At 72.8% G+C, this 55716-nt stretch carries 51 protein-coding genes and 1 riboswitch (2 of these 52 running past the window's edge); of the genes, 31 read left to right on the top strand and 20 right to left on the bottom strand.

Annotated features, from left to right (window positions below; genetic code table 11):
* The 3 genes from ACFVFQ_RS22145 to polX form a co-directional block, all read left to right on the top strand.
* Positions 1-482 carry the end of a sensor histidine kinase gene (locus ACFVFQ_RS22145; protein ID WP_383418643.1) on the top strand. The gene continues 670 nt to the left of window position 1, outside the view, so 482 of the gene's 1152 nt are visible here — the last part of the coding sequence; its start codon lies beyond the left edge, outside the window; its stop codon occupies positions 480-482.
* A complete protein-coding gene (locus ACFVFQ_RS22140; protein WP_383418641.1) occupies positions 479-1129 on the top strand; it encodes a response regulator in 651 nt (216 codons plus the stop codon). Before ACFVFQ_RS22145 ends, ACFVFQ_RS22140 begins: the two co-directional genes overlap by 4 nt.
* Positions 1130-1211: 82 nt before the next feature.
* Positions 1212-2942, top strand: a complete 1731-nt coding sequence (polX, locus tag ACFVFQ_RS22135) for a DNA polymerase/3'-5' exonuclease PolX (RefSeq protein WP_383418639.1) — start codon at positions 1212-1214, stop codon at positions 2940-2942.
* 33 nt (positions 2943-2975) lie between these two features.
* Here the strand turns inward: polX and ACFVFQ_RS22130 are convergent, their stop codons facing one another.
* Complete coding sequence (locus ACFVFQ_RS22130; protein ID WP_383418690.1) at positions 2976-3629, bottom strand: ScbR family autoregulator-binding transcription factor; 654 nt, start codon at positions 3627-3629, stop codon at positions 2976-2978.
* Between the two features lie 105 nt (positions 3630-3734).
* On the opposite strand from ACFVFQ_RS22130, the gene ACFVFQ_RS22125 reads away from it, so the two are divergent.
* From ACFVFQ_RS22125 to ACFVFQ_RS22110, 4 genes are all read left to right on the top strand, one after another.
* A complete protein-coding gene (locus tag ACFVFQ_RS22125; protein WP_383418637.1) occupies positions 3735-4664 on the top strand; it encodes a ScbA/BarX family gamma-butyrolactone biosynthesis protein in 930 nt (309 codons plus the stop codon).
* Between the two features lie 230 nt (positions 4665-4894).
* Positions 4895-5626 (top strand): HAD family hydrolase, encoded by a 732-nt coding sequence (locus tag ACFVFQ_RS22120; RefSeq protein ID WP_383418635.1) that lies wholly within the window; start codon positions 4895-4897, stop codon positions 5624-5626.
* Between the two features lie 344 nt (positions 5627-5970).
* Positions 5971-6909, top strand: a complete 939-nt coding sequence (locus ACFVFQ_RS22115) for an aminoglycoside phosphotransferase family protein (RefSeq protein WP_383418633.1) — start codon at positions 5971-5973, stop codon at positions 6907-6909.
* Between the two features lie 109 nt (positions 6910-7018).
* Entirely contained in the window at positions 7019-7423 is a 405-nt protein-coding gene (locus ACFVFQ_RS22110; protein WP_383418631.1) for a DUF779 domain-containing protein, read from the top strand.
* 178 nt (positions 7424-7601) lie between these two features.
* Here the strand turns inward: ACFVFQ_RS22110 and ACFVFQ_RS22105 are convergent, their stop codons facing one another.
* From ACFVFQ_RS22105 to ACFVFQ_RS22095, 3 genes are all read right to left on the bottom strand, one after another.
* Positions 7602-8549 (bottom strand): hypothetical protein, encoded by a 948-nt coding sequence (locus ACFVFQ_RS22105; protein ID WP_383418629.1) that lies wholly within the window; start codon positions 8547-8549, stop codon positions 7602-7604.
* 170 nt (positions 8550-8719) lie between these two features.
* Complete coding sequence (locus ACFVFQ_RS22100) at positions 8720-9235, bottom strand: lytic polysaccharide monooxygenase auxiliary activity family 9 protein (RefSeq protein WP_383418627.1); 516 nt, start codon at positions 9233-9235, stop codon at positions 8720-8722.
* Between the two features lie 106 nt (positions 9236-9341).
* Entirely contained in the window at positions 9342-10361 is a 1020-nt protein-coding gene (locus tag ACFVFQ_RS22095) for a LacI family DNA-binding transcriptional regulator (protein ID WP_383418625.1), read from the bottom strand.
* Between the two features lie 293 nt (positions 10362-10654).
* Here ACFVFQ_RS22095 and ACFVFQ_RS22090 point away from each other — a divergent pair, with 293 nt between their 5' ends.
* The 5 genes from ACFVFQ_RS22090 (at position 10655) to ACFVFQ_RS22070 (ending at position 15011) form a co-directional block, all read left to right on the top strand.
* Entirely contained in the window at positions 10655-11602 is a 948-nt protein-coding gene (locus tag ACFVFQ_RS22090; protein ID WP_383418623.1) for a nucleoside hydrolase, read from the top strand.
* On the top strand, positions 11599-13035 hold the full coding sequence (locus tag ACFVFQ_RS22085) for an MFS transporter (protein ID WP_383418621.1): 1437 nt from the start codon (positions 11599-11601) through the stop codon (positions 13033-13035). The genes ACFVFQ_RS22090 and ACFVFQ_RS22085 overlap by 4 nt, the downstream gene beginning before the upstream one ends.
* Positions 13036-13220: 185 nt before the next feature.
* Entirely contained in the window at positions 13221-13637 is a 417-nt protein-coding gene (locus tag ACFVFQ_RS22080; RefSeq protein ID WP_383418619.1) for a DUF2795 domain-containing protein, read from the top strand.
* 109 nt (positions 13638-13746) lie between these two features.
* Complete coding sequence (locus ACFVFQ_RS22075) at positions 13747-14229, top strand: DUF5709 domain-containing protein (protein WP_383418617.1); 483 nt, start codon at positions 13747-13749, stop codon at positions 14227-14229.
* Positions 14230-14366: 137 nt separating this feature from the next.
* Positions 14367-15011, top strand: a complete 645-nt coding sequence (locus ACFVFQ_RS22070) for a class I SAM-dependent methyltransferase (protein WP_383418615.1) — start codon at positions 14367-14369, stop codon at positions 15009-15011.
* Positions 15012-15066: 55 nt separating this feature from the next.
* Here ACFVFQ_RS22070 and ACFVFQ_RS22065 read toward each other — a convergent pair whose 3' ends face one another.
* The 3 genes from ACFVFQ_RS22065 to ACFVFQ_RS22055 all read right to left on the bottom strand — a co-directional run bounded on the left by ACFVFQ_RS22065 (position 15067) and on the right by ACFVFQ_RS22055 (position 21654).
* Positions 15067-16470 carry a M1 family metallopeptidase gene (locus ACFVFQ_RS22065; RefSeq protein WP_383418613.1) on the bottom strand — a complete coding sequence of 468 codons (1404 nt, stop codon included), beginning with the start codon at positions 16468-16470 and terminating at the stop codon, positions 15067-15069.
* A complete protein-coding gene (gene pls / locus ACFVFQ_RS22060; protein WP_383418611.1) occupies positions 16467-20426 on the bottom strand; it encodes an epsilon-poly-L-lysine synthase Pls in 3960 nt (1319 codons plus the stop codon). The genes ACFVFQ_RS22065 and pls overlap by 4 nt, the downstream gene beginning before the upstream one ends.
* A gap of 448 nt (positions 20427-20874) precedes the next feature.
* On the bottom strand, positions 20875-21654 hold the full coding sequence (locus ACFVFQ_RS22055) for a hypothetical protein (protein WP_383418609.1): 780 nt from the start codon (positions 21652-21654) through the stop codon (positions 20875-20877).
* 155 nt (positions 21655-21809) lie between these two features.
* Positions 21810-21979, top strand: a riboswitch (M-box (ykoK) riboswitch).
* Between the two features lie 296 nt (positions 21980-22275).
* Between ACFVFQ_RS22055 and ACFVFQ_RS22050 the strand changes: the two genes are divergently transcribed.
* The 3 genes from ACFVFQ_RS22050 to ACFVFQ_RS22040 all read left to right on the top strand — a co-directional run bounded on the left by ACFVFQ_RS22050 (position 22276) and on the right by ACFVFQ_RS22040 (position 25607).
* Positions 22276-23943: an NRAMP family divalent metal transporter gene (locus ACFVFQ_RS22050; RefSeq protein WP_383418607.1), complete on the top strand. Its 1668-nt coding sequence runs from the start codon at positions 22276-22278 to the stop codon at positions 23941-23943.
* A gap of 61 nt (positions 23944-24004) precedes the next feature.
* On the top strand, positions 24005-24739 hold the full coding sequence (locus ACFVFQ_RS22045) for an MgtC/SapB family protein (protein WP_383418605.1): 735 nt from the start codon (positions 24005-24007) through the stop codon (positions 24737-24739).
* A gap of 220 nt (positions 24740-24959) precedes the next feature.
* Positions 24960-25607, top strand: a complete 648-nt coding sequence (locus ACFVFQ_RS22040) for a TetR/AcrR family transcriptional regulator (protein ID WP_383418603.1) — start codon at positions 24960-24962, stop codon at positions 25605-25607.
* A gap of 276 nt (positions 25608-25883) precedes the next feature.
* On the opposite strand, the gene ACFVFQ_RS22035 is transcribed toward ACFVFQ_RS22040, so the two are convergent.
* Positions 25884-26678 carry a DUF6214 family protein gene (locus tag ACFVFQ_RS22035; RefSeq protein ID WP_383418601.1) on the bottom strand — a complete coding sequence of 265 codons (795 nt, stop codon included), beginning with the start codon at positions 26676-26678 and terminating at the stop codon, positions 25884-25886.
* 139 nt (positions 26679-26817) lie between these two features.
* Between ACFVFQ_RS22035 and ACFVFQ_RS22030 the strand changes: the two genes are divergently transcribed.
* The gene (locus ACFVFQ_RS22030) at positions 26818-28191 is read left to right on the top strand and encodes an FAD-dependent oxidoreductase (RefSeq protein WP_383418598.1); all 1374 of its coding nucleotides are present in this window, start codon (positions 26818-26820) and stop codon (positions 28189-28191) included.
* Between the two features lie 119 nt (positions 28192-28310).
* On the opposite strand, the gene ACFVFQ_RS22025 is transcribed toward ACFVFQ_RS22030, so the two are convergent.
* Positions 28311-28685 (bottom strand): ArsR/SmtB family transcription factor, encoded by a 375-nt coding sequence (locus ACFVFQ_RS22025; RefSeq protein WP_383418596.1) that lies wholly within the window; start codon positions 28683-28685, stop codon positions 28311-28313.
* Between the two features lie 195 nt (positions 28686-28880).
* On the opposite strand from ACFVFQ_RS22025, the gene ACFVFQ_RS22020 reads away from it, so the two are divergent.
* From ACFVFQ_RS22020 to ACFVFQ_RS21990, 7 genes are all read left to right on the top strand, one after another.
* Positions 28881-29984, top strand: a complete 1104-nt coding sequence (locus ACFVFQ_RS22020) for an NADH:flavin oxidoreductase/NADH oxidase (RefSeq protein WP_383418594.1) — start codon at positions 28881-28883, stop codon at positions 29982-29984.
* Between the two features lie 91 nt (positions 29985-30075).
* Positions 30076-31161 (top strand): WD40/YVTN/BNR-like repeat-containing protein, encoded by a 1086-nt coding sequence (locus tag ACFVFQ_RS22015; protein WP_383418592.1) that lies wholly within the window; start codon positions 30076-30078, stop codon positions 31159-31161.
* Between the two features lie 55 nt (positions 31162-31216).
* Positions 31217-31894: a uracil-DNA glycosylase gene (locus ACFVFQ_RS22010; RefSeq protein ID WP_383418590.1), complete on the top strand. Its 678-nt coding sequence runs from the start codon at positions 31217-31219 to the stop codon at positions 31892-31894.
* 40 nt (positions 31895-31934) lie between these two features.
* Positions 31935-32906, top strand: a complete 972-nt coding sequence (locus ACFVFQ_RS22005; RefSeq protein ID WP_383418589.1) for a phospholipid scramblase-related protein — start codon at positions 31935-31937, stop codon at positions 32904-32906.
* On the top strand, positions 32893-33933 hold the full coding sequence (locus ACFVFQ_RS22000) for an N-acetylglucosamine kinase (RefSeq protein ID WP_383418587.1): 1041 nt from the start codon (positions 32893-32895) through the stop codon (positions 33931-33933). The genes ACFVFQ_RS22005 and ACFVFQ_RS22000 overlap by 14 nt, the downstream gene beginning before the upstream one ends.
* 72 nt (positions 33934-34005) lie before the next feature.
* Positions 34006-34962, top strand: coding sequence for a hypothetical protein (locus tag ACFVFQ_RS21995; protein WP_383418585.1), 957 nt, complete (start codon positions 34006-34008; stop codon positions 34960-34962).
* 199 nt (positions 34963-35161) lie between these two features.
* The gene (locus ACFVFQ_RS21990) at positions 35162-35515 is read left to right on the top strand and encodes a nuclear transport factor 2 family protein (protein WP_383418583.1); all 354 of its coding nucleotides are present in this window, start codon (positions 35162-35164) and stop codon (positions 35513-35515) included.
* Positions 35516-35527: 12 nt separating this feature from the next.
* Here the strand turns inward: ACFVFQ_RS21990 and ACFVFQ_RS21985 are convergent, their stop codons facing one another.
* The 4 genes from ACFVFQ_RS21985 to ACFVFQ_RS21970 all read right to left on the bottom strand — a co-directional run bounded on the left by ACFVFQ_RS21985 (position 35528) and on the right by ACFVFQ_RS21970 (position 39641).
* On the bottom strand, positions 35528-36652 hold the full coding sequence (locus ACFVFQ_RS21985) for a lactonase family protein (RefSeq protein WP_383418581.1): 1125 nt from the start codon (positions 36650-36652) through the stop codon (positions 35528-35530).
* Positions 36653-36838: 186 nt separating this feature from the next.
* Positions 36839-38368: an FUSC family protein gene (locus ACFVFQ_RS21980; RefSeq protein ID WP_383418579.1), complete on the bottom strand. Its 1530-nt coding sequence runs from the start codon at positions 38366-38368 to the stop codon at positions 36839-36841.
* A gap of 246 nt (positions 38369-38614) precedes the next feature.
* A complete protein-coding gene (locus ACFVFQ_RS21975; RefSeq protein WP_383418577.1) occupies positions 38615-39016 on the bottom strand; it encodes a RidA family protein in 402 nt (133 codons plus the stop codon).
* A 97-nt stretch (positions 39017-39113) separates the two neighbouring features.
* Positions 39114-39641: a GNAT family N-acetyltransferase gene (locus ACFVFQ_RS21970; RefSeq protein ID WP_383418575.1), complete on the bottom strand. Its 528-nt coding sequence runs from the start codon at positions 39639-39641 to the stop codon at positions 39114-39116.
* 159 nt (positions 39642-39800) lie between these two features.
* Between ACFVFQ_RS21970 and ACFVFQ_RS21965 the strand changes: the two genes are divergently transcribed.
* Positions 39801-42116: a glycoside hydrolase family 3 N-terminal domain-containing protein gene (locus ACFVFQ_RS21965; RefSeq protein ID WP_383418573.1), complete on the top strand. Its 2316-nt coding sequence runs from the start codon at positions 39801-39803 to the stop codon at positions 42114-42116.
* 25 nt (positions 42117-42141) lie between these two features.
* Here the strand turns inward: ACFVFQ_RS21965 and ACFVFQ_RS21960 are convergent, their stop codons facing one another.
* Positions 42142-42669, bottom strand: coding sequence for a DUF6624 domain-containing protein (locus ACFVFQ_RS21960; RefSeq protein WP_383418571.1), 528 nt, complete (start codon positions 42667-42669; stop codon positions 42142-42144).
* A gap of 184 nt (positions 42670-42853) precedes the next feature.
* On the opposite strand from ACFVFQ_RS21960, the gene ACFVFQ_RS21955 reads away from it, so the two are divergent.
* Positions 42854-43336, top strand: coding sequence for an Lrp/AsnC family transcriptional regulator (locus ACFVFQ_RS21955; protein ID WP_383418569.1), 483 nt, complete (start codon positions 42854-42856; stop codon positions 43334-43336).
* A gap of 3 nt (positions 43337-43339) precedes the next feature.
* Entirely contained in the window at positions 43340-44044 is a 705-nt protein-coding gene (locus ACFVFQ_RS21950) for an HAD family hydrolase (protein ID WP_383418567.1), read from the top strand.
* 54 nt (positions 44045-44098) lie between these two features.
* Here the strand turns inward: ACFVFQ_RS21950 and ACFVFQ_RS21945 are convergent, their stop codons facing one another.
* On the bottom strand, positions 44099-45202 hold the full coding sequence (locus tag ACFVFQ_RS21945) for a sugar ABC transporter substrate-binding protein (protein ID WP_383418565.1): 1104 nt from the start codon (positions 45200-45202) through the stop codon (positions 44099-44101).
* A gap of 221 nt (positions 45203-45423) precedes the next feature.
* Between ACFVFQ_RS21945 and ACFVFQ_RS21940 the strand changes: the two genes are divergently transcribed.
* A complete protein-coding gene (locus tag ACFVFQ_RS21940) occupies positions 45424-46311 on the top strand; it encodes a phenylalanine 4-monooxygenase (protein ID WP_383418563.1) in 888 nt (295 codons plus the stop codon).
* Between the two features lie 319 nt (positions 46312-46630).
* Complete coding sequence (locus tag ACFVFQ_RS21935) at positions 46631-47371, top strand: hypothetical protein (protein ID WP_383418561.1); 741 nt, start codon at positions 46631-46633, stop codon at positions 47369-47371.
* A 315-nt stretch (positions 47372-47686) separates the two neighbouring features.
* On the opposite strand, the gene ACFVFQ_RS21930 is transcribed toward ACFVFQ_RS21935, so the two are convergent.
* Positions 47687-48439 carry a PP2C family protein-serine/threonine phosphatase gene (locus tag ACFVFQ_RS21930; RefSeq protein ID WP_383418558.1) on the bottom strand — a complete coding sequence of 251 codons (753 nt, stop codon included), beginning with the start codon at positions 48437-48439 and terminating at the stop codon, positions 47687-47689.
* Positions 48440-48516: 77 nt separating this feature from the next.
* The gene (locus ACFVFQ_RS21925; RefSeq protein ID WP_383418556.1) at positions 48517-49659 is read right to left on the bottom strand and encodes a site-2 protease family protein; all 1143 of its coding nucleotides are present in this window, start codon (positions 49657-49659) and stop codon (positions 48517-48519) included.
* A 233-nt stretch (positions 49660-49892) separates the two neighbouring features.
* On the opposite strand from ACFVFQ_RS21925, the gene ACFVFQ_RS21920 reads away from it, so the two are divergent.
* Positions 49893-50180: a hypothetical protein gene (locus ACFVFQ_RS21920; protein ID WP_383418553.1), complete on the top strand. Its 288-nt coding sequence runs from the start codon at positions 49893-49895 to the stop codon at positions 50178-50180.
* A gap of 182 nt (positions 50181-50362) precedes the next feature.
* Here ACFVFQ_RS21920 and ACFVFQ_RS21915 read toward each other — a convergent pair whose 3' ends face one another.
* From ACFVFQ_RS21915 to ACFVFQ_RS21905, 3 genes are all read right to left on the bottom strand, one after another.
* Complete coding sequence (locus ACFVFQ_RS21915; protein ID WP_383418549.1) at positions 50363-50803, bottom strand: SRPBCC family protein; 441 nt, start codon at positions 50801-50803, stop codon at positions 50363-50365.
* A gap of 287 nt (positions 50804-51090) precedes the next feature.
* Positions 51091-52254 carry a PP2C family protein-serine/threonine phosphatase gene (locus ACFVFQ_RS21910; RefSeq protein WP_383418545.1) on the bottom strand — a complete coding sequence of 388 codons (1164 nt, stop codon included), beginning with the start codon at positions 52252-52254 and terminating at the stop codon, positions 51091-51093.
* Between the two features lie 692 nt (positions 52255-52946).
* On the bottom strand, positions 52947-53639 hold the full coding sequence (locus ACFVFQ_RS21905) for an RraA family protein (RefSeq protein WP_383418543.1): 693 nt from the start codon (positions 53637-53639) through the stop codon (positions 52947-52949).
* Between the two features lie 229 nt (positions 53640-53868).
* Between ACFVFQ_RS21905 and ACFVFQ_RS21900 the strand changes: the two genes are divergently transcribed.
* Positions 53869-54627 carry a TetR/AcrR family transcriptional regulator gene (locus ACFVFQ_RS21900; RefSeq protein WP_383418541.1) on the top strand — a complete coding sequence of 253 codons (759 nt, stop codon included), beginning with the start codon at positions 53869-53871 and terminating at the stop codon, positions 54625-54627.
* Positions 54628-54711: 84 nt separating this feature from the next.
* On the top strand, positions 54712-55716 hold the 5' portion of the coding sequence (locus ACFVFQ_RS21895; protein WP_383418539.1) for a cytochrome P450. The gene runs 285 nt beyond the window's last position; 1005 of the gene's 1290 nt are visible here — the first part of the coding sequence; its start codon is at positions 54712-54714; its stop codon lies beyond the right edge, outside the window.

Below are 55716 nucleotides of genomic sequence, written 5' to 3'. Positions count from 1 at the left end.
AGGCGCTGGCCGACCTGCGGGACGTCCTCGGCGCGCTGCGCGACCCCGACACCGCGGCCGCCGACGCCCCGGCACCCGTGCTGCGCGCGGTGGACGACCTTCTCGCCCAGGCCCGCGCCGCCGGGCAGGAGGTCGCGGTGCACCTCGACGGCCGGCCCCAACAGGCGCCCGCCGCCCACCGCCTGGCCGTCCACCGCCTGGTCCAGGAGGCACTGACCAACGCCCGCAAGCACGCCGCCGGCGCCCCGGTGACCCTCCGCATCGACTACCGCCCGCCCGCCACCACCGTCGAGGTCGACAACGCCCCCGGCACCCGCACCGCGGACGCCGTCGCCTCCGGCTTCGGCCTGGTCGGCCTCCGCGAGCGGGTCACCGCCCTCGGCGGCGAGCTGCGCGCCGGCCCCGGGGCGTCCGGCTCCTGGCGACTGACCGCCCGCCTCCCCCACCCACCCGGCAACGAGCAGAACGGCGCCCGCACATGATCCGCTCCCTGATCGTCGACGACGACGCCCTGGTCCGGCTGGGCCTGGCCGACCTGCTCGACGGCGACCCCGGCATCGAGCTCGTCGCCCAGGCGTCCGACGGCCTGGAGGCCGTCGAGCTGGCCACCGCCCACCGCATCGACGTCGCCCTGGTCGACGTCCGCATGCCGCGGATGGACGGCATCACCGCCACCGCCCGGCTGCGCGCCCTGCCACACCCCCCGAAGGTGATCACCCTGACCACCTTCGACCTCGACACCTATGTCTACGACGCGCTCGCCGCCGGCGCCGACGGCTTCCTGCTCAAGGACGCCGAACCGGCCGAGATCCTGCGCGCCGTCCACCTCGTCGCCGCCGGCTCGGCCATGCTGCACCCCGCCGCGGCCCGCCGGGTGATCGACCGCTACCACGCCGCCGGCCGCCCGCAGACGGCCGCCGCCCGGTCCCGCCTGGGCCGGCTCACCCCGCGCGAACGCGAGGTGCTGACCCTGCTCGCCGGCGGCGCGACCAACGCCGACGTCGCGGCCCGCCTCGGCATGCGGGAGAGCACCGTCAAGGCCCACGTCAGCCGCATCCTCACCGCGCTGGAGGTGACCAACCGCGTCCAGGCCGCGCTGCTGGCCCGCGACGCCGGTCTCACCCCCTAGGACTTGTCCGATGGGTCAGGGTCGGACAGGCCCTCACCCCGGCCCGGCTGCCGCCGGGCCGCTCCGGAGGCACCCTGGAGGTATGGTCCGCGCCAATGACGAGGTCGAGGCGCTGCTCCAGGAGTACGCCGACCTCCTCGCGATCACCGGCGGCGACGCCTTCAAGGCCCGGGCGTACGAGAAGGCCGCCCGGGCCATCGGGGGGCACCCCGCCGACGTCTCGAAGCTGGACGCCAAGGGGCTGCGGGAGATCCCGCACGTCGGCGCCTCGATCGCGGAGAAAGTGGTGGAGTTCCTGCGCTCGGGCCGGGTGTCGGTGATCGAGGAGACCCGCGCGGCGATCCCGGCCGGCGTACGGGAGTTGATCACCATCCCGACGCTCGGCCCGAAGAAGGCCCTGGTCCTCTACGAGGAGCTGGGGATCACCTCCGTCGACCAACTGCTGGACGCCGTCCACGAGGAGCGGCTGCGGGAGCTGAAGGGGTTCGGCGAGAAGACCGAGGAGAACATCCTGCACGGCATCGCGCTGCTCCAGAAGGCGGGCGGCGGCCGCATCCTGCTCAACGCCGCGATGGACGTCGCCGAGCAGATCACCGGCGAACTGTCCCGGATCGCCGGCTGCGAGCGCTGCGCCTACGCCGGGTCGCTGCGCCGGATGCGGGAGACCATCGGGGACATCGACATCCTCGTCGCCGCCGAGCGGTCCGCGCCGTTCATGACGGCGCTGGCACAACTCCCGTCCACCGCCGAGGTCATCGCGCACGGCGAGAAGAAGACCTCGGTCCGCACCACCAAGGGCCTCCAGGTGGACCTGCGGGTGCTGCCACCGGCCTCCTGGGGCGCGGGCCTCCAGTACTTCACCGGGTCCAAGGCGCACAACATCCGGACCCGCGCGATCGCGGTGCGCAACGGCCTCAAGCTGTCCGAATACGGGCTGTTCGACAGCGAGACCGGCGAGTTGGTCACCTCGGAGACGGAGGAAGACATCTACGCCCGGCTCGGACTGCCGTGGATCGCACCGCCGTTGCGCGAGGACCGCGGCGAGGTCGCCGCCGGCCTCCGCGACGAACTGCCCGACCTGGTCACCGAGAAGGACATCCGGGGCGATCTGCACACCCACACCGACCTCACCGACGGTCTGTCCTCCCTGGAAGACATGGTCGCCGCGGCCGCCGACCGCGGCTACGCGTACTACGCGGTCACCGACCACGCGCCGAACCTCTACATGCAGCGGATGACCGACGAGAAGATGCTGGCCCAACGGGACGCGGTGCGGGCCCTGGACCGCAAGCACCGCGGCATGCGGCTGCTGCACGGCACCGAACTCAACATCGGCCCGGACGGCGAAGTCGACTGGCCCGACGCGTTCCTGGCGGAATTCGACCTCTGCGTGGCCTCGGTGCATTCGCACTTCAACCAGAGCCGTCGGGCCCTCACCCGCCGCCTGATCCGCGCCTGCGAGAATCCGTACGTCGCGATCATCGGCCATCCCACCACCCGGCTGATCGGCAAGCGCCCGGGAATCGACGCGGACTTCGACGCGGTATTCGAAGCCTGCGCCCGCACCGGCACCGCCCTGGAAATCAACGCGCACCCCGAGCGGTTGGACCTGTGCGACGAGGACATCCTGCGCGCCAAGCGGCACGGCGTGAAATTCGCGGTGAACTCCGACGCGCACGCCACCACCCATCTGCCCTATCTGCGCTACGGAATCGGCACAGCGCAGCGCGGCTGGCTCACCAAGGAAGACATCATCAATGCCTGGCCGCTGACGACATTGCGCCGCTTCCTGCGCGCCGGCCGCCGCCCGTAACGGCCGCCCCCGGCACCGCCGTCGGGCAGGACCTTAGGCGGGCTCGGGCGCCGGTGTCGCACCGCGATCCCGGCGGTGCACCCGGTCCAGCAGCGCGGCCGGGTCCGGCTCGGCCTGGAGGCCGCGCAGCAGCAACAGCCACAGGTCGTCGAGGTGCTCCTCGATATTGCGTCGCCCCTCCAGCGCGTCGGAGACGGTGTGCAGCCCGAAGAAGGCGCAGACCACACCGTGCGCGGTGACCAACGGCTGCACCCCGGCGGCCAGTTCGCCGTTGCGGACGGCCTCTTCGAGGAGCTGGGCCACCGCCTCGATCCAGCCGAGGAACGGCGTCGGAAGCTGGGTCTCGATGGCCTTGCGCTCCGCCCACAGTCGGGCCCCGGCCCGGACCACGACGTCGTCCCGGAACGCCCGCGCCACCTCGAAACTCAGCCCGACGAGTTTCTCCAACGCCGGTACGCCGGGCTGTCGGTAACGGCTGATCAGTTGTGGCCAGGTGGCGAAGTGCTCCTCGACGATGGCCAGCGCGAGCTTCTCCTTACTGGCGAAATGGAAATAGATCGCGCCGCTGGTGCGGCCGGAATGCGCGCTGATATCGCTGATGCTCGTACCGGCATAACCCCGCTCGTCGAACAGCGTTGCAGCCGCTTCCAGAAGGAACCTGCGCGTCGTCTTCGCCCGGATCTGCACACACACCTCAGAGGTCGTTCCCGTGCCATCTGCTGGCAATGTACCGCGCCCCGTCTCCCTCAATTCACGGGTGCGGGTGTTCGATTTTCGATATTCCCTGGTCATATGAATACGTCACCTTCCGGCCCGACCGAAAAGAGCCGCCCGCTCAGTTGGTCCCGGACCGTCGAGCGGGAGTTGGTGCACCGGACCTCGGTAGCCGAGGTCCTCCTCACGGACGTCCGCCCGGCGCCGGTCACGGACACCTTCGACGCGGCGGCGTGCTGGCCACGGGCCCACACGACGTTCCCGCGCACCGGGCCGCAACGGCACAGCCCGCTGGTCCTGGTGGAGACCCTGCGCCAGCTCGGCCTGTACGTCCCACTGCGGTTCTACGGGGCCCCCGCGGCATGCCACGCGATCATCACCGACCTGCACTTCCGGCTGACCCCGGAGGCCGAACCGAAGGCCGCCCCCGGCGCGACCGAGATCACCTGCCGCGCCCGCGTCAGCGGCGTCCGACGGGCACCGGACGGGACCCTCACCGGCCTGCGGCTGGACGTCGACTTCGCCGCCGGAGGGGCGGTTTTCGGCCGGGGCGGCGGCGGGGTCCGGTTCGTGCCCGGGGCGGGCTACGCCGCCCTGCGCGCCCGGAGCGCGGACGGCGCACCGCCGCCCGCGCCCCCACCCCCGGCACACCACCCGGGCGTCGCCGCGCTGGCCGTGAACCACCCCCAGGACGCGGTCGTCGCCCTGGACGGCCTGGACGGCGACGGGCTGTTGGTGGCGCCGGCCGACCCGCTGCACCCGTTCCTCTTCGACCACCCCACCGACCACGTGCCCGGGATGGTGCTCCTGGAGGCCGCGCGGCAGGCGGTCGCGTACCGCACCCAAGGCGCGCTGGCGCGCCCGCGCGGTGGGCGGCTCCGGGCGGTGCGGTTCACCGAACTCGCGCCGCTCGCACGCGTGCTGTGCACCCGACACCACTCGACGTGCGTGTTCCGCATCGTCCAGGGCGGCACACCAACGGCCTACGGCACCCTCAGTTACACATAGGGCATAAAATATGGACTTTTGTCGATGTATTGACCCTGCCGCGTTGCCGTCCGTAGCGTAACGATCGTTATTTTCCGACGCGGAGCGCGCGTTGATCTCCCGTGCGCGGGAGCCGCCCCCCGTCGGGAACCTTCAAGCCCGCTGCCGCGGCCGTGCACCGATGCCGTCATGCCTCGAAAGGCCACCCGGTCACGTCGCCGCCCTCCGGGCCCAGCGGAACGGAACCTCGAATGACAGCACACCGCATCCTTTCCTGGACCCCCGCCGCCGTCGTCTTCGACTGTGACGGCACGTTGATGGACACCGAACGCCACTGGGTGGACGCCCGTGACGCGGTGCTGCGTGAATACGGCTACGCCCCCGCCCCGGGGTTCGCGGAACGGGCCCGGGGCCTGCACTACACCGAGTGCGGCCGGCTGATGGCCGAGTCGGTCGGCCGGCCGGAACTGACCGAGGAGTTGACGGCCTCGCTGCTCGATCGCTTCCGTCAACTCGTCGCGGCCAACCCGACGACCATGCCCGGCGCCCCCGAACTGGTGCGCTCGGCCGCCCGGTTCGCCCCGCTGGCGGTGGCGAGCAACTGCCCGCTGGAAGTCGTCGAGTCCTGCCTGGACTTCGCCGGGCTACGCCGGTTCTTCGGCCATATCGTGGTGCCCAACTCCACCACCAGACCCAAGCCCCACCCGGACGTCTATCTGACCGCGGCCCGGCTCTGCGGGGTCGAGCCGGCCAGCGCACTGGCCGTCGAGGACTCGCACTGCGGCATCCAGGCGGCCGCGGCCGCCGGGCTCCGGGTGATCGGCGTCGGCCCCCGTCCGTCCGGACCGGAGACCACACTGGCCGACTGGTGGGTCCGCTCGCTCCAGGAACCGGCCGTGCAGGGCTGGGCGGGCGCCCGCATCCCCGCCCAGGACGACGGCCCCGACGGCGTCCGGCGCAGCACCCAGAACGGCACGCCGTAACCGGCGCCCGCTCCCGCGCCGGACGCCCCGACTCCCCGCTCGTACGGTGCACCGGGCACCCGCCGCCCACTGACCCGTCGCCATTTCCCGCCCCACCACGGCAAGTTGGCGTCGGTCGGCGAGCACCAACGGCCGCTCCGGGCGCGCGGCGCTCCTCGGCCGGTGGGCCTCGGCCGTCGGCCCCGCACCGCCGTCACCCCGGCCGGGGTGACGGCCGGACCCGGCCGTACCCGGGCGAGTTAGGGTGGGGGCATGCTTTGACGCAGGCCCGCGGCCCGGGCACCCCCGCCACCTCCTTCGTTACCGCACCCGCAAGGTTTTGGACCCACGAAGGAGAGTCCCCGATGACCACGTCGACCCCGATCGACGTCCCTCAGGCGTTCACCGCGTCCTACGGTGCGCACGGCGCCGCGGAGCGCGCCTGGCTGACCACGCTGCCGGCGCTGGGCGCCGAGTTCCTCGACCGCTGGGCGCTGCGGCCGGACGGTCCCGCCCGGTACGGCATGGCCTCGCTCGTCCTGCCGGTGCGGCGCCCGGACGGGACGCCGGCCGCGCTCAAGCTCCAGCAGCCGCGCGAGGAGAACGCCGGCGCCGCCGCGAGCCTGCTGGCCTGGCGCGGCAACGGCATGGTGCGCCTGCTCGACCACGACGAGGCCAGCGCCACCCAGTTGTTGGAGCGGCTGGACGCCGGCCGACCGCTGTCGGCGGTGCCCGACGACACCGAGGCGCTGGGCATCCTGGCCGAGCTGATGGCCCGGCTGGTGGCGGTGCCCGCCCCGGCGGCCCTGCGGCGGCTCGCGGACGTCGCCGCCGCCATGGTGGAGCAGACCCCGCAGGCCGTCCCGGCACTCGACGACCCGGCCGAGCGGCGCCTGGTGCGGCACTGCGCGGCCACCGTCGCCGAGCTCCTCGACGAGGCCGGCGACCGCCTGCTGCACTGGGACCTGCACTACGACAACGTGCTGGCCGGGCAGCGGGAGCCCTGGCTCGCCATCGACCCCGAACCGCTCGCCGGCGACCCCGGCTTCGAGCTGCTGCCCGCGCTGGACAACCGGTGGGACGAGGTGGTGGCCACCGGTGACGTGCGGCGGGCGGTGCTGCGGCGGTTCGACCTGCTGACCGAGGTGGTCGGCCTGGACCGGGAGCGGGCGGTGGCCTGGACGCTCGGCCGGGTCCTGCAGAACGCCCTGTGGGACGTCGAGGACGGCGAGCACGCCCTGGAGCCGGCCCAGGTGGCCATCGCCGAGGCGCTGCTCAACCGTCCGGCGCCGCACGGGAGTTGATCGGCCGTATTCCGGAGCGGGGCGGGCCTCTGCCATGCTGCCGGGCGGGCACTCCCCCGCCCGGCAGCGGGGGCGGCCCGCCGCCACCGGCCGAGGAAGGGGCGACACCATGGACGACGAGGGCACCGGCCCGCCGCAGGACACCGCGCGGATCGCGCTCACCGACGCCGCCGCCGCGCTGCTGCGGTCGCTGCGCGCGCGACACGGACCGCTGATGTTCCATCAGTCCGGCGGCTGCTGCGACGGCAGCGCGCCGATGTGCTACCCGGAGGGGGAGTTCCGCACCGGCGACTCGGACGTGCTGTTGGCCGAGTTGACGGTGGACGACGTACCCGAGCCGGTGGGCTTCTGGATGTCCGCCGACCAGTTCGCCCGCTGGCGGCACACCCATCTGACGGTGGACGTCGTACCGGGGCGGGGCAGCGGCTTCTCGCTGGAGGCGCCGGACGGCGTGCGCTTCCTGATCCGCTCCCGGCTCTTCACCGACGAGGAGCGGGCGACGCTCGGCGGATGACGGCCCGCGCCCAACGGGTGCGCCGACGGCCGCAGTCCGACGGCAGGGGTGAGGCCCCACGCACGGGGGAACGCGCGGGGCCTCACCCTGGTAAACGGCGCTCGACCGGCCGGAGTTCCCCACCGAGCGAGGATTTCCCGGAAATTTTTCGCGGAGCGGCCCCAGAGCGCCGGGGCGGCTACGGCTCGTCCTGCACCAGCCGTTCCAACATGTCCTGGAACTCCACGTCGACCACCACCCGCAGCCCGTCGCCGTCCGGTTCGCTGAGCGGCGTCATCCTGCCGCGGCGCCACCAGTACACCCGGGGGCTGATCGCGCCCGCCGCGTCCTCGTGGCCGGCGGCCGCGAACTGCGCCATGGCCTGGAGCGCCGGGATGACCTGGGCGTCGTGGATGCGGTGGAAGGCGAGTTGGTGGCGGAAGGGCAGGGCGACCAGGGCGCCGTCCCCGGTGAGTCCGGTGCCCATCAGCCGCTCGACGAGCTCGTCCAGGACCAGGACCCGGCTCGCGGTGAAGAAGGAGTCGCCGAGCAGCACTTCGAACGCCGAGCCGTCGCCGCGGCGCACCGTCTCGTGCCCCTCGACCGGCAGCGCCCGCAGGTTGTTCATCGCCCGGATCCGCAGCTCCGCGACGTCCCCGAGGTCGGTGAGGGAGTCCTCGCTGAGCATCTGGACCGCCTCGGGCAGGTCGAGGGCGAGCACCTCGCACAACCCCGGGGCCGGCTCGCGGCCGTAGCGGAAGGAGTCGGAGGCGGGCAGGGTCTCCTGGGCGACGACGCGGGGGTAGAGGCAGGCCCGGATCTCGTCGTGGGAGAGGATCTCCAGCGGCTGCGGGCCGTCCATGGTGCGCAGCACCTTGCCGACGTGGTCGCGGATCAGCGCGGGCCAACAGCGCTCGCCGCGGCGGTCGCGGTGGCAGACGGCGGCCAGATTGCCGAGGCCGAACTGGCGGCCCGCGGAGTCGGTGACCACTCCGGCGTAGGCGGTGACCTCCAGACCGCGCTCGGCGAACGCCTGCCGGACCTCGGATCTGAACAGGCGGCCTTCCCGCTCCGAGAAGAAGCCGAACTCGTCGTCGCGCGCGACGTCGCGGGGGTCCCGTTTCGGTCCCCGGCGGAACAGACCCATCTCGTCCTCCCGGCTGCGGCCAGCCGCATCGGCCCTTGAATGCGCCGATCGTAACGGGTGCGCCTGAGAGTGCCGTCGCCCCGCGGCCGGGGACGGGTCGCGGGGCGACGTGGGGGACGGTGAGCGGAGAAGCGGGAGAAGAGAGCGGTAAGGGGTGGGGGGTGGGAGGGCTAGCCGACGTTGACGTCGATGCAGGCGTAGAAGGCGTTGGCGGTGTCGGCGATGTTCCAGACCGCGAGGACCTTCTGCTTGCCCTTGAGACCGCCGAAGTTGACGCTGTGGGTGACCTCGGCCGGCGGCTGGGCGCCGTGGCCGTCGATCTCGGCGATCTTCTGACCGTTGGCGAAATACTGGAAGTTGGTGGTGGCGTGCCGGGCCGTGAAGCGCCAGGTGAAGTTCTGGGTGCTCTGGACCGGGGTGACCTTCCACGCCTTGGAGTCGTCGTCCAGGTCGGCGAATTGGCTGTTGCCGCCGCTACAACTCGTCAGCCCCTTGGGCCCCTCGACGCTCTGCGGCTCCCACTTGATGGGTCCGCAGTCGACGGTGCCGGCCGCACACTGGGCCTGCCGGCTGGGCGGTGAGGAGACGTATCCGTGGGCGCTGGCCGGGCTCACGGACATCGTGACGACGAGGAGAGGGGCGATGCCGGCGCCTATGGAGACGGCGAGCTTTCTCTTCTTGTTCATGTCAACCCTTTCGCGTAGGGGGGTGGTTGACGCGAGGGCGTGCCGAGGGGTTGGTCTAGACTTAACGCCGTGACCGCGTACGGTCAAGAGGGCGGACCCGGGTCATTCAGGCCCCGCTCGGCGCGCTGGACGCGCGGACCACCAGTTCCGGTGCGAGGCGGACGGTGCGGACCGGGCGGCGGGGGCCGGGAACCGTGGCCCCGGCGGGGCGGTCGAGGAGCAACCGGGCGGCCTCCGCGGCCAGTTCGGGCAGCGGCTGACGGACCGTGGTCAGCGCCGGATCGGCGAGGCCGGCCAGCGGGATGTCGTCGAAGCCGGTGACCGCGACCTTGCCGGGGACGTCGGCGCCGAGTTGGCGCAGCCGTTGCAGGGCGCCGGCCGCGATCAGGTCGTTGGCGCAGACCACGGCGTCCGGGCGGGCGGGCCAGAGCCGATCGACGGCGGCCCGACCCCACTCCACGGAGAATTCGCCGAGCAACGCGCGCTCGGGGGCGGCCGGGTCGAGGGCGGCCGCGCCCGTCGCATAGGCCGCGCGCCGTTCGGCCGCCGCGGAGGCATCTCCGGCGGCGCCGATGAAGCAGGGGCGGCGGCGGCCGGTGGCGGCCAAGTGGGCCAGCACGAGCGCCATTCCGGCCGCGTTGTCGACGGCGACCGAGTCCGCGACGCCGGGGCCGCAGCCGCGGTCCAGCAGCACCAACGGCACCCGCGCCGCGGCGGCCGCCACCGCCTCCCGACTGCGCCGCTCGTCGACCGGGATCACCAGCAGGGCGTCGACCCGGCGGCCCGACAGCGCGGCAATCCGGGCCGCCTCCACCTCCGGGTCGTCGTCGCAGTCGGCGAGCAGCACGGCCCGCCCCTCGGCGTGCAACGCGCGGTCCAACTCCCGTACGAGGGACGGGAAGAACGGGTTGGCGATCTGCGGGAGGACCAGGCCGACGGTGCCGGTCACGCGGCTGCGCAGGGCCCGCGCGACCTCGTTGGGGCGGTATCCCAGGCGGTCGGCGGCCTGCCGCACGGCGCGGGCGGTCTCGGCGCCGACCGGGCGGGTGCCGGCCAGGACGCGGGAGACGGTGGCGACGGAGCAGCCCGCCGCCCGTGCCACATCCCGCAAGGTCACTTCGGCCACGGCGGCGCGCCCTTCCGCTACGGGACCCCGGCCGCGCGGGCGCCGTCGTCCTCGACGTCGGCGGCAATCGTTATCACCGCACGTGCCCACACGTATCAGCTGGGTACCGCCTCTTACCAGCGGGTATGCGGGTCACCTGTCTCACACTTCCTTGATGTTTCATTGACATCCCCGCGGGCCATGAGCGAAATTTCCGGAGAACGTTTTCCCTAGGTAGCTGCCTGCCACGGCGTGTGCCCCAGAGATCGAGTTCAGCCCGCTTCACCGTTCCGCAGAGCAAAGGGGCTCTCCCGTTGGCCAGAAAGATCATCCTCGACTGCGACCCGGGGCATGACGACGCGATCGCCATGCTCCTCGCGCACGGCAACCCGGACGTCGAACTGGTCGCCGTGACGACCGTGGTCGGGAACCAGACGCTGGAGAAGGTGACCCGCAACGCGCTGTCGGTGGCGACGATCGCCGGCATCACCGGCGTGCCGTTCGCCGCGGGCAACCCGCGCCCCCTGGTCCGGTCGGTCGAGATCGCCCCCGAGATCCACGGTGAGACCGGGCTCGACGGGCCCGAACTCCCCGAGCCGGCCTTCGAGGTGGACCCCCGGCACGCGGTGGACCTGATCATCGACACCGTGATGTCCCACGAGCCGGGCGAGATCACCATCGTCCCGACCGCCGGGCTGACCAACATCGCCATGGCGGTGCGCAAGGAGCCCCGGATCGCCGAGCGGGTGCGCGAGGTCGTCCTGATGGGCGGCGGCTTCCACGAGGGCAACTGGAGCGCGGTCGCCGAGTTCAACATCATCATCGACCCCGAGGCCGCGCACATCGTCTTCAACGAGAAGTGGCCGCTCACCATGGTCGGCCTGGACCTCACCCACCAGGCGCTGGCCACCCCCGAGGTCGAGGCGAAGATCGCCGCGCTCGGCACCAAGCCGTCCCGGTTCGTCCTGGAGCTGCTGGACTTCTTCCGTGAGGCGTACCGCGAGAACCAGGGCTTCGAGTTCCCGCCGGTGCACGACCCGTGCGCGGTGGCGTACGTCATCGACCCGGACGTGATGACCGTCCGCAAGGCGCCGGTCGACATCGAGCTGCGCGGCGCGCTGACCCTGGGCATGACCGTGACCGACTTCCGTGCGCCGGCGCCCGCCGACTGCCACACCCAGGTCGCGGTCAAGCTGGACCACGAGCGGTTCTGGAACCTCGTGGTGGACGCCCTGGAGCGGATCGGCGAAGGCCGCGCATGAACGTCTCCACCACACCCCGTACCACCGGGGTTTCGGGCGGGTCCGGCGTCCGCGTGGGCGTGCTGGTCACCGCGCTGCTGACGGCCTGCTTCGCCTTCCAGCTCAACGCCAGCATGCTCAGCCCGGCGCTGAAGAGCATCGAGGACTCGCTCGGTGCCAGCTCCGCCGAGATCGGCATGACCCAGACCGCGTTCTTCACCTCCGCGGCGCTGTTCTCGCTGTTCCTGCCGCGGCTGGGCGATGTCCTCGGCCGGCGCCGGGTGTTGGCCGGGATGCTCGGCCTGATGGCCGTCGGGTGTGTGGTCGCCGCGCTGGCGACCAGCGTCCCGATGCTGTTCGCCGGGCGGATCATCCAGGGCGTGAGCGGGCCGGTGGTCCCGCTGTGCCTGATCATGCTGCGGGTCGAGGTCCACGAGCCCAAGAAGTACGGCACCCTGCTCGGCGTGATCACCGCGGTCAACGGCGGTATCGCCGGCGTCGATTCGCTGGCCGGCGGCTACCTCGCCGACCACTACGGCTTCGCGTCGGTCTTCTGGGCGATGGCGGTCGTCGCGGCCGTGGCCACCGCCCTGGTGGCCACCCTGACGCCGGAGTCCAAGGCCGCGGCCGCGTCCAAGATGGACTGGCCGGGCGTGGCGCTGCTGGTCGTCTCGGTCGGCGCGCTGCTGATCGCGCTGAACGAGGCGGGCAAACTCGCCGCCGCCAACTGGGCGTTGATCGCCGTGCTGGTCGTCGTGGCCGCCGCCGCGTTCGCGCTGTTCTGGCGGACCGAGGACCGCAGCGGGCACCCGCTGGTCGCCACCCGGCACCTCAAGCAACGGGCCACCTGGTCGCTGCTGCTGACCACGGTGCTGACCATGACCGGCGTGTTCGCGGTGATGAACGGGCTGATCCCGGCCTTCGCGCAGGACGCCCAGGCGGGTCTGGGGATGTCGGCCGAGCAGTCCGCCTGGTGGACGCTGTCGCCGTACGCGCTCGCCGGGTTGGCGATGGGTCCGGTGGCCGGCCGGCTGGCCGCGACCTTCGGCTACGGCAAGATCCTGCGGCTGGGGCTGGTGGGTGCCGTGGGGTCGGTGGTGCTGATGCTGCTGACCATGCACGGCCACTCGCACGTGCTGTTGCTGGTGACCTCGCTGCTGGTGGGCATCACCTACGCCGGCGTCGCCAACATCGTCCTCAACGGGCTCGGCATCGTCCTCTCCCCCGGCGAGAACCCCGGCTTCCTGCCCGGCCTGAACGCGGGCGCCTTCAACCTCGGCGCGGGGCTCAGCTTCGCGGCGCTGTACGCGGTGAAGACCGCGCTGGCGCCCGCCGATCCGACCTCGCCCGGCGGCTACACCGCGGGCATGATCGCCGGCGTGGTGATCCTGGCGCTCGCCATCGGCACCTCGTTCCTGATCCCCAAGCCGGTGGCCGCCGAGGCCAAGGAGTAGGCCCCAGCTAGCTAGGGCCCCGCGCATCGCGCATCGACCGCCCGTCGCTCCCGGACTCCCGGGGCGGCGGGCGGTCGCGCGTTGGGGCCGGGCCGCCGGCCGCCGCCCCGGCCGTACCGCGCCGCCGCCGTGTTGTCAGCCCGGAGGGAAAAGGGAGACTGGAACCGAAGGCAACGGAGGCAGCGATGGTCATGGAACACGGTATGGACAAGACCGGTCCCGCCCGGGACGACATGATGAAGAAGCAGCTTCGGAGCCAGATGACGGCGGACCGCTCGCTGCGCGCGGACGAGAACCGCGAGCTGGAGCCGCCCGGCGAGGACCAGCCGATGGCGGCGCCCTCGCCGGAGAGCGTCTACCGCGGCGGCACCCCGCACGGGATGTCCGAGCGCGATGTCGGCCTGCGCTCCGAACTGGCGCAGTACCTCGGCCGCAGCGTCTACCCGGCGGAGCGCCACGACATCATCCGCACCCTGCGCAGCAACCACGCCCCCGACCGCCTGGTCACGATGGCCGAGCAGCTGCCGTCCCACCACCGGTACGGCAATGTGCAGGGCATCGCCGAGTCCCTGGGGCTGGGCACCGAGGACCGGCGCTCCTGAGGACGAGGGGCACCGGCAGGCGGACAATTGCCTTAGCAGGCACCACGCACAGCACCGGCACCACGCACAGCACCCGACGCGGAGGCGGAGAGAGAACAGGAGGGCGGCGATGTCCGACGACGCCATGGGCGACGAGGTCTACCAGCCGCCCAGATCCGACCCGCAGGACAACCCCAACGACCTCGACATGGAGGACGCCCTGGACGAGCCGGGGCTGGACGAGGCGCTGGACACCGGGTACTCGCCGCCGGAGCGCCCGTTCGTGGTGAACCACGAGGGCTGCACCGCGCAGGAGCAGCACGACCGCGAATCCCTGGCCCACCGGCTCGCCCTGGAGCTCCCGGACGTCAGCCCGCCGGACGGCGACGGCATCGGGGACCTGCCGGGCGGCGCCGGCGAGCCCTACGACGACCAGGTCGGCGAGGAGCGGGCCGGGCGGATCGTCTCGTCCGACGACGGCTTCTGGCGCGGCGGCGGGAGCAACGACATCGTCGCCCGGGACGTCGGCATCGACGGGGGCGCGGCGTCCGCGGAGGAGGCCGCGGTGCATATCGCCCACGACGTGGGCGGGACGATCGAGGGCGAGATCTGACGGAGCCGCCGCACCGAATGTCCCAGGGGGACAACTCGCGGGGATACGCCACAAGTTGCCGGATCGGCAACGGACTTTGCCGCCTCGGCCCACTGCGGCCGAGGCTTAGCCGTGACCGGATGAAGAGGAGCACATCCATGACGCACGGCAGCGGCACGACCGTCCCCGACGAGGAGTTCTGGGACGCGCGGTACGCCGAGAGCGACCGCATCTGGAGCGGGAACCCCAATGTCGTCCTGGTCCGCGAGGTCGCCGACCGGGCCCCGGGGACCGCCCTGGACCTGGGGTGCGGCGAGGGCGCGGACGCGATCTGGCTGGCCGGACAGGGCTGGCGGGTCACCGCGGTCGACGTGTCGGGGGTGGCGCTGGAGCGGGCCGCGCGGCACGCCGCGGCGGCCGGGGTCGCCGACCGCGTCGACTGGCAGCGGCGCGACCTGGCCGTCGCGTTCCCCGAGGGCGGCTTCGACCTGGTGTCGGCGCAGTTCCTGCACCATCCCGGCGAGGTCTTTCGCGCGGGGATCCTGCGGGCCGCGGCGGCGGCCGTGGCGCCCGGCGGGACGCTGCTGATCGTCGGGCACGCCGGGCCGCCCCCGTGGGAGCAGGACCCCGAGCACAGCGCGGAGGAGTTCCCGACGCCCGAGGAGGTGCTGACGGCCCTCGGGCTGTCCGCGGACGCGTGGGAGGTGCAGCTCAGCGAGGAGCTGGTGCGGGAGCAGACCGGTCCGGACGGGCGGCCGGTCGAGCGGACGGACGCGGCGCTGAAGGTGCGGCGCCGGGACTGAGGCCGCCCGGCCGGTGGCGGACGGGGGTGCCGTCCGCCACCGGGGGCGGGCTGGCTCAGGCCGCCAGCGTGGGCAGCGGCTTCTCGTAGAGCCAGGAGTGCAGCAGCGGGCGGATGTGGCCGCCGGCGGTGCGTTCGGCGTGCGCGAGGAACGCCGCGGTGCCGGCGGCGGCGCCGCGGTGGGCGCCGTGCCAGCCGCGGAGCACCTCGAAGAACCGCTGGTCGCCCACGGCCCGGCGGAGCGCGTGCAGGGCGCAGGCGCCCCGGACGTAGATCCGGTCGTCGAAGATCCGGCGCTGGCCGGGGTCGGCGATCCGCAGGTCCTGGGGGCGGCCGCGCAGCGCGCGCCATTCGTGGTGGGCGATCTCGTCGGCCGAGTCCTCGCCGATGTGCTCGGACCACAGCCACTCCGCGTAGGTGGCAAAGCCCTCGTTGAGCCAGATGTTGCGCCAGTCGCGCAGGCTGACGCTGTTGCCGAACCACTGGTGGGCGATCTCGTGCGCCACCAGGGTCTCCGAGCCGCGCTGGCCGTCGATGTGGTTGCAGCCGAACACCGACCGGGTCTGGTTCTCGACCGGCGCGGCGAGTTCGGCGTCGACCACCACCGCGCCGTACGCCTCGAACGGGTAGCGGCCGAAGAGCGCGCTGAACGCCCGCAGCATCTCCGGCTGGCGGGCCAGGTCGTGGGCCGCCTCCTCGGCCATCCACGTGGGATAGGAGTTGTGCAGGGCGATCGACGGGTGGCCCGCGCCGGGCCGGACGGTGTCGCTGTCGTGCCGGAAGCGGCCCGTGTAGAGCGCCGCGAGGTAGGGGGCCATGGGGCCGGGGTGGTGGTAGGTCCACCACTCGTGCCGTCCGCTGCGCCGGCGTTCGAGCAGGGTCCCGTTGGCGAGCGCGTGCTGGCCGGGCGGGACGCCGATCCGGAAGGTGAAGGCCGCCTTGTCGTCCGGGCGGTCGTTGCACGGGAACCACGACGGGGCACCCAGTGGCTGGGAGGCGACCATCGTCCCGTTGTGCGGGTCGCCGGTGCGGTCCCAGCCGATCGGGCCGAACGGGGAGCGCACCGGTTTGGGCCGGCCGCGGTAGCCGACGTCCATGGTGAAGTGGGCGCCGGTGGGCAGCGGGCGCGGGGTCTGAAGGTACAGCTTCCCGTTCTGCTGGCGGCTGCGGACCCGGGTCCCGTCGATCTTGGCGCTGTGCACGGAGAGCCGGGACAGGTCCAACTCCACCCGGTCCAGGGGCTGGTTGGCCACCGCCTCGATACGGGCCCGCCCGTCCAGACCGCCGTCGGCGGGGCGGTAGGCCAGGTGCAGGTCGTAGGAGACGGTGTCGTGCGCGTAGGTGCCGTGGCGGGGGAAGTACCGCTCGGCGAACGGTCCGCCGGGGCCGTCCGCGACCGTCGCGGCGAGGGGCAGTAGGGCGGCGCCTCGGATGAGGGCGCGCCGACTGCATCGGGTCACGCGGCCGCACCCCCCTTCGCGCGGGCCGCGGCGGGACGGGCCGGGCGCTCGCCGGCGATCGGGTTGCCGGCCCAGCGGGTGTGGGCGGGGACGCTCTCCCCGCGCATGACCAGCGAGGACGGTGCGATCGAGGCGCGGGCGCCGACGTCGGTGCCGGGGAGCACGATGCCGTGCGGGCCCAGCGAGGCGCCCTCGGCGAGGCGGACGGTGTCCAGCCGCATGATCCGGTCGTGGAAGAGGTGGGTCTGCAGGACGCAGCCGCGGTTGACGCTGGCGCCGTCGGCGACGGTGATCAGGTCGGTCTCCGGCAGCCAGTAGGTCTCCAGCCAGACCCCGCGGCCGATCTTGGCGCCGAGGCTGCGCAGCCACCAGTTGAGGACCGGGGTACCGGTGAACGCGCCGGCCATCGACGGCACGGCGAGCGACTCGACGAAGGTGTCGTAGAGCTCGTTGCGCCAGACGAACGAGGACCACAGCGGGTGCTCGCTGACCGTGAACCGGCCGACCAGCAGCCACTTCGCGGCGGTGGTGATGAGCAGCGCCACGAGGCCCGAGAGCAGCAGCAGCGGGGCGCCGATCAGCGCGGCGAGGCCGAGGCCGCCGTTGGTGAAGGCGTCCTGTTCGGTGAGGAACACGCCCTCGGCGAGCGCCACGCCGCACATCAGCGGCAGCACCCGGCACAGTTCGACGGCGGCCCGGGCCAGCACCAGCTTCCGCGGCGGTGCGAAGGTGCGCGCCGGGTCGGCCTGGGTCGCCACCCGGGGCAGCGGCATCGCGGGCCGGCCGAGCCAGGAGGAGCCCGGCTCGCCCTGTGCGGGGGCGTTGGAGAGCACGCCGATCAGGCTGTTGTCGGCGACGTCGTGGCCGGGGTCGACGATGCCGGAGTTGCCGACGAAGGCCCGGCGGCCGATCCGGACGGGGCCCAACCGCAGCCAGCCGCCGCGGAGTTCGAAGGGGGCGACCAGGGTGTCGTCGGCGAGGAAGGCGCCGTCCTCGACGTGCAGCAGGGAGGGCAGCGGCAGCACGGTGGAGATCTCGGCGTGCTTGCCGACCTTGGCGCCGAGCAGCCGCAGCCAGTACGGGGTGCCGAGGCTGGCGTAGAGCGGGAAGAGGCTGCCGCGGGCGCCGTCGAGGAGGCGGGTGATCAGCCAGGCGCGCCAAGCGACGCCGCCGCTGGCCGGGTGCAGCCCCGGGGTGAGACCGCGGCTGAGGAGCCGGACGGTCGCGGCGGTCACCAGGATCGAGCAGAGGGTGGTGACGATCGCGAAGACGGGGGCGGCGGCGAGCAGTCGGACCGCCACGGTGGGCAGCGTGCTGCTGTTGCGGACCAGGAAGTACACGCCGACCAGCGCGGGGGCGGCGGTGACCAGGGCGAGCAGCGGCAGGCCGAGGAGCGTGAGCCCGTAGGCGGCGGTCCAGCGGCGGGAGCGCCGGTAGTGGGGCGCGGGCCAGGCGGTGCCGGCGATCCGCTCGGCGGCGCCGGCCGGGCGGGCCGGGGAACCGGTCCACCGGTCGCCGTCGGGGATCTCGCCGCTGAGGCAGCCGCCGGCGGCGAGTTCGGCGTCCCGGCCGACGACTGCGCCTGGCATCAGCATGCTGCGGTGGGCGACCCGGGCGCCGGCGCCGATGCGGACCGCGCCGATGTGCAGGGTGTCGCCGTCCAGCCACCAGCCGGAGATGTCCGCCTCGGGCTCGACGCTGCATCCGTCGCCGAGTTCGGCGAGGCCGGTGACCGGCGGCATGGTGTGCAGGGCCACGTTGCGCCCGGTGGTGCAGCCCAGGGCGCGGGCGTAGAGCCGGGCCCAGGGGGTGCCGAGCAGGGAGGGGACGCCGAAGGCGGCGACGGTGCGTTCGGCGGTCCACAGCCGCAGGTGGGTGGCGCCGCCGCGCGGGTAGGCGCCGGGCTTGATGGAGCCGGCCAGCACCCGGGCGGCCGCCGCGCCGATCCCGCAGCGCAGGGGGGCGCTGAAGAGCACCACCCAGCCCACGATCACCAGCCACCAGGCGGTGTGCGGGGCCCACGCCTGCGGCGCGAGCAGCCCGAGCACGTTGTCGGCGAGCGCCAGGCCGACCAGTCCGCGCAGCCCGGCGACGCCGTACAGGGCGGTCTGGACGAGGAGTTGGACGGCGGCGGCGCGGCGCGGGACCGGGCGGACCGGGCGCGCCTCGTCGACCGGGCCGCCGAGCGAGTCGAGGTGCTCGGCCATGTCGCGGAGCACCGGGTGGCGGTAGAGGTCGGCGACGGAGACGCCGGGGTGGTGGGCGCGGAGCTGGGACGCCATCCGGGCGGCGACCAGGCTGGTGCCGCCGAGGGAGACGAAGTCACTGTCCAACCCGGGCCGGACGCCGAGGAGTTCCTCCCAGACGCCGGCGAGGCGGGCGGCGGTGCCGTGCAGGGCCGGGGCCGCGCCTCCGGGGTCGTTGTCGGCCGGGGTGGACGGCAGCGGCCAGGGCAGCGCCTTGCGGTCGACCTTGCCGGAGGTGCGGGTGGGCAGGCTCTCGACCTCGGCCAGGACGGGCACCAGTTGCGCCGGCAGTCTCTCCTTGAGCAGCGCGCGGGCCTTGTCCTGCTGGAAGCTGGAGCCGTCGCCGGTGCGCTGCTCGGGGACGACATAGCCGACCAGGACCTGGGTGCCGGCCGGGGTGGTCTGGACGGCCGCGGCCGCACCGCGGACGCCGGGCAGGGCGCCCAACGCGGCGTCGATCTCGCCCAGTTCGATCCGGCGGCCGCCGAGTTTGATCTGGTCGTCGGCGCGGCCGACGAAGAGCAGGCCCTCGGGTTCGGCGCGCACCAGGTCGCCGGTGCGGTAGGCGCGGTCGGTCTGGAGGACGTCGTCGGGGACGTACCGTTCGGCGTCCTTGGCGGGGTCGAGGTAGCGGGCGTTGCCGACGCCGCCGATGACCAGCTCGCCCTCCTCGCCGTAGGACACCGGCCGCCCCTCGCGGTCGACGACGGCGAGCTGCCAGCCCGCAAGCGGCAGGCCGATGCGGACCGGTTGGCCCGGCTGGAGGCGGGCGGCGCAGGCGACGACGGTGGCCTCGGTGGGGCCGTAGGTGTTCCACATCTCGCGGCCGGGGCCGGCGAAGCGGTCGACGAGCCCGGCGGGGCAGGACTCGCCGCCCACGATCAGCAGGCGGACCCGGTGCATCGACTCGTCGGGCCAGAGCGCGGCGAGGGTCGGGACGGTGGAGACCACGGTGATGCCGCGCTCCACCAGCCACGGGCCGAGCTCGTGGCCGGCCCGGACCAGCGAGCGGGGGGCGGGGACCAGGCAGGCGCCGTTCCGCCAGGCCAGCCACATCTCCTCGCAGGAGGCGTCGAAGGCGACGGACAGCCCGGCCAGCACCCGGTCGCCGGGGCCCAGCGGCCGGTCCTGGCAGAAGAGGCCGGCCTCGGCGTCGACGAACGCGGCGGCGGAACGGTGGCTGACCGCAACGCCCTTGGGCGCCCCGGTCGAACCCGAAGTGAAGATGATCCAGGCGTCGTCCTGGGGGGCCGGGGGACGCTGCACCCCGGTGGGTCGGGCGAGTCCGGGCGGCGAGGTGTCCGGGCCGAGGACGGCGCAGACGGCGGCCTCCCGGAAGACGGTGGCGGCCCGCTCGTCGGGGTCATCGGCGTCGACCGGTACGTACGCGGCGCCGCTGCGCAGGACGGCGAGGATCGAGAGGTACAGCTCGGCGGTTCCGGACGGCACGCGCACGCCGACCCGGTCACCGGGGCCGATCCCTTGCTGCCGAAGCTGTCGCGCGCGTCGTTCGATCTCGCTACACAGGTCGTGGTAGGTGATCGCCTCGGTGCCGGTGTCCAGGGCGAGCGCCTGGGGGTGTGCGGCGGCGGTGGCGTCGAGCACGTCGAGCAGGGTCCGCGGGGCCGGGGTGCCGGCGGTGCGGTATACGGCCCGCACGACGGCGGGCTCTGACGGCTCGAAGGACGATTCGAGAAGGGGCGACGACATCGATATGCCTTTGTTCGGTGCCGGTGGGTGGAGACCCTCGGACATTCGCCCCTACAGATGCCGCTGACCAGGCACGGGTTCGCCGATCGGGCACCCCAATCCAGCATTCGAACACATTGTGAAAGTCGCCGCGGGCCACTTGGGCAGGCCGCACCGGCAAACCGACCCCGGAGCCTAACTACGCCGTGGGAAAGAATTGACTCCAGGCGGAGATTGTTTTCGGGATCTTCGTCGCCGCGAGGCAAAACCGCAGGTCAGAGACCTGTCACCGATTGGTCACGGCCCGCGCAGTCAAGACTCCGCCAAACATTTGCCTCTTCACGCAGATGTTCATCGGCTTCTCATGACGGTCTCATCCCCCCGTCATGACGTCGCCATACCCTCGCAACGCGAGCTTCACACGCACCGGGTCGCACCTTTTTCGTCGCCAACGGCGCCTGACGGCACGTCACTTGAGGATGTTCACCGCGCGGGCCACCACGAGCACGACGGTCAGCAGCGAGACCGCCGACTGCAACAGCATCAGCAGCTTCGCCCAACGGGTCAGCGGCATCACGTCGGTTGGGCTGAACGCGGTGGCGTTGGTGAAGGACAGGTACAGGTAGTCGGCGAACTGCGGCTCCCAGTGCTCCGGAGCCAGCGCCGGCGTCGCCATCTGCGGGAAGAGGAAGTCGGGGTAGCGGCGCACCGCGTGGACCCTGGCGACCGGCCCGCCGCGGTCCCACTCCCAGTACCAGAGCGCGAAGGCGAGGACGTTGGTGAGCCAGATGGCGCCGCCGGTGGCCAGCAGCGGCCCGGCGTCCTCGCCCTCCGTGCCGCGCACCAGGCCGATCACCAGATGCACCGCGGACCAGCCGTTCGCCGTGCTGATCAGCGCGATCAGCGCCAGCCCCGCCCACCGGTAGAGCCGGGAGACCCGCTCGATGCGGACCGGGTCGGCCGCCACCAGCACGAGCAGCAGCGCCGCCTCCAACCCCGGCAAGAGCCACGTCGGATGGATCGCCAGCCGCTCCGGCAGCCGCCACTGGAGCACCACCGCCACCAGCACCGCCAGCGTCGACGGCCAGCGGGGTTCGCCGCGGGTGACCCGTCGCCAGGCCGGCCGCAGCCGCCGCCCGGCCTCGTCCAGTCCCGTCACCGCCGGCGCCAACAGCGCCTCGATGCGGTCCAGTCGCTCGGCCGGGGTGCCGTGGTCGCCCGCCTCGTCGGGCCGGGGGTGCTCGGACATGCGGCTCATGCTCACCCGGGAGCCGGGCGGTGTCCAGCGGCTCGACCGGCACGGCGGGGCCCAAAGGTGGCCGCAGGGTTAAGAGTCGGTCAAAAACTTGCACATCTGCGCAAGTAACTCCGTCGACGGGTCTAGACTCCTAGAGGTTTTGACAGCGGTCACCTCGTTCGGTGAGGCGTCGTCACGGACACAGGCCACTGATCCCACCCGTCGAGAGACGCTCCGGATCAGGACAGGTCTCCCCGGCACAAGGGGTGACCCCAGGTGGCTGCCCCGCAGGGGCTACGCCGTGACGTGCCAAAGCTCTGACGAGTGGGGGTGAACCAGTCGACGGCGACTGGTCCGCTCCTTACCGGATCGACGACGGCGCACCCAGGCGCCCCGACCGGAAGGAGGCGAGAGACATGGAATGCAGTAGTCCGGGCCATCAACGGCCCCTGCTCCGCCTGCCCTCGCATTCTTCCGGCACGCGGTAACCACCTTCCCTGCGCGGCCTCCCGCCGCAGCACGCCCCGTACGGCCCGCCGCCGGAACGGGAGGTCGCGCTGCGCGCCCGCGCAGGGAGGATGGCTGCGGCGTGCCCCCAACTCCGCCCCCTCAAGGGGGACTTGGGAGGTAGCCATGACCGAGACCACCATCCGCCCCACGGCCCCCGCCGCGCCCCCGACGGCGCCGGCCTCCGCCGTCCTCGACGACGCGCACATCGGCGACATCCGCGGCGCGCTCGGCACCATCCGGCACGACGACACCGCCCCGCGGCGGGGCCTGTCCGCCAAGCTCAAGACGCTGCTCGCGATAGTCGGCCCCGGTCTGATCGTGATGGTCGGCGACAACGACGCCGGCGCCTTCGCCACCTACGGCCAGGCCGGCCAGAACTACGGCACCCACCTGCTGTGGACCCTGCTCCTGCTCATTCCCGTCCTCTACGTCAACCAGGAGATGGTGCTCCGACTCGGCGCCGTCACCGGAGTCGGGCACGCCCGCCTGATCCTGGAGCGGTTCGGGAAGTTCTGGGGCGCGTTCTCCGTCATCGACCTGTTCCTGCTCAACGCCCTCACCCTGGTCACGGAGTTCATCGGCATCACCCTGGCCGCCGGCTACCTGGGCCTGCCGAAGGTCGGCGCGGTGCTGCTTGCCGCCGCCATCATCATCGCCTCCGCGTTCACCGGATCGTTCCGGCGGTTCGAGCGGATCGCCATCGGGCTCTGCGCGGCCTCGCTGCTGCTCGTCCCGCTCTACTTCATGGTCCACCCGTCCACCGGCCAGATGGCCCACGACTTCGTCGTCCCCCATCTCCCCGGCGGCCCCGGCCAGTTGTCCACCGTCATGCTGCTGATCATCGGCATCGTCGGCACCACCGTCGCCCCCTGGCAGCTCTTCTTCCAGCAGTCCTACGTCATCGACAAGCGCATCACCCCGCGCTTCATGTCGTACGAGAAGGCCGACCTGTGGATCGGCATCGCCGTCGTGGTGATCGGCGCCGCCGCCCTGATGGGGTGCACCGCCGCCGCCTTCGCCGGCACCCATGGCGTCGGCGCGTTCACCGACACCGCCGGCATCGCGCACGGACTGGCCGCGCACGCCGGCAAGTTGGCCGGGGTCCTCTTCGCCATCGCCCTGCTCGACGCCTCGATCATCGGCGCCTTCGCCGTCTCCCTGTCCACCGCCTACGCCATCGGCGACGTCTTCGGCATCAAGCACTCCCTGCACCGCGGCGTCGGCGGCGCCAAGGGCTTCTACGCCGTCTACGCCGGCCTGGTCGCCGCGGCCGCCGCCATCGTGCTGATCCCCGGCTCCCCGCTCGGCCTGCTCACCGAGGGCGTGCAGACGCTGGCCGGGGTGCTGCTGCCGTCCGCTTCGGTCTTCCTGCTCCTGCTGTGCAACGACCGCACGGTGCTCGGCCCTTGGGTCAACGGCCCCCGCACCAACGCCTTCACGGCCGCCGTCGTCGGCGTGCTGGTCACCCTGTCGGTCATCCTCACCGCCGCCGTGCTCTTCCCGGACATCGACGCCTCCGCCATCCTCGGCATCATGGCCGGCTGCGGCGCGGCCGGGGTGCTGGCGCTGGGGTACGCGGAGGTGCGGCGCCGCCGCAAGGGCTGGGCGCTGGGCGGCCGGCCGGTGGACCGCACCGGCCGCGACGACTGGCGGATGCCGCCGCTGGAGACCCTGCCCCGGCCGATCCTCTCCACCGGCCACAAGGTCGGCCTGACCGCCCTGCGGACCTACCTGCTGGTCGCCATGGTCCTGGTGATCCTCAAGGTCGTCGAAGTGGCCCTCGGCCACTGACCGTTCGGCCGCCCGTCACCCCCGGCCCCCGCACCCCACCAGCCCCGAAGGAGGCGCTGCCATGCGCACCCTGTCCCTCATCGACTTCGTGGTCCGGCTCGCCACCGGCGTGGCCTGCGGGGCGCTCATCGGTGTCGAGCGCCAGTGGCGCGCCCGCATGGCGGGGCTGCGCACCAACGCGCTGGTCGCCGCCGGCGCCACCCTCTTCGTCCTCTACAGCACGGCCGTCGGCGACTCCGGCAGCCCGACCCGGGTCGCCTCGTACGTCGTCTCCGGCATCGGCTTCCTCGGCGGCGGCGTGATCCTCCGCAACGGCGCGGGGGTCCGCGGGCTGAACACCGCCGCCACCCTGTGGTGTTCCGCCGCGGTCGGCGTGCTGGCCGCCTCGGGACGGCTCGAACTCGCCGCCATCGGCACCCTCGCCGTCCTCGGTGTCCACCTCGTCCTGCGCCCGGCCGGCCGGCTGCTGGACCGGGCGCCGGCCGCCGGCTCCGACCCCGACGAGGCGGTGCACGCCACCGTGCACGTGGTCTGCGAGCGCCGGGCCGAGACGCACATCCGCGCCCTGCTGCTCCAGGCGCTCAGCGCCTGTGACCTGACCCCCATCAGCCTGCGGGCCAGCCGCGACACCGAGGACACCACCGGCATCCGCGCCACCGCCGCCGTCTCCGGCAACCTCGCCCAGGCACTGGAACAGGTCATCGCCCGCCTCTCCCTGGAGCCGGACATCCGCGACCTGCACTGGCACCTCGACGACCCCGAGGTCGCCGCCCCCGCCCAACGCGCCCTGGCCTGACCGCTCCCCCGCCCCACCACCACAAAGGGCCGGAACGCCCGCCGCACCACTGCCAACCACGCAGTGCACCACGGCCGTTCCGGCCCTCACGCTTCCCGATTCGGACGATCCCCCGCGTCGCCCGAATCAGGCAGCTCAGCCGGATTCGCCCCCCTACGGGCGGGCGTCCGGCCTGTGCTGAGTATATTGGCTCTCAGCCAGTCAACGCAGGAGTTACAGCATGTCCCCCCGCAGCGCATCGGTCAATGAAGAATTGCGACGGCGCTCCCGCGAGCGACTGTTGCAGGCGACGGTCGAGCTGGTACGGGAGCGCGGTTACGAGGCGACCACGCTCGGCGACATCGCGCAGCGCGCGGGGGCGGCCCGCGGCCTGATCTCGTACTACTTCCCCAGCAAGCACCAGTTGTTGCAGTCGGCCGTGCATCGGCTGATGCACCGCACCCTCCAGGCCGCGCTGGAGCGCGAACCGCGACCGACCGGGCCGGACGCCGGGCGGGAACTGCTGTCCCGGGCGATCGACGCGATCCTGGGGCTGGCGCACGACGAACCGCTGCTGATGCGGACGCACATGGCCGGAATCCTGACCGCCTCGGGCTTCATCCAGTGCCCCGAGCAGCAGCGGCTGGCCCAGTTGCTGCGCGAGACGGTGGTGGCCTACGGGTCGGCGGATCCGGATGCCGACTACCCGATGCTGCGGGCGTTGTTGATGGGTTCGGTGGTGCCGATGCTGCTCCAGGGAGCGCAGATGCCCCGGGTCCGGCTCCGCGCCGAGCTGTTCCAACGGTACGGACTGGACTGGGAGATGGGCGCACCACCGGGCGAACGCCCCCCTGAGGGGTCGACGACACGGGGACACCCCGACGCGTAACGCGGGGCGATCCAAGCAGCCCCGGGCAGATCCACACTGTGTGGTGAGGCAGCCGTGCAGTGGTGCAGGGGCGCGAACGGACGGGAATCCAGGGCCGGTTACCTCGCCGCGCCTAGGGCGCTTCTGACGGATCTCCGTGGAGGAAGGAGCGGCGTCTGGTGCGTGCGATCGCAAGGCGCCGGGATGGCTTCATAGCGGAGCTATGGGGGCATTTCGGCAACGCCGCGAGCGTGCGTGCCAGACGCCGCGACGCCGCGGAGATCCGTCAGAAGCGCCCTAGCGCTTGTTGTGGCGCGGCGTCAGCAGTCCGGCGTCGCGGGCGCCGGCGATCAGCCGCAGCGCCCGGCGGCGGTTCCGGCCGGTGGCGTTCATGACGGCGAGGACGGGGTCCTGGCCTTCCTGTTGGGCCGCGCGGTAGGCGGCCGCCGCGATCTTGCGCCGTTCGCCGGCGCGCGAGCGCACGAGGACGGTGGAGCGGGCCGCGGCGTCCGGTTCCCGGCCCGGGGTGCCGTCCGCTTCTGACGTGCCGTCGGCGGCAGTTGCCGCCCCGGACGGTGCGTCGGCGACCGCCTCGACCGGCGCGCCGGTCGCCGCCCCACCCCCCGCGCCGGCCCGTGGGTCCGCGCCCGCGCCGCAGAGTGCGCCCTCGCCGTGGACGACCTCGTCCGCCGGGTGCGGCGGATGCGGGTGCGCCTCCCGGGGGCGGGTGGGACTGTCGGCGCCCTCCGGTGCGGCAGGGGCCTCGGGGGCGGGCGCGGACTTCGGTGGGCGGCCGGTGGCGGCGCGGCAGGCGTCGTCGAGCGGGCCCTCGATCCAGTGGGCGAGGGCGGACAGGGCGTCCAGTGTCAGGGGCGGGTCGGCGCGGACGTCCTCGACGGTGAGGTGGTCGCCGGCGGCGGTCACCAGGACGTCGATCCGGGCACCGTGGGGGAAGGTCAGGCGGGCGCTGAACCAGGGGCCGAGTTCGGACGCGGCCGAACCGTGCGCCTGAAGCTCCCAGTCGGGCCACTCCGATGCCCCGCCCTGCGCTTTATATCGGTGGTTATCGGTATAAAACTCACTTTCCGACACAAACAAAAACCTAGCCCCCAGCTCACCCGGCCAAGGGGCGCGGCACGCTCATCCCACCGGGAGCAACCCCGATAGCGCAGCTCTCCCGCCGCACGCTCCCGGGTGCGATCCTGGGGGTACTCCGCGGAAGGGGCCACCCGTGCTTCGTGTCGCTGTGATCGGTTCCGGACCGAGCGGTGTCTACACCGCCCAGACCCTGGTCGGGCAGGAGGCCGTCCCGGACCTCGACGTCTACGTCCTGGACCGGCTGCCATGTCCATACGGACTGGTGCGGTACGGCGTGGCGCCCGACCACGAGAAGATCAAGTCGCTGCAGAACAACCTGCGGACGGTGTTGGAGCATCCCCGGGTGCACTTCCTGGGCAATGTGGAGGTGGGCGAGGGCGGGGTGGGGCTCGCGCAGTTGCGGGAGATGTTCCATGCGGTGGTGTTCTGCGTGGGCGCCGCCACGGACCGACATCTGAACGTCCCCGGGGAGGAGTTGCCCGGTAGCCATCCGGCCACCGACTTCGTCGCCTGGTACAGCGCGCACCCGGACGCGGCGGCCGACGCCTTCCACCTGACGGCGCGTTCGGCGGTGGTGATCGGGGTGGGGAACGTCGCGGTGGACGTGGCGCGGATGTTGTCCCGGGGCGCCGCCGAGCTGGCCGCGACCGACATGCCGCAGGAGGCGCTCGGGGCGCTGGCCGACAGTGCGGTCGAGGACGTGTGGATGGTGGGGCGGCGGGGGCCGTCGCAGGCCAAGTTCACCACCAAGGAGTTGCGGGAGCTGGGGGCGTTGCCCGGCACCCAAGTGGTGGTCCGACCCGAGGAGTTGGCGCTGGATCCGGGGTACCGGGATCCCGGTGCGCTGCCGGCCCCGGCGCGGCGCAACGTGGAGGTGCTGCGCGACTGGGCCGAGCGGCCGGTGGAGCGCGCGGCCGGGACGGGGCGGGTGCGCCGGATCCATCTGCGGTTCTTCCTGCGGCCGGTGGAGATCCTCGGCGATCCGGCGTCCGGGGTGCGGGCGGTGCGGTTCGAGCGGACCGCGCCCGACGGGCGGGGCGGGGTCATGGGGACCGGCGAACACGAGGAGATCGCGGGGCAGTTGGTGCTGCGGTCGGTGGGCTACCGGGGGCTGCCGCAGCAGGGGCTGCCGTTCGACGAGGCGACCGGGACGGTGCCGCACGCGGGCGGACGGGTCCTGAAGGACGGGGCGCCGTACCCGGGCGTGTATGTGGCGGGGTGGATCAAGCGCGGCCCCACGGGGGTGATCGGCACCAACCGGCCGTGCGCCAAGGAGACCGCGACCTCGTTGCTGGCGGACGCGGCGGCGCTGGCGCGACGGCAGGTGGCCACCGATCCGGTGGCGGCGCTGGAGCGGGCCGGGGCGCGGCCGGTGCCCTGGCGCGGCTGGTTGGCCATCGAGGCGGCGGAGGCCGAGCGGGGACGCGGGCTGGGGCGCGGCACGGTCAAACTCGCCGACTGGGACGGGCTGTTGCGGGCGGCGCGGTCGACGATGGTGGGGCACTAGGGCCCGTCCCAGGGGTCGGGGTCGGGGTCGTGTGGGCCCCAGTCGGGGCGGGCGCGGGCCCGTTCCGTGCGCTTCGCTTCAGCGCACTCCTCTTCAGCTCTCTTCAGCGTGCTTCGCTTTCAGTGCGCTTCGCTGAGGCGGCGGTCCTGGAGGCCGGCCGCGCGCAGGACGCCGTCGATCAGGCCGGGGAAGAGCGCGTCGAGGTCGTCCCGGCGCAGGCCGTTCATCTTGGCGGTGCCGCGGTAGACCTGCTGGATCACGCCGTGTTCGCGGAGCACCCGGTAGTGGTGCGTACAGGTCGACTTGCTGACCGGGAGCTCGATGTCCGCGCAGTTCAACTCGTCGTCGGCGGCGGCCAGCACGCAGACGATGCGCAGCCGCATGGGGTCGGCGAGCGCGTGCAGCACCTGGGCGAGCCGGATCTCCTCGCGGGACGGGTGGGGCAGCGACCGGGCGCCCGAGGCGGTCCCGGCGGCGGGCGTTTCGGGCGACATGACCGCTCCTGTCCTGCGAATCCAGTGGGCTGTGGCGCGCCTGCCCCGGCGTTCCCGGGTGGCGGCGACCTTTACCAGCCCATTGTACGAGGGCCATCGTAGTTTGACATCTGCCGTACTACGACGCCTATCGTATGAGCGGGGCCCGGTCGGGTCCCGCCCCGCCGTTCCGTCGTCCAGGTACAGGAGCCTGCCGTGAGCGCACTCTTCGAGCCCCTCAACCTCCGCGCGCTGACCATCCCCAACCGCCTCTGGATGGCGCCGATGTGCCAGTACTCGGCGGCCCCCGAGGGGCCGGAGCAGGGCGCGCCCGGTGACTGGCACTTCCAGCACCTTGTGGCCCGGGCGGCGGGCGGCACCGGCCTGATCCTCGCGGAGGCGACCGCGGTCAGCCCGGAGGGCCGGATCAGCCCCTACGACCTCGGGCTGTGGAACGACACCCAGACCGCCGCGTTCCGCCGGATCACCGATGCGATCAAGGCCCAGAACAGCGTCCCCGGCATCCAGATCGCGCACGCCGGCCGCAAGGCGTCCACCGAGCGGCCCTGGGTGGATCGCGGCGCCCCGATCCGGCCCGGCGAGGGGTACGGCTGGCAGCCGGTCGCCCCGAGCCCGCTGGCGTTCGACGAGGGCCACGCCGCCCCCACCGAGCTGTCCACGGAGCAGCTCGCCACGATCGTCGAGGAGTTCGCGGCGACCGCGCGCCGGGCGCTGGACGCCGGCTTCCAGGTCGTCGAGATCCACGGTGCGCACGGCTACCTGATCAACGAGTTCCTCTCTCCGTTCACCAACCACCGCACCGACGCCTACGGCGGCTCCTACGAGAACCGCACCCGGCTGGCGCTGGAGATCGTGGACGCCGTGCGCGCGGTCTGGCCCGACGAACTCCCGCTGTTCTTCCGGATCTCGGCGACCGACTGGCTCAGCGAGGACGACGGCGACGACCGTGTGGGCTGGACCGCCGACGACACCGTGCGGTTCGCCCGCGACCTCAAGGAGCACGGCGTCGATCTGCTGGACACCTCCTCGGGCGGCAACGCCCCGGACGCGCGGATCGCGGTGGGTCCCGGCTACCAGGTGCCGTTCGCGGAGCGGGTCAAGAAGGAGGCCGGCCTCGCGGTGGGCGCCGTCGGCCTGATCACCGAGGCCCAGCAGGCCGAGAAGATCGTCGCGGACGGCCAGGCCGACGCGGTGCTGCTCGGCCGCGAGCTGCTGCGCTCGCCCAGCTTCGCCCAGCACGCCGCCCGCGAACTCGGCGCCGACGTCCACGTGCCGCCGCAGTACCACCGGGCCGTCTGACCTGCGCCAACACCGTTCGGGACGGCCGTTGTCAGTGGTCGGGTGCACACTGACGACATCTGAGACAACGGCGTCCCGGAGGTGTTCCGGCATGACAGACGTACTCCTCGCGGTGGGCACCCGCAAAGGGCTGTTCATCGGCCGCCGACGGCGCGGCACCTGGCAGTTGAGCGGAGCGCACTTCCCCGCGCAGGCGGTGTACTCCCTCGCGATCGACACCCGCGGTGCCCGGCCCCGGCTGCTGGCCGGCGCCGACAGCGCGCACTGGGGGCCGTCGGTCTTCCACTCCGACGACCTGGGCGAGACCTGGCACGAGCCCGCCCGCCCACCGGTCAAGTACCCGAAGGACACCGGGACTTCGCTGGAGCGGGTGTGGCAGCTGCACCCCGCGGGCCCCGCGGCGCCGGAGGTGGTCTACGCCGGCACCGAGCCCGGCGGCCTGTTCCGCTCCGAGGACCGCGGCGAGACCTTCGAGCTGGTCCGCGCGCTGTGGGAGCACCCCAGCCGGGAGAAGTGGGTGCCCGGTGGCGGTGGGTTGGCCGTGCACACCGTGGTCACCGATCCGCGGGACGCCGCCGCGGTGACGGTCGCGGTCTCCGCGGCCGGGGTGTTCCGCACCCGCGACGGCGGCGCCAGTTGGGCCCCGTCCAACGAGGGCGTCAAGGCGGTCTTCCTGCCCGACCAGCACCCCGAGTTCGGCCAGTGCGTCCACAAGATCGCGCAGGACGCGGCCGACCGCGACCGGCTCTACCTCCAAAACCACTGGGGCGTCTACCGCTCGGACGACTCCGGGGCGAGCTGGACGGACATCGGCGGCGGTCTGCCCTCGGACTTCGGCTTCGCGGTGGCCACGCACCCCCGAAGAGGCCAGGTCGCCTACCTCTTCCCGATCACCGCCGACATCGACCGGGTGCCGGCCGAGCACCGCTGCCGGGTCTTCCGCACCTGTGACGCCGGCGCGAGCTGGGAGCCGCTGTCCGCCGGGCTGCCCGAGGAGGACCACTACGGCACGGTGCTGCGGGACGCCCTCTCCGTTGACGACGCCGACCCCGCGGGGGTGTATTTCGGCAATCGCAACGGCGAGGTCTACGCCAGCGCCGACGACGGCGACAGCTGGCGGCAGCTCGCCCGCCACCTGCCGGATGTGCTCTGCGTACGGGCGGCGGCGGTGGCATGAGGGGCGGGTGGCCGGGAATTGAAGGGGAGCCGGCGTCGGCCAGTAGGGTGATCCCGTGGCTGCACGACCTCTCCAAGACATCGTCGAACCAGGCTGGGCCAAGGCACTTGAGCCGGTCGCCGGGCAGATCGCCGCGATGGGCGACTTCCTGCGGGCGGAGATCGCCGCCGGCCGGACCTACCTCCCGGCCGGCAACAACGTCCTGCGGGCCTTCCAACAACCCTTCGATGAGGTGCGGGTGCTCATCGTCGGTCAGGACCCCTACCCCACGCCGGGGCACGCGGTCGGGCTGAGCTTCTCGGTGGCGCCGGACGTCCGTCCGCTGCCCGGAAGCCTGGAGAACATCTTCCGCGAGATGCACTCCGACCTCGGGCTCCCCCGGCCCTCCAACGGCGACCTCACCCCGTGGACCCGGCAGGGCGTGCTGCTGCTGAACAGAGCGCTGACCACCGCACCGCGCAAACCCGCAGCCCACCGCGGCAAGGGCTGGGAGCAGGTCACCGAGCAGGCCATCCGTGCCCTGGTGGCGCGCGGCGGCCCGCTGGTGGCGGTGCTGTGGGGGCGCGATGCGCGCAACCTGCGGCCGCTGCTGGGCAATCTGCCGTCCGTCGAGTCCGCGCACCCCTCCCCCATGTCCGCCGACCGCGGCTTCTTCGGGTCGCGCCCGTTCAGCCGGGTCAACGACCTCCTCGTCCGGCAGGGCGCCCAGCCGGTGGACTGGCGACTGCCCTGAGCCGGACCGCCGTCCAGAGCCGGGCGATAGTGTTCCCGGCATGACGCAGACGAACATCCCTGCGGGTTGGTACGCCGACCCGCAGGGCACTCCCCACCAACTCCGCTGGTGGGACGGCTCCCAGTGGACCGCGCACACCCACCCCGGCCAGCAGGCACACTCCCAGGAGCAGGCCGGGCAACCGGCCCAGCCGCACCCTGCGCAGCAACCGCAGCAGCAGATGCCCCAGCAGTACCCGCCGCAGCAGCAACCCGCCCCGGCCCAGGCCCCGTACGGCCAGCAGCCCGGCGGCGCCCCCTACGGCCAGCCCGGCCCGTACGGCGCCGAGGCGCTCCATCAGGCGCGGCAGCAGGCCGGCATCCAGCACCAGGTGCAGCAGCAGGCCGGAGTGGCGCCGGCCGGGGCGGGCGGCGGCAGCCTGTTCACCGAGCCGGTGCTGGTGGTCAACCAGAAGGCCAAGCTCATCGAGGTGAGCAACGAGTACGCGGTCTACGACCAGCACGGCAACACCCTCGGCTCGGTCGTGGAGATCGGCCAGAGCACCGCGAAGAAGATGCTCCGGGTGGTCTCCAGCCTGGACCAGTACATGACGCACCGGCTGGAGATCCGGGACGCCTACGGGCAGCCGCAGTTGACGCTCACCCGGCCCGCGAAGCTGATCAAGTCCAAGGTGCTGGTGGCGCGTCCGGACGGCCAGCCGGTCGGCGAGATCGTCCAGCAGAACGCCATCGGGAAGATCAACTTCGCGATGTTGGTCAACGGTCAGCAGGTCGGCGCCATCAAGGCGGAGAACTGGCGGGCCTGGAACTTCGCCATCGTCGACCACACCGACACCGAGGTCGCCCGGATCACCAAGACCTGGGAGGGGCTGGCCAAGACGATGTTCACCACCGCGGACAACTACGTGTTGCAGATCCACCGGCAGCTGCCCGACCCGCTGCTGAGCCTGGTGGTGGCCACCGCGCTGACCGTCGACACCGCCCTCAAGCAGGACGCCCGTGGCCTCGGCTGAGTCCGCGGACCCGGCGGCCGAGGCGTTCGTCCTCGGGGTGGACTCGGGCGGCTCGGGGCTGCGGATCGCGGTGGGCCGCGCCGGCGCCGACGGGGCCAGGCCGGCGGCGACGGTCACCTCCCGGGAGCCGGTCCGCACCGGCCCGGCCGGCATCGACGCCGGCCATCTGCTGGACCAACTCCTGCCGGCCGGCGAGAAGTTGGCGCGCGAGGTGGGCGCGGACCGGTTCGACGCGGTGTGCGTCGGCGCCGCCGGGATGGGCATCCTCGGCGACGACCTGCGCGCCCGGCTGCCGGACGCCCTCGCCGCCGCCTTCGGGGTCCGTCGCCTCGCGCTCGCCACGGACGCCGTCACCGCCTATGTCGGGGCGCTCGGCCAGCGGCCCGGGGCGGTGGTCGCCGCGGGCACCGGCCTGGTCGCGTTGGGCACCGACCTGACGCCGGCGGGCGGTTGGCGCCGGGCCGACGGCTGGGGGCATCTGCTGGGCGACTGCGGCAGCGGCGCCTGGATCGGGCGGGCCGGGCTGGAGGCCGCGCTGCGCGCGCACGACGGGCGGCCCGGCGGTTCGCCGGCGCTGCTGGCCCGCGCGCAGGCCGCGTTCGGGCCGGTCGCCGGGCTGCCCGGCGCGCTCTACCCGCGCCCCGACCGGCCCGCCGTACTGGCCGCGTTCGCCCCCGAGGTCGCGCGCTGCGCCGCCGGGGACGCGGTCGCCGCCGGCGTCCTGGCCGATGCCGCGCGCCATATCGCCGACTCCGCCGCCGCGGTGTGCCCGCCCGGCCCGGACGCCGTGGTCGCGCTCACCGGCGGGCTGTTGCACCTGGGCGCCCCGCTGCTGTCGCCGCTCCATACGGCGCTCGCCGAACGGCTGCCCCAAGCCCGCCTCGAACCGGCCGCCGGCAGCCCGTTGGACGGGGCGCTGGCGCTCGCCGCGGCGCTCGCCGCGGACCGCCTGGTGCTGCCCGTCGAGGGGAAGTTGTTGCAGATCACAGGGCATGTGACGGGTCCGTCGCCACGACGCGCGGGATAAAACGGGACGGATACCTCGCGGCGGAACCCTCCCTCCGCGGCCGGGCATGCCGAGGCGTTAGCATGCGGCGCCATGAGTTCCCCCACTGGGCCCGCACCTGGCTCGCCCCGTATCGACGTCGACTCCCCGAGCCCGGGAGGCGCACCCGGCCTGCCCGTACGAACGCCGCGCAACCGGCCCTCCGGCCGCCATCGCAAGCCGGAGCCGCTCGCCGCACCCGAGGGCGCACCCGCCCTGGTGCTCGCGGTGCCCGGCGCCCCCTCCACCGCCGCGCGCAGCCTGGCGGAGGAGGTCTCCAGCATCGCCCGCTCCGAACTGCCCGGCCTCGACGCGCGGATCGGCTACGTCGACGGCGGGGACGACGAGTTCCCGTCCCTGGAGGCGGTGTTGGCGCAGGCCGCCGCCGAGCAGCAGGCGCGGGCGGCCGAGACCGGGCAGTCCGACCCCGGCCCCGCGGCGGTCGTCGTGCCGCTGCTCGCCGGCCCGGACAGCGCGCTGCTGCGCCGGATACGTCAGGCCATCATGAACAGCGCGTCCGGGGCCGAACTGACCGACGTCCTGGGCCCGCACCCGCTGCTGGCCGAGGCGCTGCACGTCCGGCTGTCCGAGGCGGGGTTGGCCCGCGCGGACCGGGCCCGGCTGTTCACCGTCGCGACCGCCGCGGACGGCATCATCCTCGCCACCGTCGGCGGCGAGGAGGCGGTGCAGGCCGCCGGCATCACCGGCATGCTGCTCTCCGCCCGGCTGGCGGTGCCGGTGCTGGCCGCCGGCCTGGACGAGGAGGGCGCCATCGCCCGCACCGCCGACCAGCTCCGCGCGGCCGGCGCGCAGCAGTTGGCGCTGGCCCCGTACCTGATCGGCCCGGAGCTCGCCGACGGCCTTCTGGGGGCGGCCGCGGCGGAGGCGGGCTGCGCCTCGGCCGAGGCGCTGGGCGCGTACGGCGCGGTGGGCCGGCTGGTGCTGTCCAACTACGCGGCGGCGATGGGGATCACGCTGCCGGGTCAGGGCCTGGGGGCGGCCGCCCGGTAGGACCCCGCCACACCCGTTCACCGAGGGCCGTCCCGCGCCGAGCGCGCCGGGGCGGCCCTCCGCGCTGCGCCCGACTCCCCCGGCGCCGCCGCCTGTTGTTCTTCCGCGCCCGACCGCGCGGCCGATGAGTCTGACCCGTGCGCGTCGTCTACCGTCGTGTGCCCCGTCCAACCCACGCCCCCTCAGCAGGAGGAACGCCATGTCCGACACCACCACGCCCGAGGACGTCGTCCGGGCCGCTTTCGCCGCCTACGCGGCCCAGGACCGACCGGCCATGGAGCGGCTGCTCGCCGAGGAGTTCGTCTTCACCAGCCCACGGGACGACCGCCTCGACCGGGCCGCGTTCCTGGACGTCTGCTTCCCGACCGCGCACCACTTCCGCTCCCAGGAGATCCTCGACGCCGTCCCGTTCGACGACGGCCAGGTCTTCGTCCGCTACGCGTACGAGCTGACGACCGGCGCACGCCACCGCAACGTCGAGGTGATGACGGTGCGCGACGGCCGACTGGTCGAGACCCAGGTGTACTTCGGCGGGCACTTCCCCCAGGGGTGAGCGGCCGGCTCGTCAGGCGAAGACCACGCAGGAGGCGGCCGGCGCCGGTACCGAGCCGGCCCGCTCGGGCACGCCGGTCCGCGGGTCGAGGGTGAACCAGGTGACGTCGCCGGAGCGTTCGTTGGCCGCGTAGAGGTGCCGCCCGTCGGGGTGCAGCGCGAGGTCGCGGGGCCAGTGGCCGCCGCACGGCACGGTGGTGACCAGGGTCGCGGTGCCGGCCAGGGCGTCCAGGGAGAGCACCGCGATGCTGTCGTGGCCCCTGTTGGCCGCCCACCCGAAGCGGCCGTCCCGGGAGAGGACCAGGGCGGACGGGTACGTCGGGTCGGCGCCGGCGGCGCCCTCGGGGAGCAGCGATGTCTCCCCCAGGGGCGTCAGCCGGCCCTGGGTGGCGTCCCAGCGGCAGAGCGTCACCGTGGGGTCGAGTTCGTTGATGACGCAGGCGAGTTGGCCGTCCGGGTGGAAGGCGAGGTGGCGGGGCCCGCTGCCGGGGCGCAGCCGGGTCTCGCCCCGTACGGAGAGCGCCCCGCTGGCCGGGTCGAGGGCGCAGATCCGGACCGAGTCGGTGCCCAGGTCGACGCTGAGCAGCCAACGGCCGCTGGGGTCGGGGCGCACGGCGTGGGCGTGTGGGCCCTCCTGGCGGTCGACCCGCGGGCCGCTGCCCCGGTGGGCGAGGACCCACGGCGGGCCGCCGAGGGTGCCGTCGGCGTGCACGGGGAGCGTACTGACGTCGCCGGAGCTGTAGTTGGCGGTGAGCAGGTGGCTGGCGGTGAGGGTGAGGTGGGTGGGGTCGGCGCCGCCGATGGGGGCGGCGGGGGCGAGGAGTTCGGGGCCCCCGGGGGTGAGGCGGAAGGCGGCGGCCGCGCCGTTGGGGGTCTCGCTGACGGCGTAGAGGCGCCGGCCGTCGGGGGCGGCGACCAGGTAGGAGGGGTTGGGGACGGCGTCGGTGGAGTGCAGTGGGGTCAGCGCACCGGTCGCGGGGTCGACGGCGGCGGTGGTGATGCCGGGGCCGCCGGCCGTGGTGAAGGAGCCGAGGTAGGCGCGGAGTTGGCCTCCGTGCGCCGGTCGGCCGGCGGTCCGCCGTGCCGATGCCGTCGTCGAGTCCGTCGTCGAGTCCGCCGCCGGTTCCGTCGTCGCCACTGGTGGCCGCCCTTCGTCCGTTGCCTGCCCGTTGGGGCCGTCCGGCCGTGGTGGGCGGGCGGCGGTGGGGGCCGGCCGGCCCGTCGCGGTGCTCGCCGTGCGGACGGTGTCCCGTTGTCCCGGCGACGCTAACAGGGCGGGCGGGGGCCGGGGCCGGGGTTGGCCGGGAGGTGCCGTTGGCCCCCGTCAGGCCCCCACCGGAAGCCGGTCGGTCCGGCCGCCGGGGGTCGGCCGGCCCAGGGGGACGGCGAGCGCGAGCAGGGCCTGTTCCAGGGCGTGGAGATGAGCGAGGACGGGGCCGCCGTCGCCGGTGTGCGGCGCCGCTGCCGCCGCGGTCCGCGCGCTGCGGCCGTCGAGCGGGGCGTCGGTGAGCGCCTCGACGGCGGACTCCACCCGCCAGCAGGCCGCGGCGAGCCGGTCGTCGTGCGACGCCTCCGGGTCGGCGGCGACCGTCGCCAGCCCGCGCACCTCGCGGGCGCAGTCGTCGAGCAGCGCGAGCACCTGCCGGGCCCGCCGCTTGCGCGCCCGCAGCGGGTTGAGCGGGTGCACGAGCGGGACGAGGGAGAGCCGCACCCGGTCGAGGATCGCCTCCAACTCGGCGACCCGCGGCGCCGGATCGGCCCCCGGGTCGCCCGCGAGCCGGGCGGCGGCCTCCGCGGTGCAGGCGTGCACGCAGCGCAGGGCCCGCTCGACCCGCTCGTCGGTGATGGCGTGCGTGGTCACCGGCAGCACCAGGAGCACCGCCAGCACCGCGCCCAGGGCGCCGATGACCGTCTCGCCGACCCGCAGCGCGAGCAGCGCCGGATCGAGCACGCCGAGCAGCCCGTACAGCATGCTCGCCAGCACGGTCACGGCGAGCATCATCCAGGTGTAGGAGACGGCGGCGGTGTAGAAGATCCCGAAGACGCTGAGGGCGACGACCACGGCGGCCGCGACCGGCTGGTCGTGCAGCGGCATGGCGACGGCGAAGCCCACGACGACGCCCAGCACGGTGCCGAGGAACCGCCGGAAGCCCCGGATCAGCGTCTCGCCGCGCGAGGTGGTGTTGACGAAGACCCACCAGGTGGCGCCCACGGCCCAGTACCACCGCTGGTCGGACAGCAGATGCCCGGCGGCCAGCGCGGCGGCGGCGCCCGCGGTGGCCTGGACGGCCTGCCGGGTGGTGATCCGCGCCAGGCCCGTGCCGCCGGCCGGGGCGGCCACCGCGGCGGGCGCCGTCGACCGCCGCTCGTAGCACCACGCGCCGAACCGCACCAGCGACGACGCGGTGAGCGCGAGCGCCATGGCGGCGTACAGCTCGGGGAGTTGGGTGGGCACGGTGTGCAGGAACTGCGCCGCGAAGAAGGTCATGAAGGCGAAGACGCCGAGCGAGTGCCCGCGCGGGCCCCAGCGCCGGGCGTACACCCCGGCCCCGACGACGGCGAGGAACGCCAGGTCGCGGACGAGCGGCAGGTCGTGCAGGACGGCCGCGAGCGCGAGCACCGGGAGGCCGACGACCGGCAGCAGCGCGGTCGTCACGGCCTGCCCGCGCACCGTCGGGTCGGCGACGGTGAACAGGGCGAGCATCGCGGCCAGGCCGCCGGTGACGCAGGCCACCAGCGGGAGCCCGGCCGCCCCGCACAGCGCGACGGCGAGCCCGATCCCGATCACGGCCCGGGCCGCGAACCGCAGCCGCATGCGCCCCGGGTCCGGCGCCACGAACGCCCTCTTCAGCAAGTTCCCCCGCCCTTTCGGTACACCGGCGCACCGCGGCAGGACCGCCGATGCACCACAACATGAGAAAGGCGCCGCGGGGATCCGCAGCGCCATCGACGCGTCCATCTCAGCATCAGGGTGGCCGATTGTTCAACAGTGGATGAATGTATTGGGCCAATGGTCCAGTCAGGAGCGGATCGCGGCGTCCGGGAGCGGGCCATCGGACCACTCTGCGGGGCGTCCACCGGACCGGGAGTGGGCAGCGGGTCAGTCGGGGAGGGCCGCGGTGAGGTCCACCTCCACGAGCTGGCCCGGGAAACCCAGTTGTGCCACCCCCAGGAGCGTGCTGGCGGTGGCGAAGGCGGGGCCGAGGGCCGTTGCGTTGAGCCGTCGCCAGGCGGCGCTCAGTTCGGCGGTCTGCTCGCTGCGTACGTAGATCACCGAGCGCACCACGTGCTGCGGTCCGGCGCCCACCTCCGCCAGGGCGACCAGCGCGTTCGCCGCGACCTGGTCGATCTGCGCCGCCAGTCCAGGGCCGACGACGTTGCCCTCGCGGTCGAGCGGGCACTGCCCCGCCAGGTAGGCGGTGCGGCCGGCCTCGACGACGGTGATGTGGTGGTATCCGGGGGTCGGGTGCAGTTGCCGGGGGTTGATCCGGGTGATCGTCATGCCGGGAGTGTGCCGAACCGGCCGCGGGCGTGCGACGCCTTTTCGTCAATCGGCGCCGCGGGACGGCGAGTTCGGGCGCCGCGGGTCCGGGGCCGCCTCACATGGGCGCGGAGAGCAGCCGCACCGGGCCGGGCGGCCAGGCGGCCCCGTCCCGCAGCGGGGTCCACATGGTGCGCAGCGGCATCACGACCGGGCCGGTGGGCTGCTCGACCCGCACCTCGTCCGGGACCTCCCGCCACCCCAGGCGCGCGTAGAGGGCGACCAGCGGCGGGCGGCAGAACAGCAGGGCGTGCGGCGGGCCCATGGTGCGGGCGTGGTCGAGCGCGGCGGCCACCACCCGGCGGGCCAGGCCCCGGCCGCGCACGTCGGGTGCCACGGCCACCCCGCCGACGCCGATCACGGAGGTCTTGGTCCCGCCGAGCACGAGGGGGAGCCGGCGCAGCCCGGCGTGGGCCACCAGGCGATCGCCGAGCCGGACGCCGAAGTGCTCCTCCTTGGGCAGCCAGGTCAGGCCGGCACTGTCGACGCCGAAGGGATCGGGGCCGTCGCCGAGGATCGCGGTCACGTCGTCGCGGGTGTAGGAGTCGAGCCGGCAGGGGGTCAGGTGGGTGTGGTTCTCCGTCATCCCCGCAGCTTGGTCCACGTCGGTTGGCCGGGGCCAGTCCGAGGGGGCGCGGTTCGGCGCAGGACTCCTTGACGGGCAACTGCCCACCACTTACCGTCACTTCAGCTCTTGGCGCCTTGAGAGAACCTTTACCCCTCGATGGATGAAAAAGGTGAAGGCATGGGTGAGCTACGACGTCGTTCCCTACTGGCCGCCGCGGGCGGAACCGCGGCGGCCGCCGGTCTGGCGAACGCCGGAGCGGCCCAGGCGCAGCCGCCTCCCCGGGCCGCGCGGGCGGATGCCGCACCCGCCACCGAGACCGCCCCGCGCCGGCCCGGGCCGTACGACCGCCGGGTCGATGACCTGCTGGCGCGTATGACTGTCGAAGAGAAGCTGGGACAGTTACAGCAGCTCCCCTGGGTCTACGACACGGGGCCGGGCGGGCCGGGTACGAAGGCCGTCGAAGAGGCCGCGCGCAAGGGCCAGTTGGGCTCGGTGCTGAACATCCTCGGCGCGCGGTCCTGCAACGCGCTCCAGCGGATCGCCGTCGAGGAGTCGCGGCTGGGCATCCCGCTGCTGTACGGGCTCGATGTGATCCACGGCTTCTGGACCACGTTCCCCATCCCGCTGGCCCAGGCGGCCAGTTTCGATCCGCGGGTGGCGGCCCGGGACGCGGAGGTGTCCGCCGCGGAGGCCCGCTCCAACGGGGTGCACTGGACCTTCGCCCCCATGATGGACGTGACGCACGAGCCGCGCTGGGGCCGGATCGCCGAGGGCAACGGCGAAGACCCGTATCTGACCTCGGCGTTCGCCGCCGCCAAGGTGCGCGGCTACCAAGGCGACCGGCTCGTGGCCAAGGACCGGATCGCGGCCTGCGCCAAGCACTTCGTGGCGTACGGGGGCGCCGAGGGCGGGCGCGACTACAACACCGTGGACGTGTCGGAGTCCCGGCTGCGCAACCTCTATCTGCCGCCGTTCAAGGCCGCGTTGGACGCCGGTGCGGCGACCGTGATGGCCTCGTTCAACCTCGTCGGCGGGGTCCCGGCGCACGCCAATGGGCACACCCTCACCGACGTCCTCAAGCGGGAGTGGGGCTTCGACGGGATGGTGGTGAGCGACTGGAACGGCGTGCAGGAACTGCTCCCGCACGGGGTCGCCGAGGACGGCGCGGACGCCGCGCGGCTCGCGCTGAACGCCGGCGTCGACATGGAGATGACCAGCACCACCCTGGTCACCCACGGCAAGCGGCTCCTACGGGAGGGCCGGATCGACGCGCGCCGACTGGACGACGCGGTCGCCCGGGTGCTGCGGTTGAAGTACGCGCTGGGGCTGTTCGCGCACCCGTACGTCGACGAGGCGAAGGCGATCGGCGAGCCGTCGGCGGCGGCGCGGGCGGCGGCCCGGGCGGCCGCAAGCCGGTCGATGGTGCTGCTCAAGAACGACCGGGGGGTGCTGCCGCTGCGCGGCTCGGTCCGGTCGATCGCGGTGGTGGGCCCGTTCGGCAACGCAACCGACCTGTTGGGGACCTGGGTGCTGCCGGCGGCGGCCGAGAAGTTCCCGGCCACGACGGTGTTGGACGCCGTGCGCCGCGCGGTGCCGGGCGGCACGGTCCGGCACGCCCGCGGTGTCGACGCGCAGGGCGACGAGGTGCGTGGCATCCCGGAGGCGGTTGCGGCGGCCACCGCCTCCGAGGTCACCGTCGTGGTGGTGGGCGAACCGGCGGCGCTCAGCGGGGAGGCGTCCGCGCGCAGCGACATCGGGCTGCCGGGGGTGCAGCAGCGGCTGGTCGAGGCGATCGCCGGGACCGGCCGGCCGTTCGTGGTGGTGCTGGTCGGTGGGCGGCCGCTGACCATCGGCGGCTGGGTGGACCGCGCCCCGGCCGTGGTCCTGGCCTGGCACCCCGGCATCGAGGGCGGCAACGCGCTGGCCGATGTGCTGTTCGGCAAGGTGAACCCCGGTGGCAAGCTGCCGGTCTCGCTCCCGCGGTCGGTCGGCCAACTCCCCATCCACTACAACCACGAGAACACCGGCCGCCCCTACAACCCCCACGACAAGTTCACCTCGAAGTACCTCGACCTCCCCGACGGGCCCCTCTACCCGTTCGGGTACGGCCTGAGTTACACCACGTTCCGCACCGGCGCGCCCCGGCTCGGCAGCGCCACGATCACGGCCGACGCGCTGCGCGCGGGCGCCTCGGTCGAGGTCACCGCGACCGTCACCAACACCGGCTCCGTGGCCGGCGACGAGGTCGTCCAGCTCTACGTCCACGACCGGGCCGCCAGCATCGCCCAACCGGTGCGCCGGCTCAGGGGCTTCCAACGGGTGACGCTGGCGCCGGGCGCGAGCCGGACCGTGCGGTTCCGGCTGGCGGCCGAGGACCTGGGGTTTTGGAGCAACGCCCCGCACGGCGAGTTCCGGTTGGAGCCCGGCGCCATCGACGTCTACGTGGGCGGCAGTTCGGCCGCCGAGGGCAAGGCCACGCTGACCGTGACCTGACCGGGAAACCGGGCGCGCCGGGCGCTCAGGCGAACTGGGCGACGTACTCGTCGAAGGGCGGGATGCCCACCTCGGCGCGCCGCCGGTCCATCTCCTCGGGGGCCTCGCAGGGCCACGGGATCGGCGCGCCGTCCTGGACGCCGGCGATCTGGGTGCCATAGCGCTGCTCGCGCCCCTCGTTGACCCGGGTGCGGTCGTGGAGGAAGGCGAGGTCGTGCGGGGCCGCGAGGCCTTCGACGACGGCGCGTTCCAGCAGCCGCAGCGCGCGGCGTTGGACGTCCAGTTGGCGATCGGCGTGCTGGGCGATCAGCCAGGCGGCGCGGGCGGCGTCCGGGCCGAAGCGGTCCGCGGTGGGCCAGCCGTGGGCGTCCAGGATCTCGGTGAGGCGGTCGGCGTGCCGGGCGGTGAGCCGGCGCCAGGCCAACTGGTCGGCGAAGTCCGGGCCGTTGGCGCGGGCCGTGGCCGCGTGGTCCGCGGCGGCCATCGCGACCAGTTCGGCGGCCACCGTGGTCAGGGCGTCGTCGGTGTCGGGCGCGGGTGCGTCGTGCGTCATCGGTGCTCCAGAGGTCGGTGGGCCCCGCGTCGGGCCGGGCCCCTCCAACCTAAAGCGGCCAATCGGCACGGAAGATCGTCCTTGGGTACGGTGACGGGAGGGGCCGCGCGGCCGGATAATGGATGTACCCCGCGCGCCCCGACCGTCGTTGCAACACCGTCGACCTCAAGGAGGCCGTGGGCCGATGGCCGTGGACGCGCTGGACGCGAAGATCCTGAAGCTGCTGTTGGAGCAGCCGCGGACGAGCGTGCGGGAGTACGCCCGGGTGCTGGGGGTCGCCCGCGGGACGGTCCAGGCGCGCCTGGACCGCCTGGAGCGGGACGGGGTCATCACCGCCTACAGCCCGCGGCTCTCCCCCGCCGCGCTGGACCACCCGGTGCTGGCCTTCGTGCACATCGAGGTGACGCAGGGGCACCTGGAGGAGGTCGCCGCCGCGCTGGCCGAAGTGCCGCAGATCATCGAGGCGTTCTCGACGACCGGCGGCGGCGATCTGCTGACGCGGGTGGTGGCCCGGGACGCGGCACACCTGGAGGACGTGATCCAGCGGCTGATCAAGCTCCCGGGCGTGGTCCGCACGCGGACGGAGGTGGCGCTGCGCGAGCGGGTGCCGCACCGGATGCTGCCGCTGGTCGAGTCCGTGGGCGGCACGGCCACACAGGCGGGCTGAGCGGTGGCGCACGGCACGGCGGGCGGGCCCGCGCCGGTCATCTTCGACCTCGACGGGACGCTGGTGGACAGCGAGCCCCACTACTTCGAGGCCGGCCGGCGGGTGTTGGCCGACTACGGCGTCACGGACTTCACCTGGGAGCACCATCTGCGCTTCATCGGGATCGGCACCCGCGAGACGCTGACGGCGCTGGCGCGGGAGTACCACATCGACGCCCCGGTGGAGGAGTTGTTGGCCGGGAAGAACCACGCCTATCTGGAACTGGTCCGGACCGGCACGGAAGTGTTCCCGCAGATGCGGGAGCTGGTGGTGCGGCTGGCCGAGGGCGGGCATCCGATGGCGGTGGCGTCCGGCTCGTCGCGGGCCGCGATCGAGGCGGTGCTGGCCGGGGCGGGGCTGGACGCGCTGTTCGCCACGGTGGTGTCGGCGGAGGAGGTGCCGCACGGCAAGCCGGCGCCCGATGTGTTCCTGGAGGCCGCGCGCCGGCTGGGGGCCGAGCCCGCGGCGTGTGTGGTGGTGGAGGACGCGGCGCCCGGGGTGTTGGCGGCGCGGCGGGCCGGGATGCGGTGCATCGCGGTGCCCTATGTGTCCGGAAGCGTCGACGATCCGGCGTTCGCCGGTGCGGGGTTGCTGTTCCCCGGCGGGCAGCGGGAGTTCACCGCGCGGGCGGCGCACGCGTGGATCGACGGGGCGGACCGCTCGGGGTGAGCGGCCCGCCCGGGGCCGGTCGGGTCGGTGCACGCCAGCCGGCCCCGGGGCGGCTCAGCCGATGCCGGCGGAGGCGCACTGCGTGGCCAGGGCGGGAGTGCAGAGCAGGTCGCTGCGCACCACGCCGTCCCGGACGACGGTGTCCTTGAGGTTCTCCTTCGTGACCACGGTGGCCTTGAACTGCTTGGCCGGAATGCCGGACTTGCTGTGGTTCGCCGCGGTGGTGGAGGTGAGGTCGGAGATGCTCTTGCCGCGCAGCAACCGGAAGGCCAGTTCCGCGGCGGTCTCCGCCTCGGGCCGCACTTCCTTGTAAACAGTGAACGCCTGGGTTCCGTCCAACAACCTCTGAAGTGCGGGAAGTTCGGCGTCCTGGCCACCCAGCGGAACATTCTTCACGCCGGCCGACTTCAGCGCCTCGGCGATACCGCCGGCCATGCCGTCATTCGCCGAGTAGACCGCGTCGAAGCCGCGCGGACCACGGGAGTTGATGACATCGGCCATCTCCTTCTTCGCGGTCGCCTCGGACCATTCGGGGACGTCCTTCTCGTAGACGATTTTGCGCACCTTGCCGTCGAGGGCGGCGTGCGCGCCCTTCTTGAAGGCCGGGGCGTTGGGGTCGTCCGGGGAGCCGTTGAACATGACGACATCGGCGCTCGCCGCGCGCGACCCGAGCGCGGCGAGAATTGCCTCGCCCTGGAGCCGGCCGATCTTGTCGTTGTCGTAGGAGACATACGCCGCCACGTTGCCCTCGGCGAGCCGGTCGTAGGCGATGACCTGAACGCCCTGACGTGCGGCGGAGTCCACCCACGCCTTGGCGGCCTGGGCGTCGACCGGGTCGAGGATGATGACCTTGACGCCCTTCTTCACCAGGTCGTCGAACTGGGAGCGTTGGGTATCGACGCTGGACTCGGCGTTTCCGTAGTCCACCGTGCATTGGAGGCAGAGCGCCGCGATGCGCCGGGAAATGATGCGGTGATCGAATTTCTCGTAGCGCGTGGATTTGTTCTCGGGAAGGAGGAGGCCGATGTGGTCCTTCCCCTGGGACGGTTCCTGATGATCGTTTCCGCAGGCCGCCAGGGGCGCGGCGAGGGAAAGCGTCAACACACTGATGAGGACGCCGCGACGTATTGTTGCATTCGTCACATTCGCTGCGCCCATTGCCTTCTTCGGCCTCATGAAAAGTACCTCCACAGGGGCCGCCCTGACTCGGCCCATGAATGGCTGAGTGAACGTCACCGAAGCCCCAATCGTCAAGAAACGAAGCAATAACGATGCCGGATACGGCCATGCATTGAACCACTGAAGGCGACGCGCCCGCCGACTCCCCCCGCCCGCCGCCCGAGGTGATCTCCGCGCGGCCGCTGGGCATGGTCAGCGGTATGAGTACGCCACGGAACCGGACCCCCGTCTCCGCCGAGGGACAACTGGGCCGCGCGAACGACCACCCCGGGCGCCGCGACCGGGAGTACCGAAGCCGCCGGGACGCCCTGGCGGCCCGCGCCGACAACCACCCGGTAGGGGCGCCGTATCCGGGTGTGGAGTACACCGAGGACGAGCACCGGACCTGGCGCACCGTCTACGACGCACTGCTCCCGGAGCACCAGGCGCACGCCTGCCGGCCGGTGTTGGACGCCCTCGCGGACACCGAGATCCCCGCCGATGGGGTCCCGCAGCACGCGGACATCACGCCCGGGCTGACGGCGCGCACCGGGTTCGCGCTCACGCTGGCCGGCGGGGTGGTGCCCAACGAGCGGTTCCTGGGCGCCATGGAGCACGGCTACTTCCATGCGGTGCAGTTCGTACGCCATCCGGACGTGCCCCTCTACACCCCCGAACCGGACGTGCTGCACGACGTGTTCGGGCACGGCATCCATCTGTCGTCACCGCGCATCGCCGAGCTGTACCGGATGTTCGGCCGGGCCGCGAACCGGGTCCGGACCGACGAGGCGCTGGACATTCTGAGCCGGGTGTATTGGTACACCCTCGAATACGGATTGGTCAGCGAATCCGGCGTACCCAAGGCTTTCGGGGCGGCGCTGCTCTCCTCGTACGGGGAGATCGGGGCGCACGAAGGGCGAGAAGTGCGCGAACTGGACGCATGCGCCGCAGCAAGTACGCAGTACGTCATTTCCCGCTATCAGCCGGTTTTGTTCGCGGCGCGCTCCTTCTCCCATCTTGAGGACATACTCGGCACGTTCTGCGCGGAATTCGACGACGACACCGGGCGGCGACTCGGATTGCCGGCGCTGCGCCGCGATCGGGGCTAGGGCGCTTCCTGTCCGATGGGCCAGGGCCGGATAGGCGGTAGTCGGCTTCGTTCCCTTCCCTTCCGTTCCGATCCACTGATCCCCTGGTCCCCCGATCCATTCGGTCAGTCGGTCATTCGATCCGTCGGACCCTCCGTCGCTGGCCAGTGGTCGGTGACCGGTGGCCGCTGTTGCCGCGACGGGCCGCACTCGAACGGTTTGCCCAACGGACGGTGGTTAGCCGCGTGTTAGCGGAGCGTCAGCCTGGCGATAGCCGTCCCGACCAGAGTGTGTGACGTACCAACGAAACAACGGCACCGACCACCCCGGGGGACCCGCCATGAACTCCAACACCACCGTCCGCACCGCTCGTCGCCGCACCCTGCGCATTGCCGCCGCGGCCCTGACCGCGGCCGCCGCCCTTTCCCTGACCGCCTGCTCCGGCTCGGACGCCGGCAACGCGAAGCCCGCGGCCCACACGAACACCGGCACCACCGCCACCGAATCCGGCGGCACGGGCCCCGCCGCCGGAGCGCAGGGCGCCGATGCCCCGGCGGCCCCCGACGCCAAGGCCGACACCACGAAGGACACCAAGGTCGACACCAAGTCGGGCGCTGTGGGCAGGCGATCGGGCGGCTCGCACGGCGCGACGACCAAGGCGGCATCGCCGGTCCGCATCCAGCCGCTGGCGGACGGCAGCAGCAAGGCCGAGATCTACAAGATCGGTGACCAGCAGTACCGCGCCAAGATCGTCAGCCGCGGTTCGGTCCTGGCCACGCTGGAGACGAAGGGCCGCGACACCGGGCTCGACGCCAACGACATGTTCGTCGTGCTCACGTTGGACGGCCAGGTCCACTCCTGGATGGGCGGCGGCCACCAGGGGCCGGGCACCTTCAAGGTCGCGGGCGACTGGACGGTCAAGGTCACGAAGGTCGGCGAACTGCACTACCGCGCCGACATCATCGGCCATGACGGCTCGGTGGACGGCACGCTGGAAACCAAGGGACACGACGACGGGGCCGCCGCCAACGGCGTCTACATGGTGCTCAGCAGCGGCGGAGTGCTCAGCGCCCACGCGTAAGTCCCCGCGCGGCTACGGCGGTAGAGCCACCCCCGTCGGGTGGCTCTTCGGGGGCGAGGGGGATCGAGTGGTGGGTTGGGGTGGGCGGAAGACCGGGTGGCGGGAGGGGTCGGGTCGAGGCGAGTGCCGGCACCAACCGTCTGCGCCCCGGAACGGGGGCGCTCGGGTGGCACGTTGAGCCGAGCGTCCCCCACTCCGCACGCCCCCACTACCGCACAGACATCCCCAACCGACGCAGGCCCGCGCATCGTTGCGCGCCTCCACCCACCAACTAGCCACGCTCATCGCTCCGTTGAGTCTCCGCAGTCCCGCCGCTCACCCCCCGACCCCGACCAACGCCAACGTGATGTTGTCCGGTGCGCCCGCCTCAATGGCCGCCTTCCACAGCTCGAAGACGGCCCGCCCGCCGTCGTGTTCACGCAGCACGGCGGCGATCTCCTCCTCCAGGACCGGGTCGGTGAGCCCGTCCGTACACACCACATAGCGTCGATCCGGGACCAGCGGCACGGTACGAACGTGCGGGGTGACCGCGACGAAACGGCTGGCGCCACCGATCGCCTGGGTCACCAGCGACGTGGTCCGTTGCCCCGCCGGCAGCGGAGGGCTGTCGTCCACGCTCACCTGCCGCAGCCCGTCCTCCCCGGCCTCCAGGACCCGGCTGTCGCCCACGTTGAAGACCAGCAGTGCCTCGGGCAACACGACGGTGCCGGCCACCGTGGTCCCCATCCCGGTCAGCGCCCGGTCCCGCTCGGCCGCCGCGTACACCGCGCGGTTGCACCGGGTCACCGCCGCCCGCACCGTCTCCTCGCTGTCCAGCGTCGGCCCGAGCGCCGCCAGGTGCGCCACGGTCAGCGCGCTGGCGACCTCGCCGCCCGGTTGCCCACCGATGCCGTCGGCGACCGCCACCACCACCGGGCTGCCCAGCGGGAACATCAGCGTCTGGGGGTTCTCGGTCACGGTGCCGCACAGCGTCCACGGCCCCGCGACCAGGCTGTCCTCGTTGTGCTCCCGGATCAGTCCGGGGTGGCTGAGCGCCGTCACCGTGATGTACTGCGCCGCTGTGTCCATGCCGTCGCTCCCTCGCCGGTCGCTCGCGGTGTCCCCCGCCGGTCACGCTCCGTCCCGCCGTGCTCCGGGCCACGTCCTCACCCGGTCCCCGCCCCGGTCCGGCCGCCGCTCAGCGTGTGCCGCCGCATCAGCCGGGACACGTCCTTCGCCGTGATGATCCCCACCAGATGCCCGGCGTCCACGACCAGGATCCGCATCCCGGTCCGCAGCGTCACCCGGTCCATCGCCTCGCTCAACAGATCGTCCGGCGCTGCCACCGCGCACTGGGACATCGGTACGGCGACGTCCCGAACCCGCAGCTCCACCCGCTGGGCGACGGGTATCGACGCCAGCCTGCGGACCTGCACCAGGCCGCTCGGCCGCCCCTCGAAGTCCAGCAGCGGAACGACGGAGTGCCCGGTCGTCACCGCCACCTCGTCGATGAACCGCTGCACCGTCAGCCAGTCCGCCCCGGTCACCACGGGAGCCGACATGGCATCGGCCGCCCGCACCCCGCGCAGCGCCGTCTGCATCGCCGCCCGTCGTCGCTCGGACCCGGCAACGACCATGATGAACAGCCCGATCAGGGCCAGCCACAGCCCGCTCGGCAACCCGCGCAACACTGCGAACCAGCCGGCCGCCACCAGCAGCACGCCCATCACCTGGCCGCCCCGGGACGCCGCGATATCCGCGCGGTCCCGGTCTCCGGTGCGCCACCACAGCAACGCCTGCACCACCCGCCCCCCGTCGAGCGGGACGGCCGGCAGCAGATTGAACACGCCCAGGAGAACATTGGCCCAGCCCAGCCACACCAGCACGACCGCCGGCACCGCCCACAGCGACAGCACATGCAACCCGAAGCCGGCGCCCAGCGCGATACCCCCGATGAGCAGGCTGGTGAGCGGTCCGCTGATGGCGACCGCAAAGGCCGCGGCCGCGGTCTGCGGCCGCCCCATCCGCGTTATCCCGCCCAGCGCCCACAGGGTCACGTCCTCAACGGATATCTGCTTCCGGCGTGCGATCGCGGCGTGTGCCGTCTCGTGCAGCAGCAGACTGCCGGTGAGCAACGCGGCCCCGACGACCCCGGCCAGGGCGTAGACGACAGCGGAACGTCCCGGGGCGATCACCGGCAGCGTCTGCCGCCCGAGGCCGTACGCGAACAGCACCACCAGCAGGGGCACGCTCCAGTGCATCCGCAGCGGCACCCCGACCACATGCCCGATCCGGACCGAGCCGTTCATCGCCGTCTCCCGCCGGCCCGGGCACTGGTTCCTCCGGGCGGGGCCTCACGCCCCGCGCTCCGCGGACCGCCCGGCGCGGCACTCACCACAATTGTCGCTCGCCACCCCGCCACCGGCCGAGGTCTCCCCCACCAGCCTGCTACCCGGCACCGAACTAATCTGGAGGTGCGGTCGCTCGTGCGGCGACCGTTGTAGCGGAACGCGCACCGCCCCGGGCACGGGAGGCGAGGACCATGGGACGCAGCCACCACTTCCACCTCGACCAGGGCGGCCACTCGATCACCGTGAACGTAGGCCCCGGCCGCGACGGCGAGATTGAACTCCTGGTCAACGGCAAGGTCGTCGCCTACCAGCGGGAGCACGGCACCGGCCTGAACCTCCTGACCGGCGAACTCCCCGACGAACCCGTCCGGATCTTCCGCGTCCGCATCCGCGAACCCCGGCTCGTCCCCACCGCACCCCGCTGCACCCTCGAACTCGACGGGGTGGAACACCCCATGCCAGAACGCCATCTCGTCTGACCCCACGTCGAAACCCCGGTCGAAACCCACGCCCAAGCCCCCTCTGCCACGTGCGTCTTCAAGTCGTCCGGCCGAGGTCGCGCAGCGGCGCTGCCCGGCCCCTCGTTCCGCTACTGCCGGCGAACGCCCGGTAGCGCCGCCGACGTTGACCGCTTCCGTTCCCCCTCTCCGTCACTCCGCGCTCACTTGGCCTTGCCCTCCGCTTCCACCAGCTCCTTGAACTGCTGGAGATCGCTGCGTACGCCCCGCTCGATCGCGACGGCCTGCGCGAACCCATGGGGCCCGCCGAAACTCTCCTTGATCGTGCCCGGGTCGTACTCGAACCGGGCCTGGAGCCGGGTGTGGCCCCGGTCGATGGGCAGCAGCGAGAACGTCCCGGCAAGGTCGGGGCCGCTCGTGGTCTGCCACGTCATCACGTTCTCCATCTCGCGGTCGACGATCTCGACCTCGAACTCCTGCGCCCGGCCGCCCGCTTCAACGTCCAGGTGCGCCCGTCGCTCGCCCTCCGGCCGGGCCTGCCGGACGCCGTTCAGGAACCGTGGATAGCTCTCCGCGCGGTGCAGGCAATCCCAGGCCGTTTCGAGCGGAGCACCGATGTCGATGTGTTCTTCGAGAGTGCTCATCGGACACCTCACAGCTTGCTTCGCACCCCCCTAATTACGCTTCCAGGTTCCTCCGCCCGGCGGCCGGAAGCGACCCGAGTTCGAACCGGCCCGGTGCACTCTCGTCTCCCCCTAACTCTCCAGCGCTCTCCCCTCCTCGTGTCCCTCCTGCTCCCCTGCTCCCCTCCCCTCCCCCTCCCCTCCTCATCGCCCGGCCTTGCTCGCGGGACGCCGGGCCTGTGCCATCGATGTCCGGCCACCCGCCGACGCGCCGCCGTCCGACGAGCCGCCGTCCGATGTCCCGGGTACTACTCCGGCTCCTCGACGCGCGGTGCGATCGCGAGGATCGCCACGTCGTCGTGGAGGATGCGCGTGTGGCGGGGCAGATCGGCGTTGAGGAAGTCGATGACATCGGCCGGCCCCGGGGCCGGCCTGCCGCCGAACCGCTGGATGAGGCGGTCCAGCAGCGGATAGAACGCCCCGGTGTGGTCCCGGGCCTCGATCAGCCCGTCGGTGCAGAGCAGCAGCACATCGCCGTGGGCGAAGCGGTGCGTGTACGACACCGGTGGCTCCGCGGACAACCCGCCCAGTCCCAGCGGCAGGGCTGGCGGCCCGGTGAGCGCGGTCACCTCCCCTCCCGAGATCAGCACCGGCTCGATGTGCCCGTGGTTGATGATCGTCACTTGCTGGGCCCGGGCGTCGTACTCGACCAGGGCAGCGGTCACGAAGAGTTCGTCGTCGGGGATCTCCGCCGCCTCGTGGGCCAACCGACGCTCCATCCGGGCGGCCACCGCCAGCAGGTCCCCGGGGTCGTAGGCCGCCTCGCGGAAGCTGCCGAGGATGTCGGCGACCGTACGGACCGCCTGGAGCCCCTTGCCGCGGACGTCGCCGATGATGGCCCGCTCGCCGGCCGGGGTGGCACGGATGTCATAGAGGTCCCCGCCCACCATGGTGCCGATCTCCCCGGACCGGTAGAGACCGGCCGCCAGCACCTTGCCGACCCGATGGGGAACCGGCCGCAGCAGGGTCCGCATCAGCGCCTCGGCCACCGAGTTGACGCGCACCAAGTGCCGTTGCTGGCGCCGTCGGTACCCGGCCAGCGCCACGCCCATGATCCCGACGACGAGGGTGGAGATATACGTCGCTACATAGTGATTCCCCCACAGTTGATGGATGTTGTGGCCCGTGCAGCACGGGGTGCCCGCGAGCACGCCCTCCAGGACGACGGCGAAGACGGTGACGACGGCGACGCCTACCGGGCCGTGGGTGAAGGCCGCGAGTACCGGCACGGCGATCAGCAGGGAGCTGACCGCCCACTGTGTGGGCGTCACGAACTCCAGTAGCAGCACGATCAGTACGTACAGGGCGGGCAGCCATCGCATCCAGGCGGGGACCGTCGGCGCCTCAAAGCCGTTGCTGTCCACCAGTCCGGAGAGCCGCTGGGTCGGCCGGCCGCGGCCCGACTGGTTCACGACGGCGGCTCCCGCCGCGCCGCGGGGACCGGACTCGTCAACGCCGTCACCCTCGTCTTCCGCGCCACCGCTCAACGACCCATTCACGCGACCTGTTCAACAGGGGCTCCCGCCATGGACTCCTGTTACGACCGTGCTCAAGGTCCACAGCCTGACGCCCCCGAACAGCCAACCCGACGATTACGCCATCGGCGGCATGTCACCTCCCTTCGGCCGCCAGGCGGACCCCGGCGTCGTCGGGTCGCTGGTCCGTTCCAGGTCTCAGCCTCGTTGGTGCGGTGGCGTGAGTGGTGGCGAGGGGCTGTGAGGAGGGTGAAGTCCCGCCGGGCAGGGAGGAATTGCGGGGTGTGGTCGACGTTGATGCCGCGGTCAGCGTTGTCGGTGTGGTTGGTGTGGTTGACGTGGTCAGCATTGTTGGTGTGGTCGGTGTGGCTGGTGTGAGCGGTGCGGGTGGTGTCGTGGGGATCGGTTGGCGTGCTTCGGTGCTGATCATGGTGGCCCCCTATCGGACATTGGGTATCGGATGGTGGATGAGTGCGTCGGGCGGGTGTGCTTGCCGTGCCCGGCCGATGCACTCAACTGTCCGCTATTCGGCGGCCGTTGGCGTCAAACCGTGGGTGGTAGTGCGGAGTCAACCCCTGGTCGTACGGGGGCGGTAGTCGCATGCCGGAGGTTGATGGCCGGCCGGGCGACTACTCCTCCACGGCTCCGTCGATGCGGCGGAGGTGCTGTCGGAACGAGTAGTTCGGGTCGGCGGTGCGGCGGGTGAGGTAGTCGTCGAAGGCGGTCTGTTGGCGGAGGGTCTCGCCCGCGACGATCCTGCGGGCCTGTTCGCGCTCGGTCTCCCAGATCGTGCGGGCCGTGTCCAGTACGGCCTCGACGCGGTCCGCGGGGACGAACAGCACGCCGTCGTCGTCGCCGAAGACCGTGTCCTCGGCGGTGACCCGGTGGGGGCCGAAGCGGGCGCTGACCAGGGCGTCCGGCTCCCGGTCGGTGAGTCGGACCGGGCCCGGCGCCAGGCGGCCGTAGCTGAACACCGGCAGGCCGATCTCCACCAGTTCCGGGGTGTCCCGGTGCAGCCCCCAGATCACCACGCCGGCCAGTCCCGCGGCGCGTGCTTCGAGGGCCAGCAGGTCGCCGACGCACGCCTCGTCCTGGCGACCGCCGTTGTCGATGACCAGGACGTCGCCGGGTCGGGCGTCGGTGAACGCCTCCAGGAAGATGTCGACGCTCCCGTAGTGCCGGGCGGGCAGCGCGCGTCCGGCGACCCGGTGACCGGGAACCACGGCGCCGACTCCGGGCGGCGCGGCGCGCAGCGGTACGCCGAGCCGCACGCAAGCGTCGGCCACCAGGGGCGTGGACAGCTCAGCGAAGGACTTGACCATGGCGTTCTCCTCGGATCGGCCCCGTCGCCGCCTCGGAGCGGTCGGCGCGGGGTGCGGTGAACGGTGCCATGATCCCCGGCCGTTCGGGCCCCGTACAGATCGGCGCCCAACTCCCTTGGCAGTGGCCGCGAGTGGCCGAAATCCTCCCTACCGACCCGATGGTTCCGGTCGTACTTTGACTCCGTGACCAGATTCGAAATCTGGTCACGAACGAGGAGGGAGAGGGGACTTGGAACGGGCCGAGCGCGGTCAGCGCATCCTGGAGGCGGCCGGGGAACTGCTGCTTGCCTGGGGATACCGGCGGGTGACGATCGACGAGATCGCCCGGCGGGCCAAGGTCGGCAAGGGCACGGTCTATCTGCACTGGAAGACCAAGGACTCGCTGCTGCTGGCCGTCGTGCTCAACGTCAAATGGCGCAGTCAGCGGCAGCACTTGACCCGTATGCGGTCCGATCCGCTGGAGATCCTGCCAAGCCGGACGATGCGCAGTTACTACGGCGACTTCCTCAAGGAGCCGGTGTTGCGCGCCGTGCACACCGAGGACGTCGATATCCTCGGCCGGCTCAGCGACACCGCCAAAAAGGAATTCGCTGAGCTGATGGCGCTCAGCGACCAGGTTCTGCTGCGCTATCTCGAAGTGCTGCGGCACCACGGGCTGGTCCGTTCCGATCTCGACGTGCAGCACCAGCAATACGCGTTGCTGTCCACGTCCACCGGGTTCTTCATGGCCGAGGCCATGCTCTACGACCGGGCACCGGAGAATCCGGAGGTCCGCGGTGACCTCCTCGCCGAGACCCTCCGCAGGATGCTGGAAACGTCGCCGGAGGAATTCCGCGCGCCGCGGACCGAGAGTAATTCCCTTGCCAATTCGCTGCGTTACGGCAGCATGGAGGAGGCAGTGGCCGCCGCCGCGCCCGAAGTCATCGCGCTGTACGAGCAGTTGGAGGAATGCAGCGCCGCGGAGATGCGCCGGCAACTGCGCGAGTGACCTCCCCTGCGGGCCGCGGGCCCGCCCCAGCCGCGGCCCCGTCGCGGCTCCGTTTCGCCCAGGCTCATTTCACAGGAGAGAGACATGACCGAATTGGCGGACTCCCCCTTCAACGAACACGTCGGCAAACACCCCGGCGAGCCGAACGTGATGGAACCGGCCCTGCTCACCGATCCGTTCACCGGATACGGCGAGTTGCGCGAGCAGGGCCCGGTGGTCCGCGGCCGCTTCGTCGACGACACCCCCGTGTGGTTCATCACCCGCTTCGACGAGGCCCGCGCGGTTCTGCGCGACCATCGGTTCGCCAACAGCCCCGCCTTTGCACAGGACGCCGGGGACGGGGGAAATCCGCGCAATCGCCTGATGGACATGATGGGGCTGCCCGAGCACTACCGAGTCTATCTCGACGGCTCCATCCTCACCATGGACGCCCCTGACCACACCCGGCTGCGGCGGCTGGTCTCCCGCGCCTTCACCGCCCGCAAGATCACCGATATGCGGCCCCGGGTGGAGGCCATCGCGGACGATCTGCTGAGCCGGCTCCCGGAGCACGCCGAGGACGGGGTCGTCGACCTCATCACGCACTTCGCCTATCCGTTGCCCATCACGGTCATCTGCGAACTGGTGGGAATCCCGGAAGCGGACCGGCCGCAGTGGCGTGCCTGGAGCTCCCAACTCTCCTCGCTGCGGCCGGATCGGCTCAAGGATTCGTTCCCGGCGATGATCGACCACATTCACGAGCTCATCCGTGAACGGCGCGCGACGCTCAGCGACGACCTGCTCAGCGAACTGATCCGCGCGCACGACGACGACGGCAGCCGGCTCAGCGACGTCGAAATGGTCACGCTGGTCCTGACCCTGGTCATCGCGGGGCACGAGACCACCGCCCACCTCATCACCAACGGCACGGCCGCACTGCTCACTCACCCCGACCAGTTGCAGCTGCTGAAGTCGGATCCGGGGCTGCTCCCCCGCGCGGTGCACGAGCTGATGCGCTGGTGCGGCCCGGTGCAGCTGACGCAGCTGCGCTACGCCACCGAGGACACCGAGGTGGCGGGCGTGCGGATCGCGAAGGGCGAAGCCGTCATG

Origin of the sequence: Streptomyces sp. NPDC057743 (genome assembly GCF_042798755.1) — a bacterium.
In the GTDB taxonomy this organism is placed as follows: domain Bacteria; phylum Actinomycetota; class Actinomycetes; order Streptomycetales; family Streptomycetaceae; genus Streptomyces.
The sequence above is the reverse complement of the archived record's forward strand: the minus strand, read 5'-3'. Positions and strand labels throughout refer to the sequence as shown.

What these genes read in the sequence shown, in the direction of transcription:
- ACFVFQ_RS22140 (WP_383418641.1), top strand. Translation starts at nt 479, where the DNA reads ATGATCCGCTCCCTGATCGTCGACGACGACGCCCTGGTCCGGCTGGGC.
- polX (WP_383418639.1), top strand. Translation starts at nt 1,212, where the DNA reads ATGGTCCGCGCCAATGACGAGGTCGAGGCGCTGCTCCAGGAGTACGCC.
- ACFVFQ_RS22125 (WP_383418637.1), top strand. Translation starts at nt 3,735, where the DNA reads ATGAATACGTCACCTTCCGGCCCGACCGAAAAGAGCCGCCCGCTCAGT.
- ACFVFQ_RS22120 (WP_383418635.1), top strand. Translation starts at nt 4,895, where the DNA reads ATGACAGCACACCGCATCCTTTCCTGGACCCCCGCCGCCGTCGTCTTC.
- ACFVFQ_RS22115 (WP_383418633.1), top strand. Translation starts at nt 5,971, where the DNA reads ATGACCACGTCGACCCCGATCGACGTCCCTCAGGCGTTCACCGCGTCC.
- ACFVFQ_RS22110 (WP_383418631.1), top strand. Translation starts at nt 7,019, where the DNA reads ATGGACGACGAGGGCACCGGCCCGCCGCAGGACACCGCGCGGATCGCG.
- ACFVFQ_RS22105 (WP_383418629.1), bottom strand. Translation starts at nt 8,549, where the DNA reads ATGGGTCTGTTCCGCCGGGGACCGAAACGGGACCCCCGCGACGTCGCG.
- ACFVFQ_RS22100 (WP_383418627.1), bottom strand. Translation starts at nt 9,235, where the DNA reads ATGAACAAGAAGAGAAAGCTCGCCGTCTCCATAGGCGCCGGCATCGCC.
- ACFVFQ_RS22085 (WP_383418621.1), top strand. Translation starts at nt 11,599, where the DNA reads ATGAACGTCTCCACCACACCCCGTACCACCGGGGTTTCGGGCGGGTCC.
- ACFVFQ_RS22080 (WP_383418619.1), top strand. Translation starts at nt 13,221, where the DNA reads ATGGTCATGGAACACGGTATGGACAAGACCGGTCCCGCCCGGGACGAC.
- ACFVFQ_RS22075 (WP_383418617.1), top strand. Translation starts at nt 13,747, where the DNA reads ATGTCCGACGACGCCATGGGCGACGAGGTCTACCAGCCGCCCAGATCC.
- ACFVFQ_RS22070 (WP_383418615.1), top strand. Translation starts at nt 14,367, where the DNA reads ATGACGCACGGCAGCGGCACGACCGTCCCCGACGAGGAGTTCTGGGAC.
- pls (WP_383418611.1), bottom strand. Translation starts at nt 20,426, where the DNA reads ATGTCGTCGCCCCTTCTCGAATCGTCCTTCGAGCCGTCAGAGCCCGCC.
- ACFVFQ_RS22055 (WP_383418609.1), bottom strand. Translation starts at nt 21,654, where the DNA reads ATGTCCGAGCACCCCCGGCCCGACGAGGCGGGCGACCACGGCACCCCG.
- ACFVFQ_RS22050 (WP_383418607.1), top strand. Translation starts at nt 22,276, where the DNA reads ATGACCGAGACCACCATCCGCCCCACGGCCCCCGCCGCGCCCCCGACG.
- ACFVFQ_RS22045 (WP_383418605.1), top strand. Translation starts at nt 24,005, where the DNA reads ATGCGCACCCTGTCCCTCATCGACTTCGTGGTCCGGCTCGCCACCGGC.
- ACFVFQ_RS22040 (WP_383418603.1), top strand. Translation starts at nt 24,960, where the DNA reads ATGTCCCCCCGCAGCGCATCGGTCAATGAAGAATTGCGACGGCGCTCC.
- ACFVFQ_RS22025 (WP_383418596.1), bottom strand. Translation starts at nt 28,685, where the DNA reads ATGTCGCCCGAAACGCCCGCCGCCGGGACCGCCTCGGGCGCCCGGTCG.
- ACFVFQ_RS22015 (WP_383418592.1), top strand. Translation starts at nt 30,076, where the DNA reads ATGACAGACGTACTCCTCGCGGTGGGCACCCGCAAAGGGCTGTTCATC.
- ACFVFQ_RS22005 (WP_383418589.1), top strand. Translation starts at nt 31,935, where the DNA reads ATGACGCAGACGAACATCCCTGCGGGTTGGTACGCCGACCCGCAGGGC.
- ACFVFQ_RS21995 (WP_383418585.1), top strand. Translation starts at nt 34,006, where the DNA reads ATGAGTTCCCCCACTGGGCCCGCACCTGGCTCGCCCCGTATCGACGTC.
- ACFVFQ_RS21990 (WP_383418583.1), top strand. Translation starts at nt 35,162, where the DNA reads ATGTCCGACACCACCACGCCCGAGGACGTCGTCCGGGCCGCTTTCGCC.
- ACFVFQ_RS21975 (WP_383418577.1), bottom strand. Translation starts at nt 39,016, where the DNA reads ATGACGATCACCCGGATCAACCCCCGGCAACTGCACCCGACCCCCGGA.
- ACFVFQ_RS21970 (WP_383418575.1), bottom strand. Translation starts at nt 39,641, where the DNA reads ATGACGGAGAACCACACCCACCTGACCCCCTGCCGGCTCGACTCCTAC.
- ACFVFQ_RS21965 (WP_383418573.1), top strand. Translation starts at nt 39,801, where the DNA reads ATGGGTGAGCTACGACGTCGTTCCCTACTGGCCGCCGCGGGCGGAACC.
- ACFVFQ_RS21960 (WP_383418571.1), bottom strand. Translation starts at nt 42,669, where the DNA reads ATGACGCACGACGCACCCGCGCCCGACACCGACGACGCCCTGACCACG.
- ACFVFQ_RS21955 (WP_383418569.1), top strand. Translation starts at nt 42,854, where the DNA reads ATGGCCGTGGACGCGCTGGACGCGAAGATCCTGAAGCTGCTGTTGGAG.
- ACFVFQ_RS21945 (WP_383418565.1), bottom strand. Translation starts at nt 45,202, where the DNA reads ATGGGCGCAGCGAATGTGACGAATGCAACAATACGTCGCGGCGTCCTC.
- ACFVFQ_RS21940 (WP_383418563.1), top strand. Translation starts at nt 45,424, where the DNA reads ATGAGTACGCCACGGAACCGGACCCCCGTCTCCGCCGAGGGACAACTG.
- ACFVFQ_RS21935 (WP_383418561.1), top strand. Translation starts at nt 46,631, where the DNA reads ATGAACTCCAACACCACCGTCCGCACCGCTCGTCGCCGCACCCTGCGC.
- ACFVFQ_RS21930 (WP_383418558.1), bottom strand. Translation starts at nt 48,439, where the DNA reads ATGGACACAGCGGCGCAGTACATCACGGTGACGGCGCTCAGCCACCCC.
- ACFVFQ_RS21925 (WP_383418556.1), bottom strand. Translation starts at nt 49,659, where the DNA reads ATGAACGGCTCGGTCCGGATCGGGCATGTGGTCGGGGTGCCGCTGCGG.
- ACFVFQ_RS21920 (WP_383418553.1), top strand. Translation starts at nt 49,893, where the DNA reads ATGGGACGCAGCCACCACTTCCACCTCGACCAGGGCGGCCACTCGATC.
- ACFVFQ_RS21915 (WP_383418549.1), bottom strand. Translation starts at nt 50,803, where the DNA reads ATGAGCACTCTCGAAGAACACATCGACATCGGTGCTCCGCTCGAAACG.
- ACFVFQ_RS21905 (WP_383418543.1), bottom strand. Translation starts at nt 53,639, where the DNA reads ATGGTCAAGTCCTTCGCTGAGCTGTCCACGCCCCTGGTGGCCGACGCT.